This window comes from Gordonibacter massiliensis (ex Traore et al. 2017), from assembly GCF_019731765.1.
Taxonomy (GTDB): domain Bacteria; phylum Actinomycetota; class Coriobacteriia; order Coriobacteriales; family Eggerthellaceae; genus Gordonibacter; species Gordonibacter massiliensis.
Genome location: NZ_JAASIO010000001.1, coordinates 848071 through 905741 on the forward strand (window position 1 = coordinate 848071; position 57671 = coordinate 905741).

At 65.1% G+C, this 57671-nt stretch carries 53 protein-coding genes, 1 tRNA gene and 1 pseudogene (1 of these 55 running past the window's edge); 41 read left to right on the forward strand and 14 right to left on the reverse strand.

The annotated features are described in order from the left end of the window. The coding region (locus HCH03_RS03440) for a Spy0128 family protein (RefSeq protein WP_221688343.1) at positions 1-1354 on the forward strand (1354 nt) is incomplete at its 5' end. A 95-nt stretch (positions 1355-1449) separates the two neighbouring features. On the opposite strand, the gene HCH03_RS03445 is transcribed toward HCH03_RS03440, so the two are convergent. Beyond that, complete coding sequence (locus HCH03_RS03445) at positions 1450-2433, reverse strand: LysR family transcriptional regulator (protein WP_221688344.1); 984 nt, start codon at positions 2431-2433, stop codon at positions 1450-1452. Positions 2434-2558: 125 nt separating this feature from the next. Here HCH03_RS03445 and HCH03_RS03450 point away from each other — a divergent pair, with 125 nt between their 5' ends. The 6 genes from HCH03_RS03450 to HCH03_RS03475 all read left to right on the forward strand — a co-directional run bounded on the left by HCH03_RS03450 (position 2559) and on the right by HCH03_RS03475 (position 9003). After that, positions 2559-2792: a helix-turn-helix domain-containing protein gene (locus HCH03_RS03450; protein WP_080144526.1), complete on the forward strand. Its 234-nt coding sequence runs from the start codon at positions 2559-2561 to the stop codon at positions 2790-2792. A 269-nt stretch (positions 2793-3061) separates the two neighbouring features. After that, a complete protein-coding gene (locus HCH03_RS03455) occupies positions 3062-4846 on the forward strand; it encodes an FAD-dependent oxidoreductase (protein ID WP_221688345.1) in 1785 nt (594 codons plus the stop codon). Between the two features lie 308 nt (positions 4847-5154). Further along, entirely contained in the window at positions 5155-5760 is a 606-nt protein-coding gene (locus tag HCH03_RS03460) for a cytochrome c3 family protein (RefSeq protein WP_185904303.1), read from the forward strand. A gap of 146 nt (positions 5761-5906) precedes the next feature. Beyond that, entirely contained in the window at positions 5907-6461 is a 555-nt protein-coding gene (locus HCH03_RS03465) for a glutathione peroxidase (RefSeq protein WP_221688346.1), read from the forward strand. A gap of 865 nt (positions 6462-7326) precedes the next feature. Then, positions 7327-7749 carry a helix-turn-helix domain-containing protein gene (locus HCH03_RS03470; protein ID WP_221688347.1) on the forward strand — a complete coding sequence of 141 codons (423 nt, stop codon included), beginning with the start codon at positions 7327-7329 and terminating at the stop codon, positions 7747-7749. Between the two features lie 90 nt (positions 7750-7839). Beyond that, a complete protein-coding gene (locus HCH03_RS03475) occupies positions 7840-9003 on the forward strand; it encodes an alpha/beta fold hydrolase (RefSeq protein ID WP_221688348.1) in 1164 nt (387 codons plus the stop codon). Between the two features lie 40 nt (positions 9004-9043). Here HCH03_RS03475 and HCH03_RS03480 read toward each other — a convergent pair whose 3' ends face one another. The 6 genes from HCH03_RS03480 to HCH03_RS03505 all read right to left on the reverse strand — a co-directional run bounded on the left by HCH03_RS03480 (position 9044) and on the right by HCH03_RS03505 (position 15665). Further along, positions 9044-9505 (reverse strand): chemotaxis protein CheW, encoded by a 462-nt coding sequence (locus tag HCH03_RS03480; RefSeq protein ID WP_221688349.1) that lies wholly within the window; start codon positions 9503-9505, stop codon positions 9044-9046. Continuing rightward, complete coding sequence (locus HCH03_RS03485) at positions 9498-11036, reverse strand: chemotaxis protein CheW (protein WP_221688350.1); 1539 nt, start codon at positions 11034-11036, stop codon at positions 9498-9500. Before HCH03_RS03485 ends, HCH03_RS03480 begins: the two co-directional genes overlap by 8 nt. Positions 11037-11051: 15 nt before the next feature. Then, positions 11052-11654 (reverse strand): GGDEF domain-containing protein, encoded by a 603-nt coding sequence (locus HCH03_RS03490; protein ID WP_221688351.1) that lies wholly within the window; start codon positions 11652-11654, stop codon positions 11052-11054. A 3-nt stretch (positions 11655-11657) separates the two neighbouring features. Further along, complete coding sequence (locus HCH03_RS03495; RefSeq protein ID WP_221688352.1) at positions 11658-13229, reverse strand: methyl-accepting chemotaxis protein; 1572 nt, start codon at positions 13227-13229, stop codon at positions 11658-11660. Continuing rightward, positions 13226-14086 (reverse strand): CheR family methyltransferase, encoded by an 861-nt coding sequence (locus tag HCH03_RS03500; RefSeq protein ID WP_221688353.1) that lies wholly within the window; start codon positions 14084-14086, stop codon positions 13226-13228. Before HCH03_RS03500 ends, HCH03_RS03495 begins: the two co-directional genes overlap by 4 nt. Before the next feature lie 82 nt (positions 14087-14168). Then, complete coding sequence (locus HCH03_RS03505) at positions 14169-15665, reverse strand: aldehyde dehydrogenase family protein (protein ID WP_221688354.1); 1497 nt, start codon at positions 15663-15665, stop codon at positions 14169-14171. A gap of 428 nt (positions 15666-16093) precedes the next feature. Here HCH03_RS03505 and HCH03_RS16575 point away from each other — a divergent pair, with 428 nt between their 5' ends. From HCH03_RS16575 to HCH03_RS03515, 3 genes are all read left to right on the forward strand, one after another. Then, a complete protein-coding gene (locus HCH03_RS16575) occupies positions 16094-16219 on the forward strand; it encodes a hypothetical protein (RefSeq protein ID WP_260620176.1) in 126 nt (41 codons plus the stop codon). A gap of 12 nt (positions 16220-16231) precedes the next feature. Beyond that, entirely contained in the window at positions 16232-17086 is an 855-nt protein-coding gene (rsmI, locus tag HCH03_RS03510) for a 16S rRNA (cytidine(1402)-2'-O)-methyltransferase (RefSeq protein WP_221688355.1), read from the forward strand. A gap of 99 nt (positions 17087-17185) precedes the next feature. Beyond that, entirely contained in the window at positions 17186-17737 is a 552-nt protein-coding gene (locus HCH03_RS03515; protein ID WP_368042413.1) for a M48 family metallopeptidase, read from the forward strand. Between the two features lie 11 nt (positions 17738-17748). Here the strand turns inward: HCH03_RS03515 and HCH03_RS03520 are convergent, their stop codons facing one another. The 3 genes from HCH03_RS03520 to HCH03_RS03530 form a co-directional block, all read right to left on the reverse strand. Further along, positions 17749-18942: a coiled-coil domain-containing protein gene (locus HCH03_RS03520; protein ID WP_246599505.1), complete on the reverse strand. Its 1194-nt coding sequence runs from the start codon at positions 18940-18942 to the stop codon at positions 17749-17751. 113 nt (positions 18943-19055) lie between these two features. After that, positions 19056-20384, reverse strand: coding sequence for a lipase family protein (locus HCH03_RS03525; protein WP_221688357.1), 1329 nt, complete (start codon positions 20382-20384; stop codon positions 19056-19058). 274 nt (positions 20385-20658) lie between these two features. Next, entirely contained in the window at positions 20659-21486 is an 828-nt protein-coding gene (locus HCH03_RS03530) for an alpha/beta hydrolase (RefSeq protein WP_221688358.1), read from the reverse strand. A 190-nt stretch (positions 21487-21676) separates the two neighbouring features. On the opposite strand from HCH03_RS03530, the gene HCH03_RS03535 reads away from it, so the two are divergent. From HCH03_RS03535 to HCH03_RS03550, 4 genes are all read left to right on the forward strand, one after another. Beyond that, positions 21677-21991 (forward strand): DUF6442 family protein, encoded by a 315-nt coding sequence (locus HCH03_RS03535; RefSeq protein WP_221688359.1) that lies wholly within the window; start codon positions 21677-21679, stop codon positions 21989-21991. Between the two features lie 10 nt (positions 21992-22001). Further along, positions 22002-22253, forward strand: coding sequence for a helix-turn-helix transcriptional regulator (locus tag HCH03_RS03540; RefSeq protein ID WP_080144543.1), 252 nt, complete (start codon positions 22002-22004; stop codon positions 22251-22253). An 87-nt stretch (positions 22254-22340) separates the two neighbouring features. Beyond that, positions 22341-22718, forward strand: coding sequence for a toxin (locus tag HCH03_RS03545; RefSeq protein ID WP_185904318.1), 378 nt, complete (start codon positions 22341-22343; stop codon positions 22716-22718). A gap of 2 nt (positions 22719-22720) precedes the next feature. Continuing rightward, the gene (locus tag HCH03_RS03550; RefSeq protein ID WP_438821618.1) at positions 22721-23743 is read left to right on the forward strand and encodes a type II TA system antitoxin MqsA family protein; all 1023 of its coding nucleotides are present in this window, start codon (positions 22721-22723) and stop codon (positions 23741-23743) included. On the opposite strand, the gene HCH03_RS03555 is transcribed toward HCH03_RS03550, so the two are convergent. Beyond that, complete coding sequence (locus HCH03_RS03555; RefSeq protein WP_221688361.1) at positions 23733-24665, reverse strand: polysaccharide deacetylase family protein; 933 nt, start codon at positions 24663-24665, stop codon at positions 23733-23735. The genes HCH03_RS03550 and HCH03_RS03555 overlap by 11 nt on opposite strands. Positions 24666-25011: 346 nt before the next feature. Between HCH03_RS03555 and metG the strand changes: the two genes are divergently transcribed. The 7 genes from metG (at position 25012) to HCH03_RS16580 (ending at position 31934) form a co-directional block, all read left to right on the forward strand. Next, positions 25012-26601 (forward strand): methionine--tRNA ligase, encoded by a 1590-nt coding sequence (gene metG / locus HCH03_RS03560; RefSeq protein ID WP_221688362.1) that lies wholly within the window; start codon positions 25012-25014, stop codon positions 26599-26601. A 309-nt stretch (positions 26602-26910) separates the two neighbouring features. Next, positions 26911-27219: a nitrate ABC transporter substrate-binding protein gene (locus HCH03_RS03565; protein WP_221688363.1), complete on the forward strand. Its 309-nt coding sequence runs from the start codon at positions 26911-26913 to the stop codon at positions 27217-27219. An 18-nt stretch (positions 27220-27237) separates the two neighbouring features. Continuing rightward, complete coding sequence (locus HCH03_RS03570) at positions 27238-27954, forward strand: TatD family hydrolase (protein WP_221688364.1); 717 nt, start codon at positions 27238-27240, stop codon at positions 27952-27954. A gap of 13 nt (positions 27955-27967) precedes the next feature. After that, entirely contained in the window at positions 27968-28837 is an 870-nt protein-coding gene (locus tag HCH03_RS03575) for a flavodoxin family protein (protein WP_221688365.1), read from the forward strand. After that, positions 28830-29747: a 16S rRNA (adenine(1518)-N(6)/adenine(1519)-N(6))-dimethyltransferase RsmA gene (rsmA, locus tag HCH03_RS03580; RefSeq protein WP_221688366.1), complete on the forward strand. Its 918-nt coding sequence runs from the start codon at positions 28830-28832 to the stop codon at positions 29745-29747. The genes HCH03_RS03575 and rsmA overlap by 8 nt, the downstream gene beginning before the upstream one ends. 172 nt (positions 29748-29919) lie before the next feature. Next, positions 29920-30261, forward strand: a complete 342-nt coding sequence (locus tag HCH03_RS03585; protein WP_080144552.1) for a Veg family protein — start codon at positions 29920-29922, stop codon at positions 30259-30261. A gap of 257 nt (positions 30262-30518) precedes the next feature. Further along, the gene (locus tag HCH03_RS16580) at positions 30519-31934 is read left to right on the forward strand and encodes a helix-turn-helix transcriptional regulator (RefSeq protein WP_368042414.1); all 1416 of its coding nucleotides are present in this window, start codon (positions 30519-30521) and stop codon (positions 31932-31934) included. 49 nt (positions 31935-31983) lie between these two features. Here HCH03_RS16580 and HCH03_RS03595 read toward each other — a convergent pair whose 3' ends face one another. Beyond that, on the reverse strand, positions 31984-32991 hold the full coding sequence (locus HCH03_RS03595; protein WP_246599508.1) for an FAD:protein FMN transferase: 1008 nt from the start codon (positions 32989-32991) through the stop codon (positions 31984-31986). A gap of 258 nt (positions 32992-33249) precedes the next feature. Between HCH03_RS03595 and HCH03_RS03600 the strand changes: the two genes are divergently transcribed. Then, complete coding sequence (locus tag HCH03_RS03600) at positions 33250-35145, forward strand: flavocytochrome c (protein ID WP_221688368.1); 1896 nt, start codon at positions 33250-33252, stop codon at positions 35143-35145. Positions 35146-35291: 146 nt separating this feature from the next. Here the strand turns inward: HCH03_RS03600 and HCH03_RS03605 are convergent, their stop codons facing one another. Continuing rightward, a complete protein-coding gene (locus HCH03_RS03605) occupies positions 35292-35495 on the reverse strand; it encodes a hypothetical protein (protein ID WP_080144556.1) in 204 nt (67 codons plus the stop codon). Positions 35496-35916: 421 nt separating this feature from the next. Between HCH03_RS03605 and HCH03_RS03610 the strand changes: the two genes are divergently transcribed. The 13 genes and pseudogenes from HCH03_RS03610 to HCH03_RS03670 all read left to right on the forward strand — a co-directional run bounded on the left by HCH03_RS03610 (position 35917) and on the right by HCH03_RS03670 (position 48216). Continuing rightward, entirely contained in the window at positions 35917-37173 is a 1257-nt protein-coding gene (locus tag HCH03_RS03610; protein WP_221688369.1) for a radical SAM/SPASM domain-containing protein, read from the forward strand. A 207-nt stretch (positions 37174-37380) separates the two neighbouring features. Further along, positions 37381-37926, forward strand: coding sequence for a hypothetical protein (locus HCH03_RS03615; protein WP_221688370.1), 546 nt, complete (start codon positions 37381-37383; stop codon positions 37924-37926). Positions 37927-37935: 9 nt separating this feature from the next. Beyond that, positions 37936-38205 (forward strand): helix-turn-helix domain-containing protein, encoded by a 270-nt coding sequence (locus HCH03_RS03620; protein ID WP_221688371.1) that lies wholly within the window; start codon positions 37936-37938, stop codon positions 38203-38205. Between the two features lie 121 nt (positions 38206-38326). Continuing rightward, positions 38327-38402: transfer RNA gene (locus HCH03_RS03625), tRNA-Ala, on the forward strand. A 483-nt stretch (positions 38403-38885) separates the two neighbouring features. Further along, a complete protein-coding gene (locus tag HCH03_RS03630; RefSeq protein WP_221688372.1) occupies positions 38886-40136 on the forward strand; it encodes an ammonia-forming cytochrome c nitrite reductase subunit c552 in 1251 nt (416 codons plus the stop codon). Between the two features lie 275 nt (positions 40137-40411). Further along, entirely contained in the window at positions 40412-41128 is a 717-nt protein-coding gene (cgr1, locus tag HCH03_RS03635; RefSeq protein WP_080145301.1) for a cytochrome c-type protein Cgr1, read from the forward strand. A 239-nt stretch (positions 41129-41367) separates the two neighbouring features. Next, complete coding sequence (locus HCH03_RS03640) at positions 41368-42033, forward strand: cytochrome c maturation protein CcmE domain-containing protein (RefSeq protein ID WP_221688373.1); 666 nt, start codon at positions 41368-41370, stop codon at positions 42031-42033. A 72-nt stretch (positions 42034-42105) separates the two neighbouring features. Then, complete coding sequence (locus tag HCH03_RS03645; protein ID WP_221688374.1) at positions 42106-44529, forward strand: heme lyase CcmF/NrfE family subunit; 2424 nt, start codon at positions 42106-42108, stop codon at positions 44527-44529. Positions 44530-44584: 55 nt separating this feature from the next. Further along, positions 44585-45250 (forward strand): annotated as a pseudogene (locus HCH03_RS03650) (ABC transporter ATP-binding protein); the annotation flags it as partial. A 1-nt stretch (position 45251) separates the two neighbouring features. After that, the gene (locus HCH03_RS03655; RefSeq protein WP_221688375.1) at positions 45252-46010 is read left to right on the forward strand and encodes a heme exporter protein CcmB; all 759 of its coding nucleotides are present in this window, start codon (positions 45252-45254) and stop codon (positions 46008-46010) included. 85 nt (positions 46011-46095) lie between these two features. Beyond that, positions 46096-46869 (forward strand): cytochrome c biogenesis protein, encoded by a 774-nt coding sequence (gene ccsA, locus HCH03_RS03660; protein WP_080144567.1) that lies wholly within the window; start codon positions 46096-46098, stop codon positions 46867-46869. Positions 46870-46970: 101 nt separating this feature from the next. After that, positions 46971-47156 carry a heme exporter protein CcmD gene (ccmD, locus tag HCH03_RS03665; protein WP_114600991.1) on the forward strand — a complete coding sequence of 62 codons (186 nt, stop codon included), beginning with the start codon at positions 46971-46973 and terminating at the stop codon, positions 47154-47156. A gap of 247 nt (positions 47157-47403) precedes the next feature. Further along, a complete protein-coding gene (locus tag HCH03_RS03670) occupies positions 47404-48216 on the forward strand; it encodes a UTP--glucose-1-phosphate uridylyltransferase (protein ID WP_221688376.1) in 813 nt (270 codons plus the stop codon). A 386-nt stretch (positions 48217-48602) separates the two neighbouring features. Here HCH03_RS03670 and HCH03_RS03675 read toward each other — a convergent pair whose 3' ends face one another. Then, a complete protein-coding gene (locus HCH03_RS03675) occupies positions 48603-49565 on the reverse strand; it encodes a D-2-hydroxyacid dehydrogenase (RefSeq protein WP_221688377.1) in 963 nt (320 codons plus the stop codon). Between the two features lie 1880 nt (positions 49566-51445). On the opposite strand from HCH03_RS03675, the gene HCH03_RS03680 reads away from it, so the two are divergent. The 6 genes from HCH03_RS03680 to HCH03_RS03705 form a co-directional block, all read left to right on the forward strand. Further along, positions 51446-52432 (forward strand): homocysteine S-methyltransferase family protein, encoded by a 987-nt coding sequence (locus HCH03_RS03680; RefSeq protein WP_221688378.1) that lies wholly within the window; start codon positions 51446-51448, stop codon positions 52430-52432. Between the two features lie 8 nt (positions 52433-52440). Beyond that, positions 52441-52713 (forward strand): hypothetical protein, encoded by a 273-nt coding sequence (locus HCH03_RS03685; RefSeq protein ID WP_221688379.1) that lies wholly within the window; start codon positions 52441-52443, stop codon positions 52711-52713. Between the two features lie 416 nt (positions 52714-53129). Then, on the forward strand, positions 53130-55451 hold the full coding sequence (locus HCH03_RS03690; protein ID WP_221688380.1) for an anaerobic ribonucleoside triphosphate reductase: 2322 nt from the start codon (positions 53130-53132) through the stop codon (positions 55449-55451). A 368-nt stretch (positions 55452-55819) separates the two neighbouring features. Then, positions 55820-56458 (forward strand): 4Fe-4S single cluster domain-containing protein, encoded by a 639-nt coding sequence (locus HCH03_RS03695; protein WP_221688381.1) that lies wholly within the window; start codon positions 55820-55822, stop codon positions 56456-56458. 51 nt (positions 56459-56509) lie between these two features. Continuing rightward, positions 56510-57466, forward strand: coding sequence for a mechanosensitive ion channel family protein (locus HCH03_RS03700; RefSeq protein WP_080144573.1), 957 nt, complete (start codon positions 56510-56512; stop codon positions 57464-57466). Next, positions 57463-57671 carry the 5' end (the start) of a DUF2804 domain-containing protein gene (locus HCH03_RS03705; RefSeq protein WP_221688382.1) on the forward strand. Its footprint extends 877 nt past the window's final position, so the window shows 209 of its 1086 coding nt (coding positions 1-209); the start codon lies at positions 57463-57465; the stop codon falls past the right edge of the window. Before HCH03_RS03700 ends, HCH03_RS03705 begins: the two co-directional genes overlap by 4 nt.

Below are 57671 nucleotides of genomic sequence, written 5' to 3' on the forward strand. Positions count from 1 at the left end.
CGACGGCGCGCTCGGCAACGGGTTCACCCCCGACTTCTCCGGCGAGGCCCAGTCCATAGCCGTGACCGCCCTCAACACCCGCAACACCACGTTCGATCTCTCCGCAACCAAGATGGTCGAGGGCTCGGCGAGCTTCGTCGCGCGGGACTTCGACTTCCAGGTAAGGGACGCTGCGGGCGACCCCGTGGCCTACGGCAAGGCGAGCGTCGACGCCAAGGGCGTGGCGACCAACGTGGAGTTCTACGAAGAGCCCTCTTGCCTGACCAAGATCGACGATTGGACGAAGGTCCTCGTCAGCGGCGAGACGTACTCCCTCGTTGAAATGAACGCAGGGGCCTACTCCGTCACCTACGCGGGCGGCTCCGGAGCGCTCGGAAACGAGTTCGTCGCCGACTTCGCCCACGATGCCCCGGCTATCGAGTTCAGCGTCACCAACACCCTCGATACCGGTTTCGATTTCGCCGGATCGAAGACCGTGTCGGGTGGGGCGAACTTCACGGCTCGCGACTTCACGTTCGAGCTCCGCGACGCCCAGGGCGACCCCGTGGCCTACGGGAAGTCCAGTGTGAACGTCAAGGGCCAGGCAACCGACATCGACTTCTTCCTGGACGACGCTTGCACCATTGAGATCGCGGACTGGACCAGCGTGCTCGTCGAAGGGGAAACCTACACGCTCGTCGAAACCAATCAGGGCGCCTACACCGTCACCTACATGGGCGGCGACGGCCCCGACCACAACCAGTTCACCGCGGATTTCGCTCATGACGCCACGGCTATCGAGTTCAGTGTGGACAACTGCTTGAACTACAGGGGCATCGACCCCACCCTCACCGGCTTCAAGGTGCTCGAGGGCCGCGACCTCCGCGACGGCGAGTTCACGTTCACCGCCGAGGTCGTGAAGGGCGATCCCAACGAGATCGTCGGCAACGGCTACGCGAACGGGAAGATATCCACCACCAACAAAGCCGACGGCACCATCACCTTCCCGTCCCTCTACATTGAGCACGCCGGCACCTACATCCTCAAGATCTACGAGGAGAAAGGTTCCGCTTCCGGCGTGTTCTACACGGACGCGGTATTCTACGCATCGGTTACCGCCCATGATGTCGGCGGGGGTATCCTGAACGAGGAGCTCACCTACTGGCGCACTTACGACGCGCGAACCGGCACGGTATCCGACCAGGTGAACCCCAAGGACGTCAAGTTCGTGAACAAGTACGGCACGAGGATCGTCAAGACCGGCGACGACGCCGGCGGCGCGGCGGCAGCCCTTCTGACCGTGGCGGCAGGCTCGGGCGCCGTGCTGGCCGCCTCGAAGCTGCGCAAGGAAAGGAAAGCGAAGCGCCAGGCCTAACCAAAGCGCGTACTACCCGTTGAAAGACGCCCGCACCGGCAGCAACCAAGCCTGTGCGGGCGTTTCCACGCTCGGGGCCTTCGTTTGGCGGCATGCTAGGGGAGCCCCCCGGGCTCTGCCAGCAGTTTGAGGAAGCAGGCGAAGGCGCTGTCGCCGGGCGGGTCGAAGGCGCGGTGCAGCGCGTGCCAGCGCAGCCGCAGCCCGTCGGAGTCGGCCAAGGGGACGAGGGCCATGCGCTCTTCCAGTCGACGGGCGAAGGAGGCGTCGATTGCGAGGTCGTCCTCGGACAGCATATGCACGCCTTCGCCGTGGTCCATGAGGTAGAACTCCTCCGGGCGGGCGCAGGGCAGCATTCTGACCGCAGGTCGGAAGCCGCGCCTCCGGCAGGCAGCGACGAACGTTTCCTTGAGAGGCTCGCACGACCTGTGCGCCAGCAGGAAGAACGTCTCGTGCCTGAACGAGGCCAAACTCGCCTCCGTGCCGCCGGCGATCTCCTGCGGCACGCCGAGGACGAGCCGGTTGCCCGGACGGGACACCGCCGTCACGCGCACGCCCTCGGGCGGCTCGAAGAAAGAGCCGTCGCCGTTTTCCCGTCCATCGTCCTGCCGCTCGTTCGAAACCTCTTCCACCAGTTGCACGAACGACAGGTCGCAGAGCCCTTCCGCCACCGCTTCTCTCGGCGTTTTCCCTGATCGCGGCACCACGTACTCCACGATGGTCCGCGGGTGCGCGCGCATCGTCCCGTTCGCCGCGGCCACGAGGCGGACGAGCAGCGGTCCGAGTGCGGGCGTGTCGTGTATGCGGATGCGCTCGGGCGACGCGCGGCGCAACTCGGCCAGGTCGTCCTGCATGCCGGCGTAGAGGTCGCCCATGCTCAGCGCCGCCTGGAACACCGCGTCGCCGGCCGGCGTCAGCCTCACGGGCAGAACGTCGGCCACCAGCTCGGCGTTCAACTCCTTCTCCAGCGCGGCGATGTGGCGGCTCAACGTTGGCTGGGAAAGGTTGAGCGCCTTGGCTGCGGCCGAGTAGCTGCCCTGCATCACGATCTCGGCGAACTCGCGGAACACGCCGATGTCCATACCCTCTCCTGTAACTCATGGGTTACATCAACTTCTCGGAAACATCCTATCACCAATTGCCGCTTATACCGGGTCAACTTATAGCGGGGCATGGTGAATTATGGATGAAAACGGGAGGGAACCGTATGGGCAACTACGATATTCGAAGCAAAATCGGTCTGCGCATCAAGGAACTGCGCGCGGAGCGCGATGTCAGCCAAGAGGATTTCGCCAACTTCATCGGCATGTCGCGTTCGTATTTCGGGGAGATTGAGACCGGCAAGCGCAACGTGGCGGTGATCAACCTCGAGAAGATCGTGAAGGGCCTCGGCGTGACGTTCGAGGAGTTCTTCGACTCCGACCTGTTCTCCGGCGAATAGCCGCAGCCTTCGAGGCGCGCCGTGACGCGCGGCTTTCACGCGGCCTTCTTCGGTCCGTGCCGCTTGACCGGCGCTTATGCATAATCCACATGACCTCTTTCGCTTCAACGCGGGCATCGGCGTTTTCCCGTACGTACCTATCCGATACTTGCATTTCATCTATGCAGGTCAGCACCCGTATACTGCATCTCGCAGACTCCTTTTGCGGAGCACGCGACGCGCTTCAAGGGGAGTCGCTTCGAAGGGCAAAACGGAGGAAGGGGAGCAGTATGGCGCAGGAAAAGGGCGTTTCACGTCGAGATTTCTTCAAGGGGGCCGGCGTCGCCGCGGCGGGCGCGGCCATGGCCACGGCAGGCTTGGGCTTGGCTGGATGCAGCGGCGGTTCGGGGGCCGCGGCGTCGTCCGGCGAGACGTGGGACAAAGAGGCCGAGGTGGTCGTCGTCGGCTTCGGCGGCGCGGGCGCGTGCGCGGCCATCGCGGCGGCCGACGCGGGGGCAAAGGTGCTCGTGCTGGAGAAGAACGCCGAGGGCAAGCACCTGTCCAACACGGTCATGTCGGGCGGCATCTTCCACTCGCCGGACCCGGACGGCGACAAGGCGGCGCTGAAGGAGTACCTGCTGGCCATGTTCAGCGGCGAGGACCTGCCCACGAAGGCCGAGGGCGAGCAGTCGCCCCTGTTCGTAGACGGCATCGTGGAGAAATTCGCCGAGTACGAGCCGAAGAACGTCGAGTTCATGCAAAGCCTGGACCCCGACTTCAAGGTCATCGAGCGCGGCGGCGCGGCGTTCCCCACGTTCCCGGGTGCCGAGAAGAGCGGCTACAAGAGCTACAACTCCACGTACACGAAGTCGGCCACCGGCCCCGACTATCCCACGCTCGACCTGCCCAAGGAGGACACGGCCGCCGGCCTCGCGTTCTTCAACTGCCTGAAGACGGGCATCGCCGACCGCGCCGACAAGATCGAGGTCGCCTACGAGACGCCGGGCAAGAGCCTGATCGTGGACGACGAGGGCGCCGTCATCGGCGTGGTGGCCACGGAGGGCGGCAAGGACGTGCGCGTCAAGGCCAGCAAGGGCGTCATCCTCACCACCGGCGGCTACGAGTACAACGAGGAGATGCGTCGCGCCTTCCTGGAGGGCCAGGGCATCACGGGTTGGGCGTTCTACGGCACGCTGTCCAACGAGGGCGACGGCATCCGCATGGGCTGCGAGGTGGGCGCCCAGCTGGCGAAGGTGGGCAAGGCCGCGTCGCGCCTCATCTGGTCGTGTCCGGACGTGCAGGTGGGCCCCATGAACGTGGGCTCCATCACCGACTCCGTGGGCGGCGCCGGCACCGTGGTGGTGAACGCCGAGGGCAAGCGCTTCATGGACGAGACGCTCATCACGAAGGACCCGAGCCGCTACTTCTCGTACAAGAACGCCGTCCACATGGACATCATCGATTTGGAGTACCCGAACGACCCGGCCTACATGATCATCGACGAGACGAAGCGCAAGCAGGGCCCGCTGGTGAACACCACGCTTTCCACCTGCGGCTTCGGCATCATCGACTGGGACAAGGACAACCAGAACGCCATCGACAACGGCTGGCTCATCAAGGCCGACACCATCGAGGAGCTGGCGCAGAAGATCCGCGACTCGCACGACCTGAACAAGGGCCGCATGGATCCGGCCGTGCTGGCGGCCACCATGGAGCAGTACCAGAAGATGGTGGACACCGGCGTGGACGAGGAGTTCGGCCGCGTGAGCGCCATCAAGAACTCGCTCACCGGCGAGGTCACCGACCCCGGCTTCCAGGCCATCAGCACGCCCCCGTTCTACGCCATGCCGCTCGTGGCGGGCGGCCCGAACACGAAGGGCGGCCTGCAGGCCGACGGCGAGCGCCACGTCATCGACTGGAACAACGAGCCCATCCCGCGCCTGTACACGGCCGGCGAGATCTCCTCGTGCTTCAAGTTCGTGTACCAGGGCGGCGGCAACGTGACCGAGTGCATCGTGTGCGGCCGCATCGCCGGCGAGAACGCGGCGGCCGAAACGGCTTGGGACGCCAAATAGCCTGAGCGACGCGCCCTAAGGGGTCGGGCGTTTTGGGGCGAACGACGGAGGGCGGCCGGCGTGCAAGCGCCGGCCCCGCCGCCCTTCGTGCCCCGAACGTCTCCAAGAGGGATTGCCTTTCTTGAGGACATGAACAGGGAATATGCGATGGGCTTGCGAAGTCGTTCGCCTCGCTGCCCATCCGGCGCTGCGCGCACCCAAAGGGGCAGGCTCCTGCGGGAGCGTCGAAATCGGATCCATGCCACCGGCGGGGACACCCTCCCTCCCCATTCCCCGCCGTGTGGCTGGCTCATCAAAGGGGATATGCCATGAAAAACATGAAGGCCGGCATCGCGTCGGCCGTGTGCGCGGTCTGCTTGCTGGCGGCCGTTGCGGCCGGGGCGGGCTGCGCGCCGAAAGCGCACGAAGGCCCGCTGGCGAAGGACGCCTCCATCACGGTCGACTTCGCGTGGACGGCCGATGCCGACTGCGCGACCTGCCATGCGACGGAGGACGATTCGCTCGAAGGGATTCCCTGCTACGGGGCGTTGTCCGCCAAAGGAGGAAACGCGTGCGCGACCTGCCACACCGACGAAACCGGCCTGAAGAAAGCCCACGAAGGGGCAACGCCCGATTTGGCGAAGGAGCGCGCGACGAAGTTGCGCGACACCACCATCGACGAGCAAGCTTGCTTCACCTGCCACGGCAGCTACGAAGAGCTGGCCGCGAAAACCGCGGACGTCACCGTGCTGACCGATGCCCAGGGCACCGTCGTCAACCCGCATGCCCGCCCGACGGGCGAAGGGCACGCCGACCAGACGTGCGCCGACTGCCATGCGCTGCACTCCGGCGAACCCGCGCAGGAAACGGCTCCCGAGTTCTGCATCAGCTGCCACCACACGAACGACTACCAGTGCCACACCTGCCATCAATGACGGCGCAGGGTGCCTTCGCGTAACGGATTCATGACCGTTTCGTAAAATGTTAGCAAAGTAATATCATTTAAAGGTATCATGGGATGCAAGAACTTGCCGGCTGCGATTTCCATCGCAGCCGGCCTCACCGTCGAAAGAAGGATCCCATGGCCGAGAGCATCTACGATTTCACCGTTAAAGACCAGCAGGGCAACGACGTTTCGCTCGCCGACTACCGCGGCCGCGTGCTGCTCATTGTGAACACCGCCACCGAATGCGGTTTCACGCCCACGTACGCCCAGCTCGAGGAGTTGTACCGTGCGCTGCACGAACGCGGTTTCGACATCCTCGATTTCCCGTGCGACCAGTTCGGCCACCAGGCGCCGGGCACGAACGAGGAGATCGCCGCCTTCTGCACGTCGCGCTTCGGCGTGACGTTCCCTCAATTCGCGAAGATCGAGGTGAGCGGCGAAGGCGCCGATCCGCTGTTCGCCTACCTCGAGCAGCAGCAGGGCTTCAAGGGCTTCGACGAGGGGCACGAGCTTGCGCCGATCCTCGAGGACATGCTGTCCAAGGAAGATCCCGACTACGCCTCCAACCCGTCCGTCAAATGGAACTTCACGAAGTTCCTCGTCGACCGCGACGGCAACGTCGTCCGCCGGTTCGAGCCCACCGCGTCCGTCCCCGACGTCGTGGCCCCCGCTGTGGAGGAGCTGCTGTAAGGCACGCGCTTCGCGCCCGATTCACGCGCTCGCTTCTGCTGTGGAAGAGCTGTCGGTTGGACGCTGCAAGCCGGTTGACGAGCGCGAAGAAAGAGGCGCCGCCGCATTCGTTGTTCGATGCGGCGGCGCCTCTTGTTCTCGGATGTTTCTCGTGAAACATTCGTTCGTATTTCTCCTAAAAGCTTCTTCGCGACCTTGCCGAAACCTTGCATGAAGCTTGCGCGGGTCTTGCCGAAACCTTGCCAAGACCTTGCGGGAATCCAACAGAAATAGGCATTTGAACTGGGAAAATAGTTCATTAACGCATCGGCCGAACAGGTATAATGGAAGATGCGGTGCTTCGCTTGCCGGGCGGCATCCCCGAAAGGGGGTGTTTGCGATGGATGCACAAACGGTCGTTGCCTTGTGCGCGTTGCTGTCTGTTGTCATCGGAATCGTCGGATTGACCGACCGGAGAAAGTGAACGGTGTTGTGAAAAGAAAAAACCGGGTCTCCGACCAAGAGCAACCCGGTTTAGCCTAACATGATGCCGCCCGGTATGCCGGGGCATCGCTTCCTGTAGTTTAGCACGCTCGTGCGGCTAGTGAAAGGCCGACGAAGGGAATTCGCAGAAGCGGCGTTTTCCCTGCGGGGGGGGGGCGTTCGCAGAATGGACGCGCCCTGCAGAAATTCAACCTGTTCGTTCATGGGAGGGACGCACTGCAGAAAGCCCCGTTCGCGACGCGGCGTTCCGCTTGGGCTTGGCACGGGGAGGCCGGTCCCGTCATGCAATCGAAAGGCGACACGCGTCGCGGAATCTGTCATCATCGGTTGGTGGATCGACGCCCGAGAGCGGCTTACCATGGACGCAAGGAGTATGAAAAACATGATCGGTTCGAACATTCAGAGCAGGCGCAAGATGATCGGGCTCACGCAAGAGCAGCTGGCCGAGCGTCTGGGCGTGTCGCGGCAGACCGTGACGAAGTGGGAGACGGGCGAGTCGACGCCTGACCTGGCGAACGCGGGCGCGCTGGCAGAGGCGCTCGACGTGTCGCTCGACGCGCTCGTGGGCTACGACCCGCAAGGCACGGTGCTGCCCATGCCGCCGCGCGGCAAGCACCTGTTCGGCACCGTCACGGTGGGCGAGCGCGGGCAGATCGTCATTCCCAAGCAGGCGCGCGAGCTGTTCGGCATCGAGGCCGGCGACGCGTTGCTCGTGCTGGGCGACGAGGAGCAGGGCCTTGCCATCTTGAAAGCCGACGAGTTCATGGACCGCGTGTCGATGCTCCGCAGCATGGTCGATCGATAGCGCGTGCCGCCCGTGCGGCGCGGGCGGAACAGGGCGGGTATGGAGGCGGATGAAAACCGCGCGCGGGCGTCGCGGGCAAGGAGGGCCGTCATGATCGCAGCAATCGTCGTGGGGATCCTCGCGGTATGCGGGGCGATCGCCTTGGCCGTGTACGTGGACGGCAATCGCCACGGCGAGGAGCGCGACCTTGCGAGGGCGTATGCGGCCGGTTTCGTGGAGAAGCAGGCGACGGTCGAAGTCGCGCTTGGCGGCGAATCGGCATCCGGGGTCGGGACGGAGGGCGACGCGGAGGCGGCGCCCGATGGCGGAGCGACGTCGGGCGAGGCGTTCCCAGCCGCCGAGGGGAACGCCCGCAGCGCCGCGGCCGTCGTCAACTACGCCGAGGGCCCCGACAACGGTCCGGCGCTCGTGCTCGTGCACGGCCAGGGCATGCAGTGGGAGGACTACGCGCGCGTGCTGCCTGATCTCGCGCAGCGCTACCACGTGTTCGCCGTCGATTGCTTCGGCCACGGCGAATCGAGCCACGACCCCGCACTCTATTCGTGCCGGGCTATCGGCGAGGCGATCAAGGCGTTCGCCGCGCAGGAGATCGGCGGTCCGTACCTCGCCACCGGGCATTCGTCGGGCGGCATCGTCGCCGCATGGCTGGCCGCCAACGACGCCGAGCGCGTGACGGGGTGCGTGTTGGAGGACCCGCCCTTCTTCCGCGTCACGCCATCCGAGATGCGGCAGGAGCCCGGCTGCTTCGTGTGGAAGGACGGCTTCGAGGTGACGCATGCGTTCCTCCAGCAGAGCGAGGTCGTCGATCCGGCCGTCTACTACGCGCAGCATAGTTACCTGTTCGGCCTGTTCGGCGGCCTGCAGCCCAAGATCGCGGAATGGACGGCGCAGGAGCGCGCGGCGAATCCCGACGCGCACCTCACGTTGGCGTGGGTGCCGCACGATTGGGTGCGCGGCCTGTACTTCTACGACGATTTCGACGTGCGGTTCAGCGAGGCGTTCTACGACGGCACGTGGTTCGACGGGGTCGACCAGGTCGACGTGCTGGGTCGCATCGCGTGCCCTGCGGTGTACTTGAAAGCGCAGACGAACTACGGCGAAGACGGCGTCCTGTTCGCCGCCAACTCCGACGAGGACGCGGCCCGCGTGCAGCAGCTCGTGGCAAACTGCGAAACCGTTGTCGTCAAATCGGGCCACGACATACACTACGAGCGCCCGCAAACGTTCGCGGATGCCATCGACCGGGCGGCGTAGCGCAGCGGCGCGCCGGTTTTCGCGTCGGCAGCGTGCGGCGTCAATCCAAGGCGAGCAGCGCCGCCGCCACGGCGTCAACGTCGAGCAGCGGGAGCGGGCCTGCGGGAAGGGCCTTCCCGCGCACGATCTCCAAATCCACGTGCTCGACCTCGTTCAGGTCGACGACGAAGGGCGCGCCGCCGAAGCGCAGCCCGAACACGCACCCGCTGCCCTCCACCAGCACCACATGTCCCGGCGTTCCGCCCTCCGCCAGCCCGTCTTCGCTCGCGTCGATGATGGGAGCAATGGTGTTGCCCTGGGTCAGCACGCCGCAGTACGTGTCGGGCAGCAGCGCCAGCGGCTGCACCCTGCTTGCCGGGACCACTTCCACGATGGACGAGAACGCAACGGCCAGGTTGCCGGTGGGGGTGGGAACGACGAGCGCGTTGTTTCGTTCGGGGCCGTGGTAGCTGGCTCCGATGAGCCGTTCGATCCAGCCAAGGCGCTGTTCGCGGTCACGCATGGCGGCCCTCGTTCCCCCTCGATCCTTGCAAGAGCCGTCGGAGGCTCATCACAGCGCAGGGCGAGCCGTCTGCCAGCACCGCATAGCCGATGCATCCCGCCTCGCGCGCCGCGCGGCGGTCGAGCAACGCCGGCAGCCGGTTCACCGAAACGCGCTCGTATCCACCGATGGCGTCCACGGCGAGCGCCCGCTTCTCTCCCAGTGCGTCGAGCAGGATGATGTAGCGGGGGCTTTCGGTGGCGAACACGCCGCATTCCTCCCCGGCGTTGAGAAGCACGTACTGCTCGCCGGTTTCGCTGACGTACCAGGTTGTGCCCGCGGCAGGATCGTCGGGTTCCGGCGCGACGCGTTCGACGCGAAACGCCTCGAACCGCAGGATCTGCTGAGCCGGCAACGCGAATCGGTTTTCGCCGGTGCGCAGCAGGGCCACTTCGAGCACCGTGAACGGCACGGGGAAGCTCAAGGCTATCTCCAGCGTGCCCCGCTCGGTGTTGCGCACCTCGCCGTGGCCGCCGATATGCTGCAGCATGGAGCCTATCTCGTTGAACTCGGCAAGGGCGTCTCCGTGGTTTCCGCTTTTCGATTCGACGAAGCGCGGGAGCAGCAAAAACGCACCGAGCTCCTCGTCCGAGTACGTTTCGAACGGGCGGGCGAGCAAACCGCGCTCGCGCGCGATTTCTCCCACGAGCATCGGGTTGAACGGCCAACCATCGTGCTCGATGCGGCAAACCACGTCCGAACCGTCGTTTTCCACGCGGATGCCGAGGGTGGCGCGAGCCGGTTTGCCCGCGGCCAGGCGTTCTTCGGGTTTCTCGATGCCGTCGCGGATGCACGATCGCACGGCGCGCTTAAGGATTTCCTCCATCGAGGCGAGCACCGCCCGATCCAAGGCCAAGTGCCCGGCGGCGATACGGAGGTCGACGGCGATGCCGAACCGGCGCCCGTAGTCGTCTGCCAGCTGGCGCAGCGAGGAGGCTATGCGGTCGAAGGGCTCGATGCGCGAGCGGGCGGTTACCGTGCGCAGCTCGTCCACGGCTTGCGCATGCGAGAACGAGATGTCGTTGAGCACGCGATCGCGCGGCAGGCTCTCCGCATGGGCGCGCAACGCCCGGCCCGTTTCCTCGAAGCGGGCAAGCAAGTCCGTGAGCTCGTCGTCGCGTTTGGTGCGGGCGTCGCGATCCGCGAACGCGGGCAGGGGGTCGAGGGCGCCCGCGCCGCCATCGACGATTCCGTCGGGCACGGCGAGCGGCGGGATGGCGTCCGGGTCGTCCACCAAATCGCAGCAGTCCACGAAGAACGCGCCCCTGATGGCCAACAGGACCTGTTCGGGTTGGGGAGCGGTGAAGCGGATGAACAGCCCGTGGTCGCGCAGGTAGGCGACGGTGTTTGGATCCCTCTTGACGGTTCGCGGGTGGCACGACACCGAGTCGCAGAGCGGTTCGACGCGGCGCACGACCAGCGCGGCACGCGTGTTCTCCAGCCCGCAGTTGGGCTTGAGCATCACCCGCACGATGATGTCCTCGCTTCGCACGTTTCCCCCTTCTGCCTACTCGGTCGGGCCCGACTGCGCGAACACGCAGCGGTTCTTGCCGGTTTCCTTGCCGTGGTACAGCGCCCGGTCGACGCAGGCGAAGTTCTCGTTGAACGTGAGGTCGGGGTCGTAGGCGCTCAGGCCGAACGTGAGCGTGCACGAGAACTCCCCGATGCCGTCGTCGATGCGGTACGCGGCAACCTCCTCGCGCATCTGGTCGCACAGGCGCAGGGCCTCGTCGTCGGGCGTCGAGAACAGCACGACCAGCAGCTCCTCGCCGCCCCAGCGGATCACCGGATGACCGCCGGCCAGGTCGTCGAGGATGTCGGCGATGCACACGATGGCGACGTCGCCCGCCTGATGCCCGCGCACGTCGTTGATGAGTTTGAAGTCGTCGATGTCGCACAGGGCCAGCACGATGCTCTCTTCGCGGCTCGCACGGGCGATTTCCTGCTCGAGGTAGTCCGTGAGGTAGTGGCGGCTGAAAAGCCCGGTGAGCTGGTCGCGGAACGCCAGGCCGCGCATGGCGTCCAGCTGTTGTTTCAGCTGCACGTTGTCGGCGCGCAGGCGCTCGTACTCCCTGCGCGCCTCTTCGGCGACTTGGTCGGAGGAGGCCATGTTCTACCGGCCGATCTCGGTATCGGCTGCCTTCTCGGTTTTGAAGCGGCCGATCAGCCGTTTGAGCTCGTCGGCGTGCCCGGCGAGCTCCTCGCCGATAACCGCGCTCTCCTCGGATGCGGCCGAGTTCTCCTGCACGACTTCGGAAAGGCTGTCCATGCTCTCCTGAATCTGCGTTATGGCTTCCATCTGCTGCTGCGAGGCCTGCGCGATGGCGGTCATCATCTCCTTGATGCCCTCGGTGGCCGCGACGGCCTCCTCCATGTTCCGCGACGTGGCGCCTATCATGGCGCCGCCGTTCTCCACGCTTTCTATGGCGCGTCCGGCCAACTCGTCGGCTGCGCGCGACGCCTCGCTCACCTGCGACGCCAAGCGGCGGATCTCCTCGGCCACGATGGCGAACCCGCGCCCCGCATCACCGGCGCGCGCGGCTTCGACCGATGCGTTGAGCGCGAGGATGTTTGTCTGGAACGAGATGTCCTCGATGGAGTTGGCCAGCTGCGAGATGCTCTGGGCGCTCTGTCTCACGTCTTCGATGGTCTGCACCGTGAGGGATATCTGGTCGCTGCTGTGCTCCACGGCTCCCAGCACGTCGGAGGTGCTGGCGTTGGCGGTCATGACGTTTTCGGTGTTCTCCTCCACCACCTGCGTGATGTTCTGCACGTTGGTGGCCAGTTCCTCGATGGCGATAGCCTGCTCGGCCGACCCTTGCGCCACGGCCTGCGATCCGTCGGACATCTGGGACGAGGAGCGCGCCACCTGCTCGGCGGTTTCGTCCAGCTGGCGCACGGCCATGCGCAGGGAGGCGACCGTGTCGTTCACGGAGGCGGCGAGGGAACCCAGTTCGTTGTGCGCGTCGTAGTCGATGCTCGCCGTCAAATCGCCGGTCGCCACGCGCCTTGTGGCCTGGTCGATCTCCCGTATCGGCTTGGCGATGGCTTGCGTTATGCGCCGCCACATGAGCACGACGATGACGATGGCCGCCACGCCCAGCAGCCCGATGACGACGGACGTGACGACTTCGACGGCTTTCGCGCTGCCGACGAAGTCCCGCGCCACGCTCTCGGCCACGTCGACGATGCTCGAAGCCAGCTCCACGGTGATGTCCTTCTGGGGAAGGTAGTTTTCTTCGAAGATGGTCGCCGCGCGCTCGCGATCCCCCTTCTCGATGGCCGCGACCACGTCGTTGCGGTAGGCTATCAGGCTCTCGTTCGCGTCGGCGAAGCGGTCGAGCAGGTCCTGGTTGGCGGCGAAGTACGCCGAGATGACGTCGAACTCCTTCGTGCGCTCGTCCGACAGCCTGTTGATGGCCGCGATGGCCTGCTCCTGATCGGATACGCTGTCGGCGTCGATGAGCTGCTCGATGTGCGTCGACATCTCCTCCACCGTGCTGCGCAGGGCAACCGCGCCCTTCGACACCTGGTAAGGGCGTTGGTAGAAGCTGTCGGTCATGGCCGCGTTCTGGTGGACCGCGAACAGGGCCACGGCGATCGAAACGACGAAGAGGCTGATGACGATGCCGTAGGACACCATCAGAATGCGGCTGATGCTCATGGTCGAATGGGTGCGTCTCATGAAAGGTTCGCTTTCGGTTGCTTTTGGTAGATGGAATTGCCTCGGTACGCGAACAGCGTGCGCTCGCGGACGATCTCCGCGTGTCCCAGCACGAGGTAGCACGAGGAGGCCAGATGGTCGTACAGCATGCCGATCACCCGATCGCGCACCTCGTCGTTGAAGTAGATGATGACGTTGCGGCACAGGACGAGGTCGTACGTCCGTCGCAGCGCGTTCGGGTCGGCCAGGTTGCCTTGGGCGAAGGACACGCGCGAGCGCACGTGGTCGGCGACGGCGAACGAGCCGTCGCGCTCCGAGAAGTAGGAGCGCAGCCAACGGGCGGGCACCTTGTCGACGCGCGCGGCGGGGTAGACGGCCGCGCGGGCCTCCTCGATCGAGGGCTTCGACACGTCAAGGCCGGTGATCCTCACCGGGGGAAGGGAGCGGGTGCGGGCGAAATCCTCCACGAGCATGGACAGGCCGTAGCATTCCTCGCCCGTGGAACAGCCGGCGCACAGCACGTTCCAAGGGCGGTCGGGCCGTTTGGCCAACAGCTCGGGAAAGGCGGTTTTCGCGATGAAGTCGAACTGCCCGCTTTCGCGCAGGAAGTAGGTGTAGTGGGTGGTGACGAGGTTGACGAACCGCTCGCACGCCTGCGGATCGCGGCCCGATTCGACCACGTCGAGGTAGGCTGCGAACGACGGCAACCCCAGGCGGTCTCGTTCGCGCGACAGCCGGCATTCGAGCAGCACGCGTTTCGATTCCATGTTCAAGCCGTACGTTCGGGCAAGATACGAACAGGTGCGCTCGAATTCACTGTCGGTCAGATGTTCCACGCGTGCCGTTTCTACCGGGGGGTTGTCGTATTGAGACAGCATAGCATGGAAACCGGCGTGTGTCCCGGTCACTGGGTGGTTTCCCGGCCGCATTTTGCCGATGCGGCCGGGTCGCCGAGGCTTATCAGAACGGGTAGGGATGCGGCGCGTGCTGGACGCTCGTCCAGTGGGTGCGCGTCATCTCCTCGAGGATCCAGCGGCCGTTGAAGCGGCCGAGACCGGAGTTCTTCTCGCCGCCGAAGGGCACGTGCTGCTCGTCGGCCACGGTCATGTCGTTCACGTGCGTCATGCCGGCGTCGATCTTGAGGGCGAACGCGGTGGCGCGCTCCACGTCGCCGCCCACCACGGCCGACGACAGACCGTAATCGCTCATGTTCGCGAAGCGCAGGGCCTCGTCCTCGCCGTGCGCCACGATGATGGGCGCGAGCGGGCCGAAGCTCTCCTGCAGCGCGATGTCCCAAGCGGGGTCGACGTCGCCGAACACGACGGGCGGCATGACGAGGCCGTCCGGCTGGCCGTCCAACAGCACGCGCGCGCCCTGCTCCTTGGCGCGCTGCACCTTCTGCTGCAGGCCGGCGAGCTGGGACTCGTTGATGATGGGGCCGATGTCGGTGGCGGGGTCCAGCGGGTCGCCGCACACGAGCTTGCGCGCGCGGTCCACGAAGCGCTCGGTGAACTCGTCGGCCAGCGAGGCGTCCACGATGATGCGGTTCGTGCTCATGCATATCTGCCCCTGGTGCAGGAAGCGCCCGATGATGGCGATGTCCACGGCCTGCGCCACGTCGGCGTCGTCGAGCACGACGAGCGGGCAGTTGCCGCCCAGCTCGAGCGCCACGCGCTTGAGGCGCGCGCCGCCGGCCGTCTTCGCGCCGATGCCGCGGCCCACCTCGGTCGATCCGGTGAACGAGATGAGCTTCGGCACGGGGTGCTCCACGAAGTAGTCGCCGATGACGCTTCCGCGCCCGACGAGCACCGAGAGCAGCCCGGCGGGAAGCCCCGCCTCTTCGTAGATCTTCGCCAAAAGAAGGCCGCCCGTGACGGGCGTGTCGCTGGCCGGCTTCAGCACCACGGCGTTTCCGCATCCCAGCGCCGTGGCGACCGAGCGGTTCGACAGGTTCAGCGGGAAGTTCCACGGGCTGATGACGCCCACCACGCCCAACGGCTGGCGGTACACGCGGTTCTCCTTGTCCGGCGTGTCGGAGGGGAAGATGTCGCCGTGCATGCGGTAGGGGAACGACGCCGCCTCCTCGGTGATGTTGCGGGCCGCGCCCACCTCGAACTCGGCTTTGGCGCGGATGCTGCCGGACTCGCGCTGGCACCATTCCACCAGCTCGTCATGGCGCGCGTCGAAGATGTCCACGGCGCGCCTGAGCACGCCGGCGCGTTCGGCGGGAGCGGCGGCGGCCCATGCGCGCTGGGCGCGTTCGGCGGCGGCGTAGGCCTCGTCCACATCGGCGCGGTCGGCCAGCACGTGGGTGGCCAGAACGCTCTTGTCGTAGGGGTTCACGTCGCGAGCCTGCTCGCCGCTGCCGCCATCGCGCCAGGTGCCGGCGATGAAGAGCTTGTCCAGCTCGTCGTAGGGTCGAGGGGTTGCGGGGGATGCGTTCGGGGAAGGTGCCATGGCGGTCTCCTGTTCTCGGAGCGCGGCGGGGCCGGGTTGCGCCGTCGCGCGCGGGCCAACCCCCTCAGTATAGGAGCCCGTTGGCGGAAGGGCGACGGGTGCGGCGAACGGTTGCCCGGCGGGAACCGGGCGCTCATGTTCGGGAATACCTGTTGGAGAGGGAACAGTTTGCGAGGGCGGACGGCAGGCGGCGACCCGTGGGCGGCGAGAGGCGGCGGATGGGCGCGGAATAGGCGATCGGCTAGGGGAGGTTGGCGAGGGGCGGACGGCGTGGACGGGGAGGCGAGGGGCGGGGGCAAGGCGGAGGCCGGGCTGTGGGAGGGCCGACGGCTTGCGGCCGCCGGGCGCTGGGCGACCGGGCCGAAGTATGCGATCATGGAGCGGACAGAGACGCGGCGCGGCGACGCGGCGGGAAGGGAGCGGTTGGCATGGGATGCTACGGAAGCTTGGCTTGCACGGGGGACGGCCCGTTGCCGTTCATCATTGGCGGCGTAGTGGTCGTGGCCGTCGTGGTTCTGGTGGTGGCGTTCGTGCTCATGCGGCGCAACCGCTAAGGAGCGTCGATCGTGACGGGAAAGCTGGTCGTCTGCCCCACGCCGCTCGGAAACCTGGGCGACATGACCGAGCGAGCGCTAGCGGCGCTGCGCGCGGCCGACGTGGTGTGCGCCGAGGACACGCGCGTGACGGGCAGGTTGCTGGCGGCGTACGGCATAGAGAAGCGCCTGGAGCGTTTGGACGAGGCCATGATCGGCGATCGCGGCGCGGGCGTGGTGCAGCGGGTGCTGGACGGCGAGACGGTGGCGTACTGCTCGGATGCCGGCATGCCGGGCGTGTCCGATCCGGGGTTGCGTCTGGTGCGCGCGGCTCGCGAGGCGGGCGCACCTGTGGAAGTGCTGCCTGGCCCCACGGCCGCCGCCACGGCGTACGTGGCCAGCGGCTGCGACAACCCTCGCTTCTACTTCGGAGGCTTCTTCCCGCGCAAAGACGCCGAGCGGCGTGCGCTTCTGGACTCCCTGAGCGCGCTCGACGCGGCCCTCGTGTTCTACGAGAGCCCCAACCGGCTGGCGTCCGCGCTCGATGCGCTGGCCGCGGCGCTGCCGCAGCGCGAGGTGGCCGTGTGCCGCGAACTCACCAAGCTGCATGAAGAGGTGGTGCGCGGCCCCGTGGCAGCCGTGCGCGACGAGTTCGCCTCTCGCGCCGCCGAGGGCGGACGCGGCGTGAAAGGCGAGATCGTCATCGTGGTGGACGGTCCGAACGCGGCCGAAGGGGCCGCCGCCGCGCTGGGCGCGCGCGAGGCCGCTGCCGCGCGGGCCGGCGAGCTCAAAACGGCGGGCATGCGCAACAAGGACGTCGCGCGCGCGTTGGTCGAGGAGTTCGGCATCGCGCGCAACGTGGCGTATGACCTGGCTCTCGAGGCGTGAGGGCGCGCTATGGCCGAACGAAGCAAGAGCGCCGCGCGCGGCGTTAGGGTGAAATCCTCCGCGTCTGCAGGACGTCGCGCACCGCAGCGGCGGGGGCCGGTGGCGGAGCCCGTCGAGCTCGAGGTCGACGGGCTGGCCGTGCGCTTGGTGCGCAAGCGCGTGAAGAACATCAACCTGCGCGTGAAGGCGCCCGACGGGCGGGTGGAGGTGTCGGCTCCGCCGCGCGCCTCCGACGCCGTCGTGGCGGCCTTCGTGCGCGAGAAGCGCTCATGGATCGATGCGAAGCGCGCCGAGGTGGCCTCGTCCCCCCGCGTCGAGGCCGCGCAGGCGTCGCCCGACGAGGTCGCCGCCTGGCGCGCCGTGGTGGAGGCGTGCGTGCCGGCCTTGGTGGAAGCGTGGGAACCGCTCATGGGCGTGAAGGCGGGCAAGCTGGCCTACCGCAACATGACGAGCCGTTGGGGCAGCTGCCAACCTGCCACGGGGCGCATCTGCATCAACGTGAGGCTCGCGCTCTATCCGCCGGAGTGCTTGGAGTACGTGGTGGTGCACGAGCTGTGCCACCTGCGCGAACGCGGCCACGGCCAGCGGTTCAAGGATCTCATGGACACCTATATGCCCGATTGGCGCGAACGCCGGGCAAAATTGCGCTGAGCGCAGCAACCTCAGATCAGGTTCATTTGGGCGAGAGTGGCGTTGTACCAATGCTGCCAATTGGGCGGGCAATACTTTTTGGCGGCATCCACCGAAATGGTGTAGCCGTAGCCGCGGGCGAGGCCTCGTACGTGTGCGTTGATGGCCTCCTCCCAGCTGTCCCAGCTAACATCGCCCCATCCCCAGGCGTTATGCGAGAGGAAGCATTGAGCGCCTTTCGAGCTTTCGGTGTTCGAGATGGCGGGCGACCAGCGGGGGTCCACGCCGTAGGTCCATGCCGCTTCGGCGAAGGTGCGCCCTTGACCCGACAGAGGAGAGCCGGCTAGGTACGCATCGATGCGCGTGCTCCATGCGCTCACGAAAGACGCCTTGTCGGAACTCCAGTCGGCATCGTCGGGCGTCGGGCTGTCGACGCTCCCTTCGCTTGAGGCGCCGCCGCTGGGCTGCTCGGGTGCTTCGGGCGTGGCGTCCTGCTCTTTCTTCTCCGCTTCCGCCGCAGCTGCGGCTTCGGCCTTCGCCTTCGCTTCGGCTTCCTCCTGCGCCCGCTGGGCGGCCTCGGCCTGGGCCTTCGCTTCCTCCTGCGCCCGGCGCTGGGCCTCTTCACGTATGGTCTGCGCTTCAACGAGGGCCCGCTGAGCTCTGTCCTTCTCTTCGTCGACGGCAAGCTTAGCGTTCTCCAGCGCCTCTTGCGTGGCAGCCAGCTCGTCCTGTGTGGTTTTGAGCTGGTTGATCTGCGTCTGGTTCCATCGTTGAATGCTGTCCAAGTATTCGAGAGAAGTAAGGAACTCGTCGAAGCTTTTCGCGCTCAAAACAAGTTCGATCAGTTGTCCCGAATCTTGCTGGATTTGGTACATGTGACGCATGGCCTGGGCGCCGCGATCTTGCTGGACGGGCAATACCGCTTCTAGGTCGGTTATCTTCGCACTGTTTTCCGCTATCTGCTGCTCGAGCTGGGCGGCTTTCGTGCTTGCCTCGTCGAAGGCTCGAGCTGACTCTTCGATGGCTGCCTGGGTGCTGTCGGGCGGAGCATCGATTTCGGTCGTGACGGCCCAAGCGGCTTCGGGAACGAGGGGCGAAGCGGTGGGAAGGGAAGACGATGGGAGGGTGAGCGCGCAAGAAATCCCGAAGGCGAGTGCGGCCGCTGCCGCGGTGCGAAGGCGCTTCGGAAAACATGCATGGTGCGTGTATGCTGCGTTTCGTGGCATGATAGAATATTATTATACGAGGTCATGATGGTTGTTTCTGCGGAGTCACGAAATGCGCATAAGAGCCGCTGCGGACAAAGCAGGGTCAAACTCGGCAAGTGGCCTGCTCGGACTCACGAAGAGATCGTGAGCGCGCTGCCGTCCAAGGTCTGCATCCAGGCTATGTAGGTGTCGGGGTAGTGGGAGGTCATCGCAAGCCCTAGGTCCACGCCGAGCAGCGCCTGCACGGCGGAGGCCAGGCCGGCCGGGTTCAACAGGCTCTCGAGCGTAGGCAGGCTTTGCGCCGCTTGCGCGTCGAACGAGTCGAGGCGCGCCAGCGATTCGGCATCGTAGGCGCTCAGCGTCCCCGTGTTCGCCTGATATGCTTGCTGCATGAGGGCGAGCGACGAAGCGAACCGGGCGTCGTCGAGTCCCGGCAGCTCCACGGTGGTTCCGTAGCGCCCGTAACCCCAGGCGGGAAGCGGTAACTGGGGTACGAGGTCGGAAGGGTTCACCACGTTGAAGATGCCCGCGTACGCCTCGCCGTTCCGGTCGTTCGCCTGCGTCGAGCATGGAGCGGCGAACGTGTAGGCGAAGATGCGGTCGACCGGGGCCAAGGCGTCGGGGCCGCTTGCGCGGTCTATCAGATCCGCCGCCAGCAGGTTGGCTATGGCCCCGCCGCGGCTGTGCCCGGTGACCACGATGCGCGTGCGCGCCGGATCCGCGCCGATCTCGGCGAGGTAGCGTTCGAGCGACGCCTCGACCTCCTGCTCAGCCGTCTTGAACCCGCGATGGTCGGCTCCTGAAGATTCCGCGTCCGGGAGGTTGAAGTTGCTGAGCCATTCTGCGCCGTAGCTTCCCCGTATTCCCACGAACACGAGCGTGTCCGCCTCGGCTCCCGCCTCTGACCTGGTCGTGCCTCCGGCGGCGATGCACTTGCTCGCAAACGTGTAAGCCGCCACGTCGTGCGAGCCGTTGACCAGCGCGGCCATCTGGTCGAGCACGGCGCTGCGCAGCGCGTAGGAGTCCGTGCGCACGTGCGTGAAGCCGAGAGAGCCCAACGCTCGCTCGGCGTAGGGAACGCCGTCGTTGCCGCCGCCGTAGAAATGCGATTCCGAGTTGCACACGGCGCTGAGCACCGCGCAGCCTGTCGCGATACCGTGGTGGTAGCGCTGCGAGCTGCCGTCGAACCAGGCGTCTTCCAACTCGAGCCGCGTGGACGTGCGGCCTGCCGGGTTGTCCGGGTCGTGCGCGGCCACCGCCTCGCTGCAGTACTCGGCCTCGATGGGGCCGTCCTGGGCGGCCGGCAGCGCGAGGGCGGACGCCTCGGGAACGGAGCGCAAAGCGGGAAAGCCCGTCGCCGCGCCGATGAACTGCACTTGGACGACGAACAGGCCGACGAGCGCCAGGGCGGTGATCGCCGTTTCGAAAACGGCCAGGAGGGGGCGGTGCGACCCGGCCATGCAGGCTCCTTCGGACAGGTGGTCAGGGGTTTCGCTTGACGTCCAGTATAAAAACGAAAGAAGGCGCAAGGGCCGGTCGTTGGCAAAACAGCACATACCTTAAGCATACGTGTGGTGCGCGTGTAGATAGGATGGATCCGGCGTGCCGAGTACGGCGTTTCTGCCGCTTGCCGCGGCGTCGGGCTCGTACGAGGCGCCGCTGCGCACGAGGGTTCGGACGCGGAATCGGAACGTCGATGACGGGGCTGGCCGTTGGCTGGCGAGTGGAGGGAGGCTAGGCGGCTTCGGCGAGCGACGAGGGGTTTCGCCGCGCGATGTACGCGTCGACGGCGTCGGCGGTTTGCTCCTGCTGCTCGGCCGGGTCGATGGAGGCCGTGCCGTCGCCGCTCTGAGGGCCGTACGCGCCGAAGCCGGCGTGGCTGCCTCCGGGCATCTCCACGGTGAGGGCGCCTTTCGGCATGAGCGCCTCGCTGTCGGCCAGCTTGTCGCGGTTGAGCACCCGGTCCTCCGAGCCGTACACCACGAGAACGCCCAGGTCGGTGGCGGAAAGGTCACTTGCCGTGTACGCTCCCAGCAGCACAAGGCCCGCGAGCGCGCCGTCGTCGGCGTGGTCGGCCGCGTACTGCGCCGCCATGGACCCGCCGAGCGAGTGCCCACCGACCCACCAGCTTGACACCTGGGGATAGGCCGCGTGCACCTCGTCGGCCGCGCTCACGTTGAAGAACGCGAAGTTGAAGGGCATCTCAACGCACACGGCCAGGTAGCCGCGCTCGGCCAAGTCGCGCATGAGCGGGGCGTACGCGGTGTACTCGACCTTCGCCCCGGGGTAGAACACAAGGCCCGTTTTGGACGTGGGGTCGCCGAACGCCACGTAACTCGCGCCTCGATGCACGGGGAGCTGCGTCGTGGAGACGAGGTTTTCATGATCGGTATCCACGTCGTGGTAATAGTCGCCCGCATACACGAGGAACGCCGCCACGGCCAGCACCATGACGACCGCGATCGCCGCGAGCGCGATGGCCAGCCTTCGAGGCCAGCGCCGGCGCGGCGCGGCGGGGTCGGCGGCTGCGGCGTTCTCGGATGTCTTGTCGGCACGTTTCATAAACAGGGATGATAGCAGCTTTCCGCCGCTTGTCGCTCTTCGGTTTCCCTTTCGCGTCGCACCGTTGATGCCCTGCCCCTTGCATCTTCGTCATCTGCCAAGTATACTTATCATTATGACAAGAAAACTTGGCACTTTAGAAGCAGATTAATCAATAGCGCCGACCGCGGTGAGCCGAAGGAGGGTTCTTATGGATAAGAATGAGATCTTGGAGAAGAGCCGTCGGGACAACGGCGAGGTGGACGAGCGCTTCATGCTGATGGAGCAGCGCAGGGGACTCATTTCGATGAGCGCGGCGGCGGTGGCGTTCATCCTCTTGTACGTGTGGGACTTTTTCCACGGACAGAACACCGACGGCCTGTTTGCCGTCTTCTTCACGGGGCTCTCGACGATGATTTTCTGCCAGGCCTACCAGTTGCGTATGAAAAGCTTGTTCTTCTTTGGGCTGTTTACGGCTTTCTTCGCTGTCTATATCGCTGTCCAATACGTCCTAGCCACGATGTAGGGGCTTCCTTATGATCAAGATGCCTTCCCTCGGATTCGACGATGTGCACGACAACGACGGCGAGCTGGAGCTGTGCAACCGCTTGAAGGCGGCGCGTGCCGAAGCGGGATTGTCCCAAACCGAGCTGGCTCGCCTGGTGGGCGTGTCGCGGCAGACCATCTCGTCCATAGAAACGGGCCTGTTCAACCCTACAGCCAAGCTGGCGCTCGTGCTATGCATCGCGCTGGACAAGAAGTTCGAGGACTTGTTTTACTTTGAATAACACATCAATTGATGTGAATAATATCGACAAAGGCCCGCTTTTCCTTTATGATAATCACATCATTTGATGTGATTGGATGGTTTGCCCGTGGAAGCGATTGCGGAAAAGTGGAAAATCGAGGCCGTATTGGCCTTGGTGCGCGCCGTGCCCTACGAGAAATTCGTAATTGCCGGACTTGGCAATCCCCAAGGCAAGACGCGTCGCTTCATGCAGCTCGTTGGATACTGCGGCCTGCAGGTGCATCAAACGGTATGCGGGTTGAGGGTGAGAGACTACTCAGCAGGCCCCCTGCCCGACGACAAGGGTCGTGCCCATGACGTCTGGGTTTTCGGTGCCTTCATTCCGGAATACGAGGTGTATATAAAACTCGTCGTGTTCATGATGGCCGGCGAAGCACGGGCCGTATGCGTTTCTTTCCACGAAGCGGAACGCAGGCTTTCGTACCCGTATCGAAAGGAGGGGTAGGATTGTCCGAGGTCGTACATACTGTTTGCGATGCGTGCTATGAAGAAGTGGATGCCCCCTTGTCAATGGTGCGCGAGACCGTCGATATCAGAGGCGTTCCGATAACCGATGAATTTGTCTACCCCGTTTGCCCTTCGTGCGGCAACCGTATCGGCCATGCGGCGACCATGGATCGCAACTTCGCGAAGATGTACGGGGCCTATCGCGAAGCTGCGGGCATTCCCCAGCCCGACGAGATCGTGGCGCTGCGACGGCGTTACGGGTTCTCGCAGCGCGTGTTCGCGGCCGTGCTGGGCATCGGCGTCGCCAGCGTGCAGCGCTACGAGGGCGGCGCCCTCCCGTCGGAGTCCCATGCCGAGCTGCTTCGCCGGGCGCGCGATCGGCGGTTCCTGCTCGAGCGCTTGCGCGGCGGCGCGCTTCGGTTGAGCGAGCAGGAGCGGGAACGCGCGCTGCGAACGGTTGAGCAGCAGGCGACGAGCCGTGTGGATTACGCGGTCGTGCGCCTCGATCTGCTGGATTGCCTGCCGCGCGAGGTCGCGCCCGAAACCGGCATGCGCGCGCTCGACGCCGACCGTTTGCGGGAGGCGGTCGTGTACCTTGCCGCCCACGTGGGAAACCTGTTCGTGACGAAGCTGAACAAGGTGCTGTTCTACTTGGATTTCTCGGCGTATCGCGACGAGGGCGTCGGGTTCACCGGCTTGCGCTACGCGCGGGCCGACTACGGCCCGGTTCCCGACCAGTACGACCTCGTCATGGCGGCCCTCGTCGACGGCAAGGCGCTTTCGTATCGGGAGCAGGGCGATGGGCGCGTGGTCGTCGCGCATCGCGGTGCCGATCTCTCGGCGTTCTCGCCTCAGGAGGTGGCGCGCCTCGATGCCGTCGCCTCTTTTGCGAACGGCTTCTCCAGCTGCGCGGAGCTTTCGGCCTACGCGCACGAGGAGGAAGCCTGGCGGGAAACGCCCTCGGGCGCGCTGATCGACTACGGGCTCGCCCGTAGCCTTCATGCTCCGAGCCTCAGTTGTTAGCTCCATGGTGGAACGGCGGGGTGTCGTGCGTGAGAATGCCGAACGTGTAGCCTTGCTCACGCAATCCGTCGATAATGGCTGGCAGGGCCTCGACCGTCGTGCGTTTCACCGTGGTGTCGTGCATGAGCACGCACACGCGCTGCATGCCACCGGCGCCGCCGAGCGCGTTCGCCGCGATGTCGGCGGCCGGCGGGGGCGGCGTCGCGGAGTCTCCGCCCGACGCGTTCCAGTCAAAGTACTGGTAGCCTTGGGCGGGAACGCTCTGCACGAGACGGCTCATGATGCCCTTGCTGTAATTGGCCGACACGGTGTTCGATGTGCCGCCGGGGAAGCGCACGATGTCAACCGTGCGGCCGATGCGCGACGACACGGCATCCTGCACGGCCGCCAGATCGGCGAAGTAGGCGTCATCGCTGGCGTACAGCTGCGCATAATCGTGGGTGAACGTGTGCAGGCCGATGCCGTGCCCGGCATCGGAGATGTTCTTCACCAAGTCGATACGGTCGGAGTTTCCCTTGATGAAGAAGGTGGCGTACACGCCCTTTTCCCGAAGCGCGTCCAAGATGTCGAGCGTGTTGTCGGAAGGGCCGTCGTCAAAGGTCAAGTAGCATATTTTCGCCGAGGCGTCGCCGTTCGCGATGCGTTCTTCCACGGCCGCGCCTTCGGCCAGCACGGCTTCCGGCGACGTGGCCGGGGCGGGTGCGGGTCGCGCTTCGGGCTCCGGCTCGCTCGGCTTCGGAGTCTCGATCGCTTCGGGTTCTTTCACCGCCTCCTCGAGATCGGCCATAGCCTCGACATCGCTTTTCGCGGTTGTGCTCTCGCTTCCGGGCGTCGCTGGCGCGCATCCCGCAAGCGTGCCGCAGAGCGCGATGCAAACCAGCAGCATGCAGCCGAGCGGGCGCCGGGGCGGCTGTGCTTTCATTGGGCCTCTCTTTCGATGGGCGGGTCGAGGACAGGAGGAGGGGAATGCGGCCTTGCATCCATTATAGCCGCCGTCTACACCAAACTGTCTTCGGAGGGCCGTCTCGATGCGGGGCGAACGCATGTTTCGCATGAAACATTCGCGGATGATCTTTCCGGCCGATCGTCGCTTGGCGCACGCATGTTAGAATAAACAGTTGCTGCCCTTCGTGCCGAGCGGTGAAGTTTTTCTCGGTCGCACTGAAGGACCAGCACGACCCGGCGTCCGCATCATGCGCGGAGCGCGCCGACCGACCCGGCCGACCGGACACCATGAGCCCGGCAGCCCCGAGAACAAAGGAAGCACCATGTCAAAGGGAACCTACTCGTTCACCACCCCCATCTACTACGTCAACGCGGCCCCGCACCTCGGCACCGCGTACACCACCATCGCGGCCGACACTGTCGCGCGCTACCAGCGCATGAACGGCTACGACGTCGCGTTCGTCACGGGCATGGACGAGCACGGGCAGAAGGTGGCCGACACCGCCGCCGACAAGGGCATGACCCCGCAGGATTGGTGCGATTCCATGGAGCCCGCGTTCCGCGATGCGTGGGACATGCTGGGCATCACCTACACCGACTTCGTGCGCACCACCGAACCGCGCCACGCCGAGAGCGTGCGGAAGTTCTGGCAGGACCTCTACGACCGCGGCTGGTGCTACAAGGGCAGCTACGAGGGCTGGTACTGCGTGCACGAGGAGACGTACTACGCCGAAAGCGACCTCGAGAAGAACGAGGAAGGGCAGCTCGTGTGCCCCGACTGCAAGCGCCCCGTGCAGAAGGCGGGCGGCGAGGAGAACTGGTTCTTCAAGCTGTCCGAGTTCCAGGACAAGCTGCTTGCGTTCTACGAGGAGAATCCCGACTTCATCCGTCCCGAAACGCGCAAGAACGAGATCGTGTCGTTCGTGAAGAGCGGCCTGAAGGACCTGTCCATCTCGCGCTCCACGTTCGACTGGGGCGTGCCGCTGCCGTTCGACGAGGGGCATGTGGCCTACGTGTGGGCCGACGCGCTGCTGGCCTACCTCACGGGCATCGGCTACGCCGACGAGAGCGAGCGCGCCGGAGAGTTCGACCGTCGCTGGCCCATGCAGTACCACTTCGTGGGCAAGGATATCACGCGTTTCCACTGCGTCATCTGGCCGGCCATGCTCATGGCGGCCGGTATGCCCATCACCCACACCGTGTTCGGCCACGGCTTCCTGCTCACGAAGGGCGAGAAGATGTCGAAGTCGAAGGGCAACGCGCTCAAGCCCGCCGACCTGTGCCGCGTGTTCGGCGTGGACGCGTACCGCTACTACTTCATGAGCGACGTGCAGTTCGGCGCCGACGGCTCCATCTCCATGGAGCGCATGGTGCAGGTGTACAACGCCGATTTGGCGAACACCTGGGGCAACTTGTGCAGCCGCGTGTTCAACATGACGAAGAAGTACTTCGATTCGCAGGTGCCCCAGGTGCCCGCCGACGTGCTCGCCAAGGAGAACCCGCTGCGCGCGATATCCGACGAGCTGTACGCCGAGTACGACGCGGCTTTGGGCGCCGTGGACTTCACCGGTGCCGCCGCCGCGGTGCAGAAGCTGGCGAGCCGCGTTAACCTGTACGTGGAGGAGAGCGCGCCGTGGAACCTTGCGAAGAGCGAGGAGACCGCCGGCGAGCTGGCCGAGGTCATCTACAACGCGCTCGAGGCCATCCGCATCATCGCGCTGTATATGGCGCCGTTCATGCCGAACACGTCGGCCGAGGTGTTCCGTCGCTTGAGCTTGGGCGACGTGACGGCCGTGACCGACATCGAGGCCGCCACCGCCTGGGGCCAGCTGCCTGCCGGCAACGCCGTGGAGATCGGCGACCCTCTGTTCCCGCGCTTGGACATGGACGCCATCGACCTCGACATGGAGTAGCCTGTCATCCTGAGCGAGCGGAGCATTCGACAGTCCGGCGGACAGTCGAGGCCCCGAGCACGCGAAGCGAGCGCAGGGACGCCCCGCGAAGCTGAGGCGCGAAGGACCCCGCGCAGTGTCAACGGGAAGCTCTGTCATCCTGAGCGGAGCGCGCCAGCGCGGAGCCGAAGGATCCCATGCGGCGGCAGCGGGAAGCGTCACGGCTATCGCCGCACGGGATCCTTCGACTCCGGCCTACGGCTTCGGTTCGGGATGACAGGAAGCGCGCTTCGCTCGCTCAGATGACAATCGTTTTGAAAGGACGCGACCGTGACCGACGAACGACAAGCCGAGACTGACCCGGTGTTCTTCGACGCGCTGTTCCATCGCAAGCGCAAGCGCGGGAAGTGGGACGTTGTCGACGCGCCCCAGCTCGAGGCGCTCGTGGCGGACACGCACGCGCACCTGCAGCTGCTGGATGATCCGGCACTCGCCTTGGCGCGCTGCGCCGCGAACGGCGTGGGCTTCGTCTGCACCATTTCCGACGTGCACGAGGACGGCTCCACCACCTACGACAAGCTGGATGCCTGGAAGCACGAGGGCGCGGTCGACACGGCCAAGATCGTCCATCGATGTTGAGGGACGCCCTGCCCGCGCGTGCCGCGGGTTCGCATCGCAACCGGCTGCCATCCCCACAACGCCAAGCACTACGGCGACGCGTTGGAGTCCGTTCTGCGCGAACGGTTGGCCGATCCGCGCACGGCCGCAGTGGGGGAGATCGGGCTGGACTTCCACTATGACTTCTCGCCGCGCGACGACCAGCGCGCGGCGTTTCGGCGCCAGGTCCGCGTGGCCAAGGAGTGTGGCCTGCCGGTCATCCTGCACGTGCGCGAGGCGCACGACGAGGCGCTGGCCATCATGCGCGACGAGGGCTTTCCCGAGGCGGGCACGCTGCTGCACTGTTTCAATTTGGATTGGGACGTGCTCGAGCCGTGGGTCGAGGCCGGTTGCTACGTGGCGTTCGGCGGCCCGCTCACGTTCAAGAAGAGCGACGACACCCGCGAAGCCGCGGCCCGCGTGCCGGCAGACCGCCTGCTCACCGAAACGGACGCGCCCTACATGACGCCCGAGCCGTTGCGCGGCACGACCTGCGGGCCCGAGCACGTCGTGTTCACGGCCGAGCGCCTGGCCGAGGTGCGCGGTTGCGCGCCGGGCGAGGAGCGCGAGGCGCTGCTGCGCCGGCTCATGGCGAACGCCCGCAACCTGCTCGACCGCGAGCCGACCGCTTGGCAGCGCAAGGCGGCCGCGTCGTTCTACGCCGATGCCTTCGAAGCGCTGGACGGGCCGGCTGCGGCCGCAGCCGACGGACAATAAGGAGCTGCACGTTATGAACCGCCTGATCATCGTAGGGTCGCCTCGCACGGACGGCCGCAGCGCGCATCTAGCCGACCTGCTGTTCGAGTCGTGCATCGACGAGTGCCCCGACGACGAGGTGGCGCTTGCGCCGGTGTCGACGCTCGCCATCGAGCCCTGCCAGGGATGCGACGGTTGCAAAGCCCTGGTTGAACGAGCCGCGCGCGAACCGGGCGGCGACAAGGCCGAAGACGAGGCGCCCCCTCGCTGCGTCATCGACGACGACATGGCGGAGGTGTACGAGCTGATCGACGCCGCCGACGAGCTGGTCGTGGTGTCCCCCGTGTACTTCGCCGGCGCCCCCGCCCAGTTGAAGGCGCTGCTCGACCGCTTGCAGCCCTACTTCTGGACCGATGCGCGCCATTGCGAGAAGCGTCCGGCTACGCTGCACGTGGTGGGCGAGGGCGGCGATCCGCACGGCTTCGAGCCGTTGGTGGGCGTGGTGCGCTCCTCGCTGTCATGCGCCGGTTTCGCGCTGGAACGCGTGCTCGATTGGGTGGGCCGGATCGACGAGGACGGCGAGATCACGGCCGAGGCCGTCGAGCATCCGCTCGCGCCGCCGCCCGGCGCCGGCGCCTCTGGGTCCGAGGCGTCGGTTTCCGCAACCGACGACGGCGAGACGGCCTCCCCTGCGTCGCCGACGCGTCCGGCTCTGCGCCTTTCTTCCGAAGCCAAGGCTCCGCAGGGCGCCTCCGAAGCCCCGAGCGCGAAAAGCGGCAATCGCAGCGGGCGCAACGCGTCCGGGGCGAACCGTCCCAAGCAGGGGTCGCAAAAGCAGGGTCGCCCCAAGCAAAGCGGCGGCAAGCAGAACCGTCCGAAGCAGAACGGCAAGCGCCGTGGCTAAGCTCTCGCCGCTCGCCAGCGTGTCGGAGACGCGCGCCGTCCTCGAGGCTCACGGCTTGACGACGAAGTACTCGCTGGGACAGAACTTCCTCGTCAACGACGCCATCCTGCAAAAGATCGTCGCGCTGGCCGAAGTCGGGCCGGACGATGCGGTGCTCGAGGTGGGCCCCGGCATCGGCACGCTCACCATCGCGCTTCTGCAGCACGCCGCCCGCGTGGTGTCGGTCGAGCGCGACCCCGACCTGCCTGCCGTGCTGGCCGAAACCTGCGCGCCGTGGGCCGATCGCTTCGCCCTCGTCGAGAAAGACGCCCTTCACCTCGCTGCGGACGACCTGGCCGTTCTCGGCGGCTTCCTGCCGGACAAGCTGGTGGCCAACCTTCCGTACGCGGTGGCGGCCACCGTCGTGCTCGACTACTTCGAGCGGTTCGCCTCGCTCGAAAGCGCCACCGTCATGGTGCAGAAGGAGGTGGCCGACCGCATGTCCGCCGTACCGGGCACGAAGAGCTACGGCGCCTACACCGTGAAGCTGCGCCTGTACGCCGAGCCGGCCGGCCGCTTCGGCGTGGGGCCCGGCAACTTCTTCCCGCCGCCCCGTGTGGAGAGCGCCGTATTGCGTCTGAACCGCCGTACGCTGCACGGCGAGGACGGCGCCCCTCTCGACGCGGCAACGCTCAAGGCCGCCGCGACCATGGCCGACGCCGCCTTCGCGAACCGCCGCAAGACGCTTTCGAACTCCTGCAAGACCTATTTCGCCGGTCGCGGCGCGGAGGGCGCTCACGTGGCGGCGGTCCTTCCGCAGCTCTTCGAGCAGGCGGAAGTCGATCCCAAACTGCGCGGCGAAGCGCTTGCTCTCGAGGATTTCATTCGCATGGGGCAGGCTCTTTCCGACATGCAGCGGCGTGTTTCCTAAGCCGGCGCTCCGCTCGGCGCCGCGGTATCAGAAGAGGCGAGGGATCGGCCGGTCGTTCGCTTATGGTTAGCGAAAAGTAACATATCCGTGCAGATTCTGTAGAGTATTGACCAAGGTGGTATAATCTCGCTTTGTGATTTCTGTACGACGGCACACGCGAGAAAGAGTGAGCATGGATTTAGCTAAACAAGCCAAAATCGTTGACTCCATCCATGATACGTTACATGACTTCGTCGGTCAACGCCTGAAAGTGCGCGCCAACATGGGCCGCTCGAAGATCGTCGAAAGCGAGGGCGTGCTCATGCAGGTGCACCCCCAGCTGTTCATCTTGGAAGTCGACCGCAAGCGCGGGCGCACGGCCCGTCAGTCCTACCAGTACGTCGACGTCCTCACCGGCATGGTGGAGCTGTCGCAGAACGGCGAGCCGCTGTTCGAGCCCTTCGTCCCGGAGAACCCGCTGGCCGAGGCCCCGGCTCCCCTGGAGGAGCGCGAAGAGGAAACGGTGCTCTCCTAGCATTCGGATCGCATGGTATCGCGGACGGGCATCGCATCGGCGGTGCCCGTCTTTGCGTCTACCGGAGCCTTTTCCTTCCGGTCGCACGGTGCGCGTTTCTCGGGACGTCGCCTTTGGGCCGTCCGTGCGGCGCCTCGACGCGACGTCGAGGCGCCGCAACGTTTTGCCGTCCGTTTCTCCTGCGAGCCATTAAAATGGGTGGGATAAGCAAGGCGCGCTCCGCATCGCGCGCTCGATGCGGAAGGGAGGGAGGCGCTGTGGCCGCCGAAACGGAAACGACCGACAGCGAGCGATTGCCGCACGTTTTCCGGCATTTCGACCTAGCCTATCTGGGCATCTTCGCCCCGCATGTGTGGATCTACTGCGTGGCGCACCGGGTCGACCTGGATTTCGGCGGCGTGCTCGTGGGCATCCCGCTCTACTTGGCGCTCTCGGCGTTCATGCTGGTGATCATGCTGCTGGCATGGAAGCTGGACCTGAAGCGCATCGCGCCCCGGCTCGATTGGCCGTTGGCGGTGCTGCAGGCGGTCGCCACGGTGCTGCTCGTGCTGCCGCTGCCCTTCACCGGCTTCGCCAGCGCTATCGTTGCGGCCGTTGCGGCCGGCATCGGCGTCGCGTGGCTTTACCTGCAGTGGGCCCCGTTCTACGCGCGCCTCGACGTGCGCGACGCCATCGCGTGCATCTTCGCGGCCATGGCGGTGGGTTCGGCCTGCAAGATCCCCATCGACGTGCTGCCCCCGTTGCCGGCGGCCGTCGTGCTGGCGGCTCTGCCGTTCGTTTCGGTGGTGTTCGTGCGGCGCGCCTGCAGGCTCCAGCCGCCGGTGAAGCGCGAGCCGCGCCTGTTCTACGGCGAGAACCCCACGTCCATCCCCTGGAAGATACTGTTCGGCGTGGCCGCGTACAGCCTTATCATCGGCGCTATCCAGGGCATGCCCATCGAAGTGGCCCCGCTGCCGGTGTGGCTCGCCACCACGGTGCACCACGCCTCCGAGGTCGTGGTGGCGCTCGCGGTGCTGTGGTGGGTGTTCGCGCGCGGCGGGCTGCTGCGGTTCTCGGCGCTGTGGCAGGCCGCGCTCCTGTTCACGGCCACGGGGCTCTTCTTCCTGCCGGTTATCGGGCCGGAATGGGCCGCCTGGGCGCTCCTGTCGGTGTCCATCGCGCAGACGCTCGTGGTCATGCTGTTCTGGGTGATGCTCGCCGACGTGGCGCATCACTCGAGCACGTCGCCCTTCGTCATCTTCGGCTCGGGGTGGATCGCCTACACCCTGCCGTTCGCTTTGGGCGAGTTGGGAGGAACGGCGGCGGGCTCCAACGACGCAGGCACGACGGTGCTCGCCGTGCTCGCCTACGTGCTGACCATCGCCGCCGTGTTCGCGCTCAACGAGAGCACGTTCTCGCAGCGCCGCATCTTCGCCGACCTCGATCTGCCCACGCCCGAGCAATCCGCGTTCGCCAGCATCGACGCGGGATGCGCAGCGCTGGGGCAGGAGCGCGGCCTCACGCCGCGCGAGGTGGAGGTGCTGCAGCTGCTGTGCAAGGGGCGTTCGAAAAGCTATATCGCCGAGAGCCTGTTCATATCCGAGAACACGGTGCGCTCGCACTCGAAGCACATCTACGCGAAGCTCGACGTGCATTCCAAGCAGGAGATACTCGATCTGATCGGTGCGCGATAGACCGGAAAGCCCGCCATCCAAGGTGGGGGGGGGCGCCCCCGGTGCCGCGTCAAGCCGTGTGCACGTTCCCGTCCGCGTCGACGAAGTACGCGGCCAGGATGGCCGGATGCTCTCGCGCGAACGCGCATCCGCGCTCTATTCCCAACGCGAGCAAGGTGGTGGAGTACCCCTCCGCGTCCAGCGAACGGCGCGCGAGCACGGTGGCACCTGCGGCGTCCGTCTCGATGGGGCATCCGGTTTCCGGGGCGAGGATGTGGTGGTAGAGCGTTCCGTCGCGCTCGAAGCAGCGCTCGTACACGCCGCTGGTCACGGCCGAGGCGTCGCGCACCGCCACGGCGCCCACCACGCCCTCCTTGTCGCGCGGATCCTGCAGCCCGATGCGCCAGGCCACGCCGCCCGGCTTCTCTCCGTGCGCGACTACGTTGCCGCCCAGGTTCACGATGAATGCGTCTATCCCGCGCGCCGTCAGCGCGTCGGCCAGCGCGTCGGCGATCCACCCCTTCGCGATGCCGCCCACGTCCACGGCTGCCAGCGGGTCGTCCAGCTGCGCGAACGCCTGACCCCCGCCGTCCGGGCCGCCCGACTCCTCCCACACCTTCAGCGTGCGCCAGTCCACATGCTCGAGGGCCGCGTCGATGCGCTCGCGCGCGGGAACCACGCCGTTGTGGAAATTCCAGAGCCGCACCACCGCCCCCATGGTGATGTCGAACCGCCCCTCGCTGTCGGCGCAGTAGCCCTGGGCGGCGCGCAGCAGCGCGGCCGTGTCGGGGGCGATGCGCACGGGCCGTCCCTCCGCCGCGTTCAGCCGCGCGATGTCGGAATGAGGGAGCGTGCGCGAGAGGCGCCGCTCGAACGTGCGGCAGGCGGCGCGCGCGTCGCCGAACGCCGCACGGCACCTCGCGGGGTCGCCGAACGCCTGCAGGGTGATGACGGTGTTGAACGCGTAGAACAGCTCCGTCATCATGCCGCGCTCGTCCGGTCCCAGCGTTTGGACGGCGTCCTCGAGGGGAATGGGGTCGTATGTCTCGTCGAAGTCCATGTGCCCAGTATAGGCCAAGCCGGCCCCTGCGGGACGGCCTCCCCGCGCGAAAATCGGCCCCGCAGGCGAATCACCCGGTTCGTGTCATGCCCTCATCGGCGAAAACACCCGGTACGTGTACTGGCGGCTCCGGACCGCAGGGCGCATGATGCGGTCATCGCGAACGGCGAACGCACACCTCCCTCCCTTCGGTGCCGCCGCCGCTCGCGAACGAAAGGGAAACGCGCGGCGCCTGCGGGCGATCGCGTTGCGAGGGAAGACCACCAAGGAGGAGCCATGATTCAGAACCCGAACGAGATCGCAGCCCGTGAGCGCATGGAAGCGGCCATGCGGCGCATCGACGAGAACGCGCGCAAGCGCTTCCAGCTCAACCGCCGCCAGTTCCTCTGCGGCAGCGCCGCCACGATGGCGTTGGCCGTGCTGGGTTTGGCCGGTTGCGCGCCGAAAGGCGGGTCCGCTTCGAGTGCCGCCGAGCAATCCTACCAAGCGGGCACGTACGAGGCCAGCGCCCCGGGCCGCAACGGCGCCATCAACGTGAAGGTCACGTTCACCGACGATGCCATCGACGCCATCGAGGTCGAGCACGACGAGAGCCGCAACATAGGCGACGCGGCCATCAACATCCTCAAGGACAAGTACCTACAGGCGCAAAGCCTCAACTTCGACGGCGTCACGGGAGCGTCGCTGTCGTCCATGGCGTTCGCCACGGCCGTGGCGGATTGCGTCGACCAGGCCGGCGGCAACGTGAAGGCGCTCAAAAAGGCCGACACGGGCATGGAGCCGGCGCCCGCCATCGACGAGGAATGCGACGTCTGCATCGTCGGATCCGGCGGTGCGGCCTTCGCGGCCGCCGTCACGGCGGCCGAGGCCGGCAAGACGGTGGTCATGCTGGAGAAAATGGACATCTACGGCGGCAACACGAACGCCGGCGAGGGCACGCTCAACGCGCCCGACCCCGAGCGCCAGGAGCCCCTCGGCATCGAGGACTCGCCCGACCTGTTTTACCGGCAAACGTTCGAAGGCGGCGACGAGCTGGGCGATCCGGCCCTCGTGCGCATCCTGGCCGACAACGCGCTCGACGCCGTCCACTGGATGGAGGATCACGGCCTGGTGTACGAGAAGGAGCCGTTCACGGCCATCGGCGGCCTGTGGCAGCGCGGCCATGCCGTGGAGGTGGAAAAGAAGGGCGAGCAGGGCGGCAGCTACTACGTGTCGTGCCTGAAGGACTGCGCCGACAAGAGCGGCAAGGTCACGCTCTACACCGACGCGAAGGTTGAGTCCCTGGTGAAAGACGACGGTCAGGTCACGGGCGTCACCGGCTCGCGTCCTTCGTCCGGCGCCGCCGTGAGCGTGAAGGCGAAATCGGTTGTGCTGGCCACCGGCGGCTACTCCCGCAATGCCGAACTGGCCATGCAGTACGACAAGCGCGTCACGGAAACCATGCCCTCATCCAACGTGTGCTCGTCCACCGGCGACGGTTTGGGCCTGGGCGAAGGCGTGGGCGCGGGCCTGCGCAACATGGAGCTCGTGCAGATCCACCCGCTGGGCGACCCGCAGAACGGCGGCGTGGCCACGTTCGTGGGCAACTGGCTGGGCGTGGAGAACTACGTCATGGTGAACGACAACGCCAAGCGCTTCGTGCGCGAGGACGAACGGCGCGACACCATAGCCGACGCCATCCTCGAACAGCCCAACGACGAGATGTGGCTCATCGTGGACTCCACCGACATCAAAGACGACCGCACCGAGGAGATAGCCGATCTGGTGGAGAAGGGCCACAGCTTCAAGGCCGACGACATCAAGGACCTCGCGGATCAGATCGGCGTGCCCGCCGACGCGCTGGTCGAGACGGTGGAAGGCTACAACGCCTGCGTGAAAGCCGGTGTGGACACCCAGATCACGCCCGGCAAAGAGCTGTTGGGCTCCGAGGTGAGCGACCCGGCGTACTACGCCTCGAAGCGCATCCCCACCATCCACTACACCATGGGCGGCCTGTGCATCACCACCGACGCGCAGGTGTGCACGGCGGCCGGCGAGCCTATCGGCAACCTGTTCGCTTGCGGCGAGGTTACGGGCGGCGTGCAGGGCGGCAATCGCCTGGGCGGCAACTCGTTCACCGACCTCATCGTGTTCGGTCGCATCGCCGGAGCTTCGGCGGTCGCGAACGCCTAGCGAATTGCAAGAACCGCTTCTCTTCCGAACGCCTCCCACTCTTTTTGCCGGTGGGAGGCGTTCGGCTTTTCACGCAGGTTTTGGTTGTTCGGGGATCATGAGGAGAGGGCGGTGCCGGAGGCCCATCTTCTAGCGGGGCGCGGTTCTTATTCGCCGGAGCCTTTGCGCTCGGCTTCTTCGGCTATCTCGCGACGGACGGCGTTCGCGCATTCGGCCACGCGGCGCAGCAGCTCGTCGCGCAGAGCGGCCACTTCTTCGGGGGTCGCCGCTGTGGAAAACAACGCCTGGGCGGCGTCGCCGATAGAGGTCAGGTCGAGGGCTTCGTTCTCAGGTTTCGTCTGAACGGGCATAGTGGTTGATTCGCTTTCGTTGAGGAGGTTGGACGTTGGAGCGTGGCTATGCACCGAGCGAGGGCCCAGCCGAGTGCGGGGGGGGGGGGGGTTCTTTGCATGATCTCATCGTTCTGCCCTTTTCAATGGGGGTTACTGCACAGGCCGAGGCGGCGCATGCAGCGACGCGCCGCCTCGGCGACGTTGCTGAGGTAATGTATCATACTACAATAGTCATTAAACGATAAACCGCGAACGGGGTTCGAATGATAGCGAACGGCGCCGTTCAGAGCGGTTCGTGCTTTGCTCAACAGTGCTTTTCGCCTCAGGCAATCGACAATGCCTCACCCAACCTTTAGAATGAGGGTCAACGACGAGATCAGATCGTGCCTGCCGTCCGCTTCGGAGCGGCAGGTTGGCGGGGACGGCGCGAGGAGGCTTCATGAGGTTCGGTGACCAGGTGGTCGCGTTCGATTTCGCCGGTATTCCCATGGTCGGCAACATGAACACGGGCTACGCCATCGGCTTGACCGCTGAAGGCGCCGCCGTGTGTGACCGGCTGCAACGCGAGGACGTGGCGGAGCCCGAAATCGCTGCCGTCGATGCCGCGCTGCTCGAGCATCTGACGCGGGGCGGGTTCTTCAGCAACGAGAAGCCCGCCGAAGCTGTGGTGTCGGCCTACCTGCACGTTACGCAGCGGTGCAACCTGTCCTGCGTGGGCTGCTATTCGTACGACGACCAGCGCAACTGCCTGGAAGACGCCCCGCTCGACCATATCAAGCACGCGCTCGACGAGTTGGCCGGCGCCGGCTTGGCCACGCTCATCATCTCGGGCGGCGAGCCGTTTCTGCGAGCCGACCTTCCCGACATCGTCGCCTATGCGAAACGCGATTGCGGCATCCGTGCCGTGACCGTGCTGTCGAACGGCACCTGCATGACCGACGAAGCGCTGGCCGCGCTCGCGCCGAACGTCGATTGCGTGTCCGTCTCGTTCGACGGCTGCTCGGCTTCGGCACCGGCCTACATTCGGGAAGAGCAGCGTTTCGACGAGCTGGTGGCTGCGGTGAAGGCCGTGCAGGCCGCCGGCATCAGGGAAGCGCACATTATCCCCACCGTGCACGCGAAGAACGTGGACGACCTCAAAGACTACGTGCGCCTGTCGAAAGACCTGGGCGCCACGCTCAACTTCAGCCTGCTCACTTGCGCCCCCGACGACGAGCTTGCCGCCCTGCTGCCCGACGAGGCGGCCCTGCGGAAGCTGGGAGCGAGTCTGCTCACCCTAGACGATGGCAGGCCCGTGCCCGCCATGGACGCTCCCGTGAGCATGAACATAACCGTCAAGCGCAACTGCGGAGCGGGGTATCGCGGTGTGAGCGTGGCGGCGGACGGCACGGTGTATCCCTGCCATATGCTCCATCGCCCCGAGCTGGCGATGGGGAACGTTTTCACCGGCACGCTTGCCGAGGCGCTCGAGAGCGAAGTGTCGGCCACGTGCCGCGCCTTAGACGCGGAGCATTTCGAGGGATGCTCGACGTGCCGTTACGGACGAATTTGCGGGGGAGGCTGTCGAGCCCGCTCGCTGTTCGCATCGGGCAGTCTGGAGTCCCGGGATTCTTACTGCGCGATGACCATGGAGTTCTACGACAAGTTAGGAGCGGCCATGAACGCCGCATTGGAGAAAGCGAAAGGAGGTGTGTAGGATGCTGTTTTATAGTGAGGCTGGTCCGCGTTCGGTTTGCTACCCTATCGGTATTGTAGGAGGGCTTTGCATCGCACCAGGTATCTAAACGACGCAAAAACAATCAACGAAGGCTCTTTCATTTGAGAGAGCCTTCCGCATTCATAGAGACGATATATCAAGTTAATAGTATTATTCGGGAATCGGACTCAATTGCTTGGGGTGAGTATGTTTACGAACGAATTGGAAGAAGAAAGAGCTTCATTAATGCGTACCAATAGAGTGTGCGCAGGAATCAGTGTGGTAATTAAGGTGGTTTTTGCCATCATTTGTTTGTTTTGGCTGTTCGTCGTAGTTTCTATGATTGCGTCATTTGTTAACACGTCGAACGCTGGTGGAAATTTTGCCTCTGATGTGACTCCGATTGTTTTACATATTATGCGTGGCGCGGTTGTGGCTGTGCTATTCGTGATATTGAATGGTATTTTTTCCGAAACAGCGAAAGGCGAGTCCCCATTTACATTAAAGCAGGTTAATAGGCTCCGCTATATGGCACTAGCCCTTTTAGTTTATGCCGTCCTGGAATTAATATTCTCTGCAAGCACCGCAATGTTCCAGCTTGGTAGTTTAAATTCTGGATATTTTTCTACAAATGATAGTGCAATTATTACTTTTGATTTTGCCCCATTAATCGCTTCTGCGGTTATATTTGCTTTCTCTTTTGTCTTTCAATACGGTGTCCTTCTCCAAGAATTTTCGGACGAAACTCTCTAGGCGCCCGCAATGCCTATCGTCCTTCACCTCGATCGCATCATGGCTGACCGTAAGATGTCACTCAATGAGCTTGCGGCTAGAGTCGGCATCACGAACGTGAACATGTCGCGCATCAAGACGGGCAAGATCAGGGCTATCCGCTTTTCCACGCTCGATGCCATTTGCGAGGTGCTCGATTGCCAGCCCGGTGACATCATCGTTCACGTATCTGCCGAAGAAGCGAGAGCGCTTTTTGGCGACGAGGAACCTTTTGACGAAGATGATTCAAGCGATGGCTAGCTCGCAGCCGTCTCTTTACCCAGCATATACGCGCAAGTTCTATGGACATTTTGATTCCCTATTTGACAAAAGCACCCAATACCTGCAAAATAAGTCCTCGCGCTAAGGCGCACATATTCGTGGGGATGTAGCTCAGCTGGGAGAGCATCACGTTCGCAACGTGGGGGTCGTGGGTTCGAATCCCATCATCTCCACCACGGAATCTTGATCGGGGCGAGGCCAACGGCTTCGCCCCGATTTGCATGTCGCGGCTTATGAAGTTGCGGGTTATAGGCAAAACGTGTGCCCGGGGACAAAATCGGGACTTATGGTCGATTTCACGCGCGTTAGGGATAGGGTGTTTCGATAAAACGCCTGGTGGCGGAAAACGGCTCGCATGTTTCTCGCAGCTGAATCAACCACGACGATGATTTTTGTCCATGACTCTAACAGTCATAATTCAATCTTCGCCGTCTTTCGTCGCCGCTCCAACCGCAACCCCCAAAACCTAACCCCAATGCACACCGCAAATCCTCAGCCCAATCTCAATTCTGACCTGCGAATAGTCGGGGGAGGGTTTTTCCCTATGCCTCGGGTGGGAATCACCCGGCGCGGTTGCGACGCCTCCGGAACCCCCAGCGAAAAAGTGTATATTTCGTGAAGGAGAGATCTACAGAAGGTCGAAGGGAGGAGATGCTTTGATGAAAGCCATCATTGCAAGCAAGAAGACGAGATTATGGCTTTTCCTCATGTGCGCCTGCGCTTTGGTCATGGGCTTGGCGGCCTGTGCGCCACAGCAACCGAGCGAAGGCGTCGACAAGGGAAGCGAATCGGCGGTGGACATCAAAATTCCCGCACCGAACGAGAACGGCATCATCACGGCCGAGGCGTGGAAGGACGTGTACCCGAACGAGTACGCCACGTACGAGCAGAACAGCGAGAACAAGGATCCGGGCGACTACACGCAAATCTACCCGCAGATCCAAACCATCTGGGCGGGTTCCGCCTTCTCCAAGTTCTACAACGAGCCGAACGGCCACACGTACTCGCTCACGGACATTCAGGAAACGGGGCGCAACCCCAAGACGGCGAACTGCCTGACCTGCAAGTCCTCCGAGTTCATCTTGAAGCAGAACGCCGACCCCACGCTGAACACGTCGGACATCCACGAGATGGAGGCCCAGGTAACCGAGCCTATCAGCTGCTACGACTGCCATGAGAACAGCCCGGCCGACGGTTCCAAGGCCATCCGCCAGTTCTTCGTGGACGCGGTGGGCGACGACGCGGCCAAGCTGCCGGAGGGCGCCATGTCCTGCGGCCAGTGCCACAACGAGTACCTGTTCCCCAACGAGAACAAGTCGGCCGAGAACCCGTGGAAGGGCCTGGCCGAGGCCACGCCGGAGAAGGTTCTGGCCAACGAGAACGCCATCAACTACGTCGACCACACGAACCCGACGAACGGCACGAAGCAGATCAAGGTGCAGCACCCCGAGTTCGAAACCATGTACGGCGGCGACATGGCTCCCATGGCCAAGCAGGGTTACAGCTGCTCCGACTGCCACATGGGCACCGAGAAGGATGCCAACGGCCTGGAGTACGCCAACCACAACTGGACGAGCCCGCTTGAGAACGACAAGCTCATCGCCAACGACTGCTCCAAGTGCCACCAGGACATCAAGGCCGAAGTCAAAGCCAAGCAGAAGGTCGCCATCGACCGCGTCAACAGCATCGGCGACAAGCTGGTCACGCTGAACAACAAGCTCGCCGAGGCTCAGAACAGCGGCATGGCCGAAGACCAGCTGAACAAGATCCGCGACCTCAACCGCACGTCCCAGTTCTATTGGGATTGGGTCATGGTTGAGAACAGCGACGGCGCTCACAACTCCGCGCTCGCCCAAGACACGCTGAACAAGTCCGAGGCGGCCGTGGACCAAGCTTTGGCAATGCTCTAAACGATACGCGACCGGTCTCTCCGCCGCGCGGGGGAGGGGAAAGCGGCTCGCTTTCCCCTCCCGGCGCATATGCCGAAATCTCAAGCCGAAGAGCGCGCCTCACACGAAAAAAGGGGGCAAAACGGGCTAATTCCCCCCAAATGGGTGATAGGCGCAACGCCGGCTGAGGGCTAGTATGCATGAGGTAACGTGCTTGTGCCGACGGATTTGCGGACCATACGCGAACCGATGCGAAGGCACGGGCAATCGAGGATGCAAGAAAGGGGGTTATGGAGATGAGCGAAGAGGAAACCAAAGTGGAAGCCGCTGCCGAGGCAGCCGCGACCGACGACTCCACGACCGAAGAAGCCGCTCCCAAGAAAAAGGGGAAGAAGTGGCCCATCGTTGTCGGCGTTGTCGTGGTTGTTTTGATTGCAGCCGGTGCCGGCTTCTGGGTTTGGCACGAGCAGCCGAGCTTCTGCAACGCCATTTGCCACACGCCGATGGATCCGTATCTGCCGACGTACGAGGCGGAGCCGGGCCAGCCGGCCACGGACAAGTGGGGCAACGACGTGGCTGACGCCAGCGGCATGATGGCCGCCGTCCACCGCGTGTCGAAGGACCAAGGCGGCGCCGAAGCCACCTGCGTTAGCTGCCACGTTCCGACGATCGGCGAGCAGGTGTCCGAGGGCATGAACTGGATCACGGGCAACTACTACTATCCGCTCGAGGAGCGCGATCTTGAGCAGTTGGTCGAGGCTCGCGGCATTGAGAAGGATGCGTTCTGCCTGAACGAGTCCTGCCACAATCTCACGCGCGACGATCTGATCCAGGCGACGTCTAACCTGGGCCAGTACAATCCGCACACGCCGCAGCATGGCGAGCAGACCTGCAGCAGCTGCCACAAGGCTCACCGCGCTTCGGTGAACGCCTGCACGCAGTGCCATAGCGAGGCCTACGTGCCTGACGGATGGCTGTCGTACCAGCAGGCGAGCAAGCTTGAGGTTGCGTAAAGCCGCACCAACGTCGATAAGCGCCTTCGGGCGCAACCGCATAACGAAGAGGGAGCCCGCCTCAAGCGTCTTGCTTGGACGGGCTTCCTCTTCAAAGATTCGAAGAACGGAACGGCCCGCTTCCGCAGAGGGCGCAAAGCGGTTTTGACATGGTGAATCTTTGAATTCGCTGTGCTTCCGTTCTTCGGAACTTTAGGGTACCTGACAATTGGGCGGAAGCTCTTGAGGAGGAGGCGAGCGTGAACGCGAAAACGAAACGACGGCTGATCGTCGTCACCGGCATCATCGTCATCGTGCTGGTGGTTGTCCTGGCGGTTGTCGGGGGAAGCTCGTCGGCGAAGTCGGTGAAGATAGCCGACGTGACGGGCGGCCAGTACGCCGACCAGAAGATCCAGGTGTCGGGCAACGTGGTGGAGAACTCCTTCACGACGGACGACAACGTGCTCACGTTCGACATCTACGACCCAGACGGCGACATGACGCAGCAGCTGCGCGTCGTCTACGAGGGCGGCGTGGCGGCCACGTTCGGCAACGACGTGACGGCCATCTGCACAGGCAGGGTCGGCGCGGACGGCGTGCTGCACGCCACGGAGCTCGTGACGAAGTGCCCGTCGAAGTACGAGAACTCCACCGACGCGCTGGGTGTGGCGCAGCTCGCGGGATACGGCGACAGCGTTCTGGACAAGCCGGTCAAGGTGACCGGCGTGGTGAAGGACGGCACGCTGACGGCGGCCGGCCAAGGCGACCGCTTCGTCATCGCGGACGCCGACGGCGCGGGCGAGTTGCCGGTCCTGTTCGAAGACGCGCTGTCCGACGAGGTGAAGGACGGCTCCGTGCTCGTGCTCACCGGCTCGCTCAACGAGGACGGCAAGTTCCACTCCACCGACGTGGCTATCGCGCAGTAACGCGCACGACGTAGAACCATCGGATAAGCTTGGCGGTCGCGCGCGTCGCGGCCGCTGCGAAGGGATACCTACATGTCAACATTCGGTCTGATAGGGCTGCTCGTTTCCTTTGCCGCCGTCGCCGTCTCCATCGTGTGCCTTCTCGTGGGCGCGATCATGGGGCGCAAGCGCGCGGGCGGCGTCGCGGAAACCCTCACGTGGGGCGGCCACGTGGCGGCCATCGTATCCGCCGTGGGGCTCACGGCGTGCTGCGGCATCCTGGTGTACTGCTTCATGACGGGCGACACGTCCATCGAGTACGTGGTGCGCCAGCACTCCGACTCCTCCAGCTCCATCGCGTGGCTCTACAAGCTTTCGGGTCTGTGGGCCGGACGCGAGGGGTCGCTGCTGTTCTGGGCGTGGCTCATCTCCGTGTTCAACGCGGTGGTGGCGGTTCGCAACCTGAAGCGCCAGGAGAGGCTCGACTCCATGGCGCTGCTCGTGTCGCAGATCGTGCTGGCCGCGTTCGTGGGCGTGACGCTGTTCTCCGAGAGCAACATGCCGTTCAAGGCCATGGCGTCGCAGTACTTCGACGCCCAGGGCAACCTGCGCGGCGAGGCGGCGCTGTGGGGTATGAACACGCTGCTGGAGCACTGGGCCATGGCCATTCATCCGCCCACGCTGTTCGTGGGCTACGCCGGCCTCACCATCCCGTTCGCCTACGCCATCGCCGCCGTCGTGACGAACGATTCGTCCAAAACGTGGGTCGTGCGCTCGCAGCGCTACGCGCTGTTCTCCTGGTTCTTCCTCGGCATCGGCATCGGCCTGGGTGCCGTGTGGGCCTACGTCGTGCTCGGCTGGGGCGGCTACTGGGGCTGGGATCCCGTCGAGAACGCCAGCCTGCTTTCCTGGCTGGTGGGCGTGGCGCTCATCCACAGCTTCACCGTGTACCGCCAGCGTGGTGCGTTCAAGCGCTGGTCGGTCATGTGCGCGTGCCTCACGTTCGCGTTCGTCGTCGTGGGCACGTTCATCTCGCGCTCCGGTCTCGTGCAGTCCGTGCACGCGTTCGAGGGCGACAACGTCTCGCTCGTGCTGTTCGGCGGCCTTATCGCCGCCTCCGTGCTGGTCGGACTCGTGGGCATCATCGTGCGTTGGAAGTCGTTCGGGCCGTCCACGGCCGGCGGCGACGACATCTCCAGCATGGTCTCGAAAGATGCCGCCTACTACTTCAACAACCTTCTCATGATCGTGTTCACGCTGCTGCTCACGTTCATGACCATCGCCCCGGCGCTGCCGTTCGGCCTGAAGTTCTCCACGGGAACCTACGACGCCATCGCGCGGCCGCTGGGTATCCTGTACCTCATCGTGCTCACGGTGTGCCCGCTGCTGTCGTGGGGCAAGACGGAGGGCAAGCGCTTCTGGAAGCGCGCCCGCGTGCCCGGCATCTGCGCGCTTGTGCTGTTCGCGGCGCTCATGTTCTACTACGTCACCTACCTGCTGCCCAGCTACCAGGACAACGTGGCGTACTACGCCGCCTTGGCGGCCCAGGGCAGCGAATCGGCCAAGGAGACGCTGTCCACGCTGAGCCCTGCTTGGTACTACAACGGCCTGACGGTCGTGGGCTTCTTGGTGGCGAGCCTGCTGTTCTTCAACTCGCTGTTCATGTTGGGGCGCGGCATCCGCGCGTACCGGGAGAAGAACGGCACGGGCGTGCTTTCCGCCGCGTTCGGCATGCTGGTGAACCGCGCGTCGTCGTTCGGCGGGTTCCTGTCGCATTTGGCCATGGCCGTGATCTTGGTGGGCCTCATCGGCTCGTCGATGTTCGTGACCGAGCGGACGGGCTATGTGGGATACGACGAGGAGGCCGACGCGACCACCGAGGACTTCTCCATACAGGACTTCACGCTGAAATACACGTCGAACTCCGTCGAGGAGATGCCCAACGGCGACGACATTCTGTACACGGTGAACTACGACGTGTACAAGGAAGGCCAGTTCGTGGGATCCGTGTCGCCGGCCGTGCAGCTCGTGCAGTCCACGCAGCAGCAGAAGCTGGTGGCGGGCGTGATATCGTTCCCCACGGAGGATCTGTTCGTGGTGTACAAGGGTGTGAACAAGAACGGCGACTTCTCCATGGACGTGCGCGTGAACCCGCTCATCTCCGAAGTGTGGATAGGGTTCGGGCTGCTCATGGTTGGCGTCGCCATAGCCACTCTGGGCCGCCGCGGCGCGAAGCGCGGCAAGCTTGTTGAGGAGCCTGCAAGCGGGAACGGTGCCGACCCGACCGGCGAGTCCGCAGGAGGGGACGGCATCGCCCAGTCGCTCAAACAGTCCTCGCAGAGCTGCGGAACTCGCTTGGTGGACGACGCCGCCCCCTCCTGCTCCAAGGAGGTTGATGGCGCTCCCGATTGTCATCATGAGCGAGCGAAGCAAGTCGAAGGATCCCCTGCGGCGCCAGCCGATCCGGCCGGCGAAGGGGCGAGCGCCCTCGCGGAAGAGAAGAAGGAAGAGGCTTAAAGACCCCATGGTCGCTGCGATCGAAACCAAGAAGCTCTCGAAGGTGTTCGGGAACCGCCGGGCGGTGGACAAGGTGTCCATCGAGGTGCCGCAAGGGGCGTTCCTGTCCATCTTCGGTCCGAACGGGGCCGGCAAGACCACGCTGTTGCGGGTGCTGGCCACGCTGTCGCGCGCGACCTCGGGCAAGGCGCTGCTCATGGGCATCGACCTGAAGGAGGAGCCCGACCAAGTGCGCGACCATATCGGGCTCATCTCCCACAACTCCATGCTCTACCCCGACCTCACGGCCGAGGAGAACCTGCTGATCTACGCGCGGCTCTACGGCGTGGAGGATCCGGAAGCGCGCGTGATGGCCATGCTGGAGGCCGTGGAGCTGAAGCACCGCCGACTCGACGTGGTGCGCACGTTCTCGCGCGGCATGACGCAGCGCCTGAGCATTGCCCGCGCGCTCATCCACGACCCCGACGTCGTGTTCCTGGACGAGCCGTACTCCGGCTTGGACCCGCACGCCGTGGAGATATTCGACGAGCTCATAGCGTCGCAGCGCGAAGGTCGCACGTTCGTCATGGTGAGCCACGATCTTCAGAAGGGCTTTGACATGTGCACGCACGCCCTCGTGCTGGCGAAAGGCAAGGTCGTGGCGTTCGACGAGAAGGACGCGTTCGACTTCGACGAGTTCACGGGCCTGTACCGGGCCACGGTTGGCATGGGGGTGGCGTAGCATGGCGCGCGCGAAGAAGGCGGCGGCCGCGGCCCGGCCCGCAGGCAGCGTGGCGCTTGCGCGGCCCTCCACGTTCCAGCAGTATAAGACGCTCCTGCGCAAGGACTTGGAGCAGGAGTTCCGCACGAAGGAGATGCTCACGTCGATGGGCATCTACGCGCTGCTGGTGCTGGTGGTGTACGGGGCGGCGCTCGCGCAGACCACCTCCACGCTCGACGTGCTGCAGATGTCGGGCGGCCTTTTGTGGGCGCTCGTGGTGTTCACGTCGCTCTTGGGCCTGAACCGCTCGTTCTCGCACGAGAAGGAGCAGGGCTGCTTGGAGGGCATTCTGCTGGTGCCGCTCGACCGCTCGGTCATCTTCTTGGCGAAGGCCACGTCGAACCTGCTGTTTTTGCTGGTGGTGGAAGTGATCGCCGTGCCGCTGTTCTACTTCTTCTTCCTCACCACCACCACGACGGGTGAGAGCTTTTGGCTTTTGGTGGTGCCGTTGTTCGTGGGCACCGTGGGCGTGGCGGGCATCGGCACGCTGCTGTCCACCATCACCATCAACACGCGCGGCAAGGACGTCATGCTGGCCGTGCTGTTCATCCCGCTCATCTTCCCGCTTTTGTGGGCCTGCGTGTCGGCCACCACGGCCGTCGTCGTGGGGGGCGAGGGCTACATGGACGTGTTCTTCCCGTCGTTGCTGCTGGCCGGCGGCTACGACGTGATCATGATACTGCTGAGCTGGGTACTGTACGATTTCGTCATCAGCGCTTGATGCCTTAGATTGTCATCCTGAGCGAGCGAAGCGAGTCGAAGGATCCCGCGCGGTCGTCAGACCGACGAAAGGTGAAAGGAGAAGTATGGCCGAGAAAACGAAGAAGGCCCTGAAGCTGCCGGAGGCAGGCGGGTGGCCCGACGCGGCGGCTCCGTGGATGCTCCTGGGGGGCGCGGTGTTGGCCACCATCGGATTCGTGCTCACGTTCACGCTCGCGCCGCTCGTGCTGGGCGCGTCGGTGGACGGCGTGGAGCTGATCGGCGGGCAGATGGTGGCGAACAAGCTGCTGCTGTCCCAGAAGATATTCTACTTCCACATGCCGGTGGCCATCACGTCGTTCGTGGCGCTGGCCTTCACGGCGTACTACGGCATCCGCTTCCTTATGACGAAGGAGAAGCGGTTCGACACGTGCGGCAAGATAGCCACGGAGATCGCGCTGCTGTTCATCTTGTGCACCATGTTCTCGGGCGAGCTGTGGGAGCGCTTCGAGTGGGGCGTGTGGTGGACGTGGGAGCCGCGCCTGACCACGTACTTCATCCTCATGCTCGTGGTCATCGCGTACTTCATCCTGCGCAACGCCATCGACGACCCGGAGCGCCGCGCCACCTACGCCAGCGTGTTCGGCATCATCGCGTTCGTGGACGCGCCCATCTGCTTCATGATCACGCGCCTCGTGCCCTCGGGCGTGCATCCCGTGATCTTCCGCACGGACTCGGGCCTGTCGCCCGACATGCTCGTGCCGTTGCTGCTGTCCATGTTCGGCTTCTTCCTCATCGCCTTCGGCCTGTACCGCCTGCGCTTCCGCCAGACGCGCCTCGCCGAGCGCGTGGAAGCCGTCAAAGAGCAGCTTGAAGATTGATGGTCCGCTGCTTGCCGAGCGGCGGCCGAGCCCGCGCCGCCGAAGCCTCGCTGACGTTGCTGGACTTGTGTGACGTTCGTTGCCGATAGAAGGAGAATCCTATGAACCCCGTTCTCGTTGAGATCTACAGCACCATCCTGCCGGCCGCGCCTTACGTGATCGGCGCGTACGCGCTCATGTTCCTGGCGCTGTTCGTGTACGTGTTCATGGTCGTGCGCGGCCTGAAGAAGACGGAGAAGCAGATGGCCGTGCTCGAGGAGGCCATCGAGGAGCAGCGGCGCGACTAGCCTTTGCCGCGCACGGCATGCGGCCGCGGAGCCGTGTCGAAGGCGTTGTTTCGTTGATCTTGTAGGGCAAGGGCTCTGCCCTTGCCGACGACCTGCGAAAACGTTGCTTGTTGAGCGGCAAGGGCAGAGCCCTTGCCCTACGGAAGCATCGCTCATGCTACAATAATCCGAGCGATTCGCCGAGGACGCCGCCTGATCGCGGCGTCCTCGCTTTTAACCCCGATATTTTCGAGAAAGGCATCTGCTCATGAAAGCTCTCATTCCCGCGGCCGGCCTCGGCACGCGCTTCCTGCCCGCCACGAAGGCGCAGCCCAAGGAAATGCTGCTGGTGGTGGACCGTCCGGCCATCCAATACGTGGTGGAGGAGGGCCTGGCGTCGGCCGCCGACGAGGTCGTCATCATCAACAGCCGCGAGAAGAAGGCCATCGAGGACCACTTCAGCCCGAACCCGGAGCTCGTGGCAACGCTGCGCGCCCGCGGCAAGGACAAGTACGCGGACCTCGTGGAGCAGGTGGGCGACTACAACGTGAGCTACGTGTACCAGGACGAGGCGCTGGGCCTGGGCCACGCGGTGTACTGCGCGCACGAGAAGACGGGCGGCGAGCCGTTCTACGTGCTGCTGGGCGACGTGCTGGTGCCCGACAACAAGATGCTGCCGCGCATGCAGGAGGTGTCCGACGCCCACGGCGGGGCCAGCGTGATCGCGGTCATGCCGGTGCCGGACGACCAGGTGAGCCGCTTCGGCGTCATCGCGGGCGCGGTGGTGTCCGACGACGTGTGGAAGGTGGACGCGCTGGTGGAGAAGCCGGCGCTCGAGGACGCGCCGTCGAACCTGGCCGTGTTCGGCCGCTACCTGTTGAGCGCGCGCGTGATGGAGCTTCTGGCCGACGTCGAGCCCGGCGTGGGTGGCGAGATCCAGCTGACCGACGCGCTCGACGCCGTGCTGCGCGAGGAGGAGATGTACGCGCTGGTCATCGACCCCGCCGACGGCTTCGACACGGGTACCGTGGAAAGCTGGCTGGAAACGAACAACATCTTGTTCGCGCGGAAGAACGGGTAGGAGCGAGCGAACGGGTGCTTTGCATGAGGCATCCGTGACCGATGCTTGCGGCGCTTGCTTTTCGTTTCAGCGCACGCTACAATCCGATTCGACAGCAGCGCCCGCGCAACCGGGTGGTGCGGGTCAAGTGCTAAGCCGGGTTACTTGTCGAGGGCAGCCCGGCTTCTCCTTTTCTCCAACACCATTTGCCTAATTGCGTTTCCGGTTGTCATCCTGAGCGAGCGGAGCGAGTCGAAGGATCCCGCGCGGCGCCAGCCGGAGGCGCTTCGGCTGCCGCCGCGCGGGATCCTTCGACTCCGGCGGCTTTCGCCGCCTCCGCTCAGAATGACAACCTGGCCGGGTGCATGTCGATGCTGGTTTAACAGCGGGATGACAATCCGGGCTCGCTAATCCACCACGTTCTGCGGCTTGCCTTCCATGAATGCGCCCACGTTGGCGGCTACGGTGGCCAGCAGGCGTGCACGGGCCTCATGGGTGGCCCAGGCTATGTGGGGCGTCACCACGATGTTCTGGCCTTTAGCCTGCAACAGGGGGTTGTCGGGACGCATGGGCTCCGCCGACACGACGTCGGCGCCGAAGCCAGCCACCTTGCCCGAGCGCAGCGCGTCCACCACGGCCTGCTCGTCCACGAGCGTGCCGCGGGCCGTGTTCAGCAGGTACGCGCCGTCCTTCATCTTGGCCAAGGCCGTGGCGTTCATCATACGGTTCGTCTCGGGCGTTGCCGGCACGTGCAACGACACCACGTCCGCGGTGGCGAGGAGCTCGTCCAAGCTCACCTGCCGCACGCCGTCGCCTTCCAGCTCGGGCTTGGCCGAGCGGTTCTCGAACACCACGGGCATGTTGAAGGCGCGCGCGATGCGGCACACGGCTTGCCCGATGCTGCCCATGCCCACGATGCCGAACGTTTTGCCCGCAAGCTCCACGAGCGGCGTCTCCCAGAACGAGAAATCCTTGGCGCGCGTCCAGTCGCCGTCCATCACCAGGCGGGAGTGCTCGCCCACGTGCAGGCACAGCTCCAGCAGCAGCGCGAACGTCATCTGCGCCACGTCGGGCGTGGAGTAGGCGGGCACGTTCGACACGACCACGCCGGCGTCGCGCGCCGCATCGAGGTCCACCACGTTGTAGCCGGTGGACGTGAGCGCGATCATCTTGAGGCGCGGCGCCCAGGAAAGCGCTTCGGCGTCCCAGATCACCTTGCTGGACACGGCGATATCTGCTTCGGCCACTCGCGCCGCCAGCTGGTCGCGCGGCGTGCGGTCGTACACGGTGACGGTGCCGTAGCGCTCAAGCGCGTCCCAGCTCAGGTCGCCGGGGTTGTTCACGTATCCTTCGAGGATGACGATGTTCATGAGGAGCCTCCTGTTGCAGTCGGTGCAGAGAAGGCGATTCTAGCATGCACCCGGCGAACGGCTCGCGCTGCGGCGCGCGGTTGCCGATCCGGGGCGGTTTCGTCGGTTTTGGAATCGGGGGTCTTCGCAAGGCGAACCAACCCGAGCCCTGTCGACTGCGACTCCACAGAGGGCATGTCCCTATGGCAGAGATCGCATGTTATGAACGAAAAGAGCCGCAGCTAACTTTCAACGACCTGGGGTTTCTCCGGCAGACGGATGCTTGGAGGTCGAAAAATTGTTCATAACGTGCGATTTCTGCCATCGACTGCGAACTGCGCTGCCAAAGCGGCATCGACGTGGTCTTGGGCGACTCACTTGGCATGGGGGGGGGCGTCCGTTTCGTCGAAAGAGGCCATCAAAAAGGATCGGCCCGGCGAGAGGGGAGCTCGCCGGGCCACAAGGAGGGGGTGTGCGGTGTTCTTGGACACCGCTACTGCTTTGCAAGGGGTTACAAGCAGTGCAAGCTGAAAGGAGGGGAGCCTTTCGCTTGCAGGACCTATTATAAAAGTTGACCTTGAAGAACATATGGGCTGCACGTGCTCGTTTTGTCGACAAGAAGGGCTGAATATGACGATTCGGTAACGTCCCTCGTAGTCGGCCCCAAAAATCTCGGACGGGCGCAAGCATCGGCCAGGTGGGCGCTGTCGAAACCGGCATCGGTTGGGATGCGTCGTACCTTGCGCTGTGGGCGGCCGCTCGCTTCGCCCTTTCGACCCGATGTTTGGCAATCGGGACCGAAGGCGATCGTCGGGCTTTTATCAATCGCGTCGGTTTGCGAAGCGAGGTTGGCTCGGAAAAAGGATCGGCCCGGGGAGAGGGGAGCTCCACCGGGCCACAAGGAGGGGATGATGGCGCCTATTGGGCGCCACTTCTGCTTTTAAGGGGTTAAAGCAGATGCAAACTGAAAAGGAGGGGAGCCTTTCGTTTGCTGTCTCATAGTATAAAAGTTGACCTTGAAAAACATATGACGGAGGAGTGGCCGTTTTGTGAATTAGGGGGCGCGAATGTAACAATTATATGAACAACCTCGCCCTTCCGTCGACTTCGGGCAGCCGAGGTATGAAGCCGATGGGCGCGAAGCCGCTCCCGCGGGTGCGTTCCACGCCGTCGTTCCCATGTCGAGGGAGATTCGCGCGCGCGGAACGCGCGGCACCACGACGATGTCCGGGAACGATAAAGCACGGCAAGCAAGTCGCTCGTGGGTTCGGCGGTCAGATGCCCCTCGGGTTAGCGGTTCGTATCAAATAGATTACTAAACAACTCAGAGACCGCCCTTTGGCCTATAACCCCGATCTTGGGGGTTAAGGTGTGCGATGGATGCTGGAGAAAAGATCGGCCCGGGGAGAGGGGAGCTCCACCGGGCCACAAGGAGGGGATGATGCGGTGCTCTTGGACACCGCTACTGCTTTGTAAGGGGTACAAGCAGTGCAAACTAAAAGGAGGGGAGCCTTTCGCTTGCAGGGCCCATTATAGGGGCTCAGGTTGAAAAACGTATGGCGCAAGCGTGTTCGTCTTGTGCAGCGGCCGTGCATGGTCGGTGAATTGCACTCCCGCCCGGCAAGCCTGCCGCTCGCGGACGTACGGCCGCCGCTCGCGTGCCGGGGAAATTTCAGCTCGTGCGCGGATCCTTCGACTCCGGCGTTTCGATCGCTTGGCACCGAACGCGATCCGGCGCTTTTCGCCCTGCGGGCGGTCGACCGCCCCTCACGCCGTCGAACGGTCTGGGCGCGAGAATGCGAAGCGGGTCTTCTGTCGAAAGGTGCCGGATTTCGCTCCTTCGACCGTGCGCCGTGCGACGTTTTCGGTATCATGGACGGTGCCGAAGGAAAGGATCCCTCATGTCCGACATAGCGCTGCGCTTTCATAAAGACATGCTCGTGCTGTCTGCCCCCATCGCCGCCGTGCTCGCGCGCCAAGGCGTCGACGTGACGCGCGATCTGGAGTACCTGAACCTCATCGAGCCCGAGGCCGTGCGCGACGCGCTGCGCCTCGAATCCATCGCAGGCGCCCAGTGCATCGTCGCCAACACGGAGGGCATCGCCCCCGCGCGGCTGGCGCACCACGGCATGGAGGATCGCGCGGAAGAGCTGGCCCGCGCCGCGCTTGCGGCCGTGCAGGGGCTCAGGCCCCAGCATGTGCTGGCTGAGATTGGTCCGTGCGGGCTGCCCCTCGACGGCTCCAGCGCGGCGTCGCTCAACGAGAACCGCAGCCAGTACGCCCGCGCCGTTCGCGCGTTCGAAGGCGGGACGCTCGACGCCTTCCTGTTCGGTGGGTTCGCGAACCCCGTCGACCTCAAATGCGCGCTCATGGGCGCGCGTCAGGCGAGCGACCGGCCCGTGTTCGCGTCGGTCGACGTGGACGGCGACGGCCTCATGCCCGATGGGCGCACGACCATCGAAGAGGCGGCGTCGCTCATGGGCGAGTTCGGCGCCTCCGTGGCGGGCTTCTCCTCGGGCGCTCCGGTCGAGCAGGTTGCGGCGCTGGTCGAGCGCGTTTGCAGCACGGTCGATCTGCCCGTGCTCGTGCAGCTTCGCATCGCCGAGCGCGCTCCGAGGCAGGGTGCCCCCACGCCGGAGAACCCCTACTACTGCCCCGACGTCATGGTGGAGGCCGCCGCGCGTCTGCGTGCGGCGGGCGCGCAGTTCCTGCGTGCGGCGGGCGACGCCACGCCGGCCTACACCGGTGCGCTGGCGGCGGCCACCGACGGCTTCGACGTCGTCGCGCCTCGCGACGCTCAGCCGGTCGAGGAAGACGAGCCCGACTTCGCCGAGCTGTTGGCCGCCGCGCGCAGCAAATCGTTGTTCTCGTCGCGCGAGGAAGGGTAGGTCCCGCCATGCCCGCAACCGGATCGAACATCGAGCGCAGCCCGCACTACGGGGCGCTGCAGGACGTCGTGGACGGCCTGTTCGCCGGCGCCTCAGCCGACGATACGGTGCGCCGCCTGGACGTGGTGATAGCCGCGGAGGCTGCCGATCTGCCTTCCGACCTCATGGAGGTGGTCCAGCTGCTGCCGCCGGGCTCCTACACGCGGCAGCGTCTGTGCGACCAAGTGAACTCCTCCATAGGCGGCCACGCCTGGGGCCAAGTGTACGGCACGGTGGAGTAGCCTGTTCCGCGGAGGCCATGAAGGGGACAGTCCCCAATTGGGACATTCTTGGCTGCACGATATGTCCGCCTGGGATCGTCCCCCCCGTAGGGGCGCTCTCCAGAGCGCCCCTACGGGGGCTGTCCTTGTGGCGACCGTTTGTCTTCCGGCACACTTCCCCCCAACCTGTGAAATTCCTGTGACGGCCTTCGTGAATCACGAATGGAATCTAATTTGTAACAATTATCCCCCTTGTTTTCCGCGCCGCACCTCGGTACTATATGTCCACGCTAAAACGCGTCCCCACCACAACATGTTGTGGAAAAGGGGATAACAAGCGGTGGAAACTTTGGGTATAACTACAGCATAGCCACTGCTCGCAACCGAAAAACAACCAACGAAGACACGACTCAACACACGCAGAGAGGACTCGCAGCATGGTCACCACCATCATCAAGCGCGACGGGCGCACGGCGGAATTCAACGAGGGCAAGATCGCCGAGGCGGTGGAGCGGGCGTTCCAGGCATGCGGCGCCATGCAGGACCGCGCGGCCGCCGAGAGCATCGCGCAGCAGGTGGTGGAGAAGCTGGAGAGCGGCGCCATCGAGGGCGTGCCCACGGTCGAGGGCGTGCAGGACCTGGTGGAGGAGACGCTCATCGAGTCCGGTTTCGTGCAGACGGCCAAAGCCTACATCCTCTACCGCGCCGAGCGCAGCCGCTCGCGCGACGTGAACAGCCGCCTCATGCAAACGCTCAAGGACATCACGTTCTCGAAGGCGTCCGACTCCGACATGAAGCGCGAGAACGCCAACATCGACGCCGACACCGCCATGGGCACCATGCTCAAGTACGGCTCGGAGTCGGCCAAGCAGTTCTACGAGATGTGCGTCATCGAGCCGAAGTTCGCCCGCGCGCACCGCGAGGGCGACATCCACATCCACGATATGGACTTCTACACGCTCACCACCACGTGCTGCCAGATCGAGCTGAAGAAGCTGTTCAAGGGCGGCTTCTCCACAGGCCACGGCGTGCTGCGCGAGCCCAACGACATCGCCAGCTACGCGGCGCTCGCCTGCATCGCCATCCAGAGCAACCAGAACGACCAGCACGGCGGGCAGGCCATCTGCGACTTCGACTACGGTCTGGCCGAGGGCGTGAAGAAGACCTACCGTCGCCTGTACAAGAAGCACCTGGCCGAGGCGCTCGACCTGCTCACCGATATAGAAGACGCCCGCGCCTTCGCACAGGACGCCCTCGCGCGCGTCGAGGAGCGCACCGGCGTGTGGGCGTCGCTCGCCCTGGACGAGGGTTTCGGCTCCGCCCTGCGCGCCGAGCTGGCCGAGGCGGGCGTCGAGGATGCCGTGATCGACCGCGCGCTGGCCTACACCGCCAAGAACGCCACCGCCGACACCGACCGAACCACGTTCCAGGGCATGGAGGCGCTCGTCCACAACCTGAACACCATGCACTCGCGCGCCGGCGCGCAAACGCCGTTCAGCTCCATCAACTACGGCATGGACACGTCCCCCGAGGGCCGCATGGTGGTGAAGAACATGCTGCTGGCCACCGAGGAGGGCCTCGGCTCCGGCGAGACGCCCATCTTCCCCGTGCAGATCTTCCGCGTGAAGGAAGGCGTGAACTACAACCCCGGCGACCCGAACTACGACCTGTTCAAGCTGGCCATGCACTGCTCGGCGAAGCGCCTGTTCCCCAACTTCAGCTTCATCGACGCGCCGTTCAACGCGCAGTACTACAAGGGCACGCCCGAGACGGAGATCGCCTACATGGGCTGCCGCACGCGCGTCATGGGCAACGTGTACGATCCCGACCGCGAGATCGCACCCGGCCGTGGCAACCTGTCGTTCACGTCCATCAACCTGCCGCGATTGGCCATCCGCTCGAAGGGCGACCTCGACTTGTTCTTCGACCTGCTGGACGCGAAGCTGGCGCTGGTGGTGGGGCAGCTGGACGAGCGCTTCGAGATCCAGGCGCGCAAGAAGGTGTACAACGCGCCGTTCCTCATGGGGCAGGGCGTGTGGATCGACTCCGAGAAGCTGGCGCCCGGCGACGAGCAGCGCGAGGTGCTGAAGCACGGCACGCTGTCCGTGGGCTTCATCGGCTTGGCCGAGACGCTGGTGGCGCTCACGGGCAAGCACCACGGCGAGTCGCAGGCGTCGCAGAACCTGGGGCTCGAGATCATCGGCCACATGCGCGGCTACCTGGACAAACTCTCGCAGGAGCGGGGGTTGAACTACGGCCTCATCGCCACGCCGGCGGAGGGCCTGTCGGGCCGCTTCGTGCGCATGGACCGCGAGCGCTACGGCTCCATCCCCGGCATCACCGACCGCGACTACTACACGAACGGCTTCCACGTGCCGGTGTACTACGACATCAGCGCGTTCGACAAGATCGAGATCGAGGCGCCGTACCACGCGCTCACGAACGCGGGCCACATCTCCTATGTCGAGCTCGACGGCGATCCCACGGGCAACCTTGAGGCGTTCGAGGCCGTCATCCGCCACATGAAGGAGAGCGGCATCGGCTACGGCTCGGTGAACCACCCCGTCGACCGCGACCCGGTGTGCGGTTACAACGGCATCATCGGCGACGTGTGCCCCAAGTGCGGCCGCACGGAGGAGGAGCACGGCATGGCCTTCGAGCGCATCCGCCGCATCACCGGCTACCTGGTGGGCACCCTCGACCGCTTCAACGACGCCAAGCGCGCCGAAGAGGCCGACCGCGTGAAGCACCAGATGTAGTCCGGTTCCGCCGGCCTGCCGGCCGGCGGAACCCGCCGACGCTGCGAGGGGGTCTATGTTGTCATCCTGAGCGAGCGAAGCATTCGACAGCCCGGCGGGCTGTCGAACTCCCGAGCACGCGGAGCGGGCGCAGGGAGGCCCCGCGAAGCGGGGACGAAGGATCCCGTGCGGCGCCAGCCGCGGGGCTTACCGCTGGCGCCGCACGGGATCCTTCGACTACGCTCCCTTCGGTCGCTTCGCTCAGGATGACAACGTGCGCGTTGTCGCTTCGCGGCACCTCCCTGCGCTCGCTTCGCGTGCTCGGGAGTTCGACAGTCCACTGGACTGCCGAATGCTCAGGATGACAATGCTCTCGAAAGGTCCCTCTCATGACCCCACCCACCACCATACGTCTCTACGGTACGGCTCCGGACTCCATCGTCGATGGGCCGGGGCTGCGCTTCGCCGTGTTCGTGCAGGGGTGCACGCACGGCTGTCCCGGCTGCCACAATCCCGACAGCCAGCCGGCGTGCGGCGGCGAGGTGCGGGCGCTCGACGACCTCGTGGCCGAGATCGCGGCCAACGGCCTCGTGCAGGGCGTGACCGTCTCGGGCGGCGAGCCCTTCGAGCAGGCCGCCGCCTGCGCCGAGCTGGCGCGCCGCGTGCGCGGGCTCGGGCTGAACGTGTGGACGTACACGGGCTACCGCTACGAGGACCTGGCCGCGCTCGCAAACCGCGCGGCCGATGCCGGCGTCTCCGACGCAGCGTGCGATGCCGCGCACGACGCGGCCGCAGCCCCCACCCGTCTCTCGCTGCCCTCGGTGGATCCGGCCGGAGCGGCGGCCCTGCTCGCCGCCACCGACGTGCTGGTGGACGGCCCCTTCGTGCAGGCGCTCCATTCCTTCGAGCTGGCGTGGCGCGGCTCGTCCAACCAACGGTTGATTGACGTTCCCGCGACCCGCGCCACCGGGCGCGTCGTTTTATGGGACACTCACGAGGATTTCCCCGAAAAACCGGCTTCTTGGTAAAGGGGCGCACGCCATGCGATGTGCCCGCGCGCAACATGGTAGGATAGCGGCATGGAACAACTCGAGCACTACATCGACGGCATCGTGCGCATCGACTGGCTGACCACGGCCCTCTCGGCCGTTGTCATCTTGGCGGTCACGGCCGTCGTCGCGCGCCTCACCGTCCGCTTCATGCGCAAGATGCTGCACTTCAACGAGGAGAAGAACCTACCCTCCAGCTCCATCTTCGTGAACATCGCCCGCGGCGCCGTGTGGGTGCTGGGCGTGTGCATCATGCTGTCCACCTGCTTCAACGTGGACGTGAGCGCCGCCATCACCGCGCTCGGCATCGGCGGCATCGCCATCTCGCTCGGCTTCCAAGACACCATCGCCAACCTGATCGGCGGCCTGCAGGTCAGCCTGCTGCGCATCGTGAAGCCCGGCGACAACATCGAGGTGGGCTCGTCGTCCGGCGTGGTGAAGGACGTCACGTGGCGCCACACCACCATCAGGAACAGCAAAGGGGAAGAGGTCATCATCCCCAACTCCATCATCAACAAGACCGCGCTCACGCACCTGCCGCCCACGAACCAGGTGAGCCTGCCCATCGTGGTGGTCACGCCCGGTGAGCACCTGAACGACGTGGCCGCCGCCATCGAGCACGAGGCAGCCCGGGCGGCGGGCGAGGTGGCCAAGCTCACGAAAGAGCCGAAGCTGTCGTTCTCGGCCATCACCGACGGCGGCTACGTGGGCTCCATCACGTTCAAGGTGGCGGACAGCCGCACGAGCGCCCGCGCCGGCGATGCCGTGCTGCGGGCCGTCGCGCCGCTCACGCGGGCCGGTGCGCCCCAGACGGCCGAAAAGGTGCTCGAAGAGGCCGAGCGCGAAGCCCAAGAAGCGCACGCGGAGGCCGCCGCCAAGCCGAAGCCCAAGCCCAAAGCGAAGCCGAGCGGCAAGCAGGCCGCTTCCACGAGCCTGCGCAAGCGCATGGCGCGCATGTTCCACGCGAGCAAAGGGGGTCAGTCGTGAACGAGAGCCGACTCGAAGGTCCGGGACCGCTGCATCGATTGGACGGCGCGCTTTCCGCGTGCGGCTGGGCCACGCAGCTGGAGCTGTCATACGACCGCGCCCGCATCAAGGCGCCGCGCTGGCGCATCAAGGAATGGGATTACTACCTGGTGAACGACGGGGCCTACGCCGTGGCGCTCACGCTGGGCGACTTGGGCTACCTCGG

Bases quoted from the DNA above. Each gene is read 5' to 3' on its own strand.
- HCH03_RS03655 (WP_221688375.1), top strand. From the start codon at position 45,252: ATGGCGCGCGCGAAGAAGGCGGCGGCCGCGGCCCGGCCCGCAGGCAGC.
- HCH03_RS03605 (WP_080144556.1), bottom strand. From the start codon at position 35,495: ATGCCCGTTCAGACGAAACCTGAGAACGAAGCCCTCGACCTGACCTCT.
- HCH03_RS03465 (WP_221688346.1), top strand. From the start codon at position 5,907: ATGGCCGAGAGCATCTACGATTTCACCGTTAAAGACCAGCAGGGCAAC.
- HCH03_RS03505 (WP_221688354.1), bottom strand. From the start codon at position 15,665: ATGGCACCTTCCCCGAACGCATCCCCCGCAACCCCTCGACCCTACGAC.
- HCH03_RS03445 (WP_221688344.1), bottom strand. From the start codon at position 2,433: ATGGACATCGGCGTGTTCCGCGAGTTCGCCGAGATCGTGATGCAGGGC.
- HCH03_RS03575 (WP_221688365.1), top strand. From the start codon at position 27,968: ATGAACCGCCTGATCATCGTAGGGTCGCCTCGCACGGACGGCCGCAGC.
- HCH03_RS03450 (WP_080144526.1), top strand. From the start codon at position 2,559: ATGGGCAACTACGATATTCGAAGCAAAATCGGTCTGCGCATCAAGGAA.
- HCH03_RS03520 (WP_246599505.1), bottom strand. From the start codon at position 18,942: ATGCCACGAAACGCAGCATACACGCACCATGCATGTTTTCCGAAGCGC.
- HCH03_RS03700 (WP_080144573.1), top strand. From the start codon at position 56,510: ATGGAACAACTCGAGCACTACATCGACGGCATCGTGCGCATCGACTGG.
- HCH03_RS03610 (WP_221688369.1), top strand. From the start codon at position 35,917: ATGAGGTTCGGTGACCAGGTGGTCGCGTTCGATTTCGCCGGTATTCCC.
- HCH03_RS03460 (WP_185904303.1), top strand. From the start codon at position 5,155: ATGAAAAACATGAAGGCCGGCATCGCGTCGGCCGTGTGCGCGGTCTGC.
- HCH03_RS03540 (WP_080144543.1), top strand. From the start codon at position 22,002: ATGATCAAGATGCCTTCCCTCGGATTCGACGATGTGCACGACAACGAC.
- HCH03_RS03455 (WP_221688345.1), top strand. From the start codon at position 3,062: ATGGCGCAGGAAAAGGGCGTTTCACGTCGAGATTTCTTCAAGGGGGCC.
- HCH03_RS03525 (WP_221688357.1), bottom strand. From the start codon at position 20,384: ATGGCCGGGTCGCACCGCCCCCTCCTGGCCGTTTTCGAAACGGCGATC.
- HCH03_RS03680 (WP_221688378.1), top strand. From the start codon at position 51,446: ATGTCCGACATAGCGCTGCGCTTTCATAAAGACATGCTCGTGCTGTCT.
- ccmD (WP_114600991.1), top strand. From the start codon at position 46,971: ATGAACCCCGTTCTCGTTGAGATCTACAGCACCATCCTGCCGGCCGCG.
- HCH03_RS03535 (WP_221688359.1), top strand. From the start codon at position 21,677: ATGGATAAGAATGAGATCTTGGAGAAGAGCCGTCGGGACAACGGCGAG.
- HCH03_RS03470 (WP_221688347.1), top strand. From the start codon at position 7,327: ATGATCGGTTCGAACATTCAGAGCAGGCGCAAGATGATCGGGCTCACG.
- HCH03_RS16575 (WP_260620176.1), top strand. From the start codon at position 16,094: ATGGGATGCTACGGAAGCTTGGCTTGCACGGGGGACGGCCCGTTGCCG.
- HCH03_RS03630 (WP_221688372.1), top strand. From the start codon at position 38,886: ATGAAAGCCATCATTGCAAGCAAGAAGACGAGATTATGGCTTTTCCTC.
- HCH03_RS03615 (WP_221688370.1), top strand. From the start codon at position 37,381: ATGTTTACGAACGAATTGGAAGAAGAAAGAGCTTCATTAATGCGTACC.
- HCH03_RS03690 (WP_221688380.1), top strand. From the start codon at position 53,130: ATGGTCACCACCATCATCAAGCGCGACGGGCGCACGGCGGAATTCAAC.
- HCH03_RS03475 (WP_221688348.1), top strand. From the start codon at position 7,840: ATGATCGCAGCAATCGTCGTGGGGATCCTCGCGGTATGCGGGGCGATC.
- HCH03_RS03685 (WP_221688379.1), top strand. From the start codon at position 52,441: ATGCCCGCAACCGGATCGAACATCGAGCGCAGCCCGCACTACGGGGCG.
- HCH03_RS03620 (WP_221688371.1), top strand. From the start codon at position 37,936: ATGCCTATCGTCCTTCACCTCGATCGCATCATGGCTGACCGTAAGATG.
- HCH03_RS03495 (WP_221688352.1), bottom strand. From the start codon at position 13,229: ATGAGACGCACCCATTCGACCATGAGCATCAGCCGCATTCTGATGGTG.
- HCH03_RS03670 (WP_221688376.1), top strand. From the start codon at position 47,404: ATGAAAGCTCTCATTCCCGCGGCCGGCCTCGGCACGCGCTTCCTGCCC.
- metG (WP_221688362.1), top strand. From the start codon at position 25,012: ATGTCAAAGGGAACCTACTCGTTCACCACCCCCATCTACTACGTCAAC.
- HCH03_RS03675 (WP_221688377.1), bottom strand. From the start codon at position 49,565: ATGAACATCGTCATCCTCGAAGGATACGTGAACAACCCCGGCGACCTG.
- HCH03_RS03530 (WP_221688358.1), bottom strand. From the start codon at position 21,486: ATGAAACGTGCCGACAAGACATCCGAGAACGCCGCAGCCGCCGACCCC.
- HCH03_RS03555 (WP_221688361.1), bottom strand. From the start codon at position 24,665: ATGAAAGCACAGCCGCCCCGGCGCCCGCTCGGCTGCATGCTGCTGGTT.
- cgr1 (WP_080145301.1), top strand. From the start codon at position 40,412: ATGAGCGAAGAGGAAACCAAAGTGGAAGCCGCTGCCGAGGCAGCCGCG.
- HCH03_RS03585 (WP_080144552.1), top strand. From the start codon at position 29,920: ATGGATTTAGCTAAACAAGCCAAAATCGTTGACTCCATCCATGATACG.
- HCH03_RS03695 (WP_221688381.1), top strand. From the start codon at position 55,820: ATGACCCCACCCACCACCATACGTCTCTACGGTACGGCTCCGGACTCC.
- HCH03_RS03600 (WP_221688368.1), top strand. From the start codon at position 33,250: ATGATTCAGAACCCGAACGAGATCGCAGCCCGTGAGCGCATGGAAGCG.
- HCH03_RS03480 (WP_221688349.1), bottom strand. From the start codon at position 9,505: ATGCGTGACCGCGAACAGCGCCTTGGCTGGATCGAACGGCTCATCGGA.
- ccsA (WP_080144567.1), top strand. From the start codon at position 46,096: ATGGCCGAGAAAACGAAGAAGGCCCTGAAGCTGCCGGAGGCAGGCGGG.
- HCH03_RS03490 (WP_221688351.1), bottom strand. From the start codon at position 11,654: ATGGCCTCCTCCGACCAAGTCGCCGAAGAGGCGCGCAGGGAGTACGAG.
- HCH03_RS03645 (WP_221688374.1), top strand. From the start codon at position 42,106: ATGTCAACATTCGGTCTGATAGGGCTGCTCGTTTCCTTTGCCGCCGTC.
- HCH03_RS03500 (WP_221688353.1), bottom strand. From the start codon at position 14,086: ATGCTGTCTCAATACGACAACCCCCCGGTAGAAACGGCACGCGTGGAA.